Source organism: Exiguobacterium sp. KRL4 (assembly GCF_001870785.1).
Lineage (GTDB): Bacteria > Bacillota > Bacilli > Exiguobacteriales > Exiguobacteriaceae > Exiguobacterium_A.
Window position 1 is genome coordinate 57,672 of record NZ_MOLV01000002.1, and the last position, 57,671, is coordinate 115,342.

Sequence of the window (57,671 nt, forward strand, 5' to 3'; positions counted from 1 at the left end):
ATGAGTTACGGACACCCCTCGTCATGTTGCAAGGCTACTCAGAAGCAATCGTCGATGGAATGACGGAAAGTGACGAGGCGACAAAAGAGTTCGCCTCAATCATCTATGACGAATCGCAACGGCTGTCGCGTCTCGTCAACGACCTGCTTGACCTTGCCCGGATGGAAGCCGGGTATCAGGAACAACGGGTGGAATTAATCGAAGCCGTTCCATTTGCCGAACGAATGATTAAAAAATTCAAGCAGATGGGTCTGGAAAAACGGATTTCCTTTGAAGTCGTCGGGCCGAATGTCCAATTTGAAGCCGATCCGGATCAAATGGATCAGGTGATGACGAATTTACTTGGAAATGCGTTACGTTATACGGAAGATGGTCAAATCAAGATTGAAATCGTGGAAGATAGGGAAACTATATCTTTATCTGTAATTGATTCGGGAGATGGGATTCCGGAAGAAGATGTCCCATTTGTGTTTGACCGTTTTTATAAAGCGGATAAAGCCCGGACGCGTGGGAAAACAGGGACCGGGATCGGTCTTGCGATCGTCGCTAACGTCGTTCGGTCACACGATGGCGAAGTCCAAGTCGAAAGTGAACTTGGAAAAGGATCTGTATTCCGAATTCAATTACCAAAAAAACAAAGGAAGCGAACTTTATGATTCGCTTCCTTTCGCTATAGGAGTGAGTCGTTTGAAAATTTATACTAAATCAGGTGATGATGGAGATACATCCCTCGTCGGCGGACGGGTCAAAAAAAATGACGTCCGGATTACATTGATGGGAGAGCTCGACGAATTAAATAGTTTTGTCGGTCTAGCCCGGACGAAAGCAACTTCGATTGAAGTGAAGGAGCAACTGACGGTCATCCAGCACGTCTTATTTGATTGTGGCAGTGACCTGATGTACGTCGAACAAAAACCATCTCGTCTCAGCGCGACGGCAACGGATGATCTTGAAAGTTGGATTGACAGCTTGACCGTATTGTCACCACCGCTCGATAAATTCATTTTACCCGGAGGAACGGAAGCAGCTGCTTGTCTCCACGTCGCACGGACGGTTTGTCGACGGGTCGAACGAGCGATGATTGACGTCGAACAGGCGCATCATCTGTTGCCGTTCATCAATCGGTTAAGTGATTTCTTCTTTACGGCAGCGCGGTATGAAAATGCCGTTAATCAAAAAGCAGACATCGAATACTTGCGGAGCGCACATGTATTCAAACGAAAGGGTGGAGAAGCATGAGTCAGTCATTTCAAATCTGGAAAAAACAAGGGACGACGTTTCATCTCGTTCCAACCGAAAAATTCAAGACGACGACGGTCCTCGTCACGTTTTCCGCACCACTTGAAGAACAGACATTAACGAGCCGGGCATTGCTGCCTTATATCATGGAGAAATCGACAGCGGCCTATCCGTCGATGAAAGCCTTACGCGAACCACTCGAAACATTGTATGATGCCGGGTTATACGCAGATGCCTCGAAGTTTGGAGAAGAACATGTCATCTCCTTCCAACTTGATATCGTGCGCGGCGACCTCGTCCGTCACGAGACACTTCTTGAAGAAGCCCTTGATCTACTTGAACAGATGATCTTTTATCCCGACTTGACGGAAGGCGGTTTCCGCGAACAGTTCGTCAAACAAGAAAAACGGTTGCATGCGTTACGGATCAGTTCGTTGTATGACGATAAGATGCGCTTTGCGCAACAACGTCTACTTGAATTGATGGCGCCAGGAGAAGCCGTGTCCCTGCCGTCACTGGGGACGTTAGAAGCGCTTGAACAAATCACATCGTCTTCGTTACGCGATACATACCGCTCGATGGTCGAAGAAGACCGAATCGACGTTTTTGTCGTCGGACATGTCACGCAAGATGAGATGGAAGATGCCTTGTCGTTCTTACCATCACATGCTGAAAAGGTCAGCCATTACATTCCGGCTCAAAAACAAGTCGCGGGTGTCAAGCGATCGTCTGAGACCCAACCGATCAAACAGGGGAAATTACACTTAGGCTACCGGGTCGCGGTTGATCCGACGTCAGTCGATTCGATTCGGATGCAAATCGTCAACGGTTTGTTTGGTGGATTCCCCCACTCGAAGCTGTTTATGAATGTCCGTGAAAAAGAGAGTCTGGCGTATTATGCGGCGTCGCGGTATGCGGCTCTGAACGGTGCCTTATATGTGTATGCTGGTGTCGAGACGAAACAGGCGGAGCGAGCAGAAACGATTATCGGCGAGCAATTGACGGATTTGAAAGCCGGAGTGTTCACGGATGAAGAGTTGACGCAAACAAAAGCGATGCTGATCAATGCACGTCGTCAGATTCTCGATCAGCCCGGCCAATTGATCGGTTGGTTAAATGGATCAAAAATGCGTGGACTGACACTGGAAGATGAGATTCATATCATTGAGACGGCGACTCGGGAAGATGTCGTCCGGTTGGCAGCGACAATCGAACTGGAAGCCGTTTATCTATTGCGAGGTGAAGAATAATGGAACAAGTAACGTATCATGATACAGACGAAACCGTTTTTTTTGAACAACTCGATAACGGACTAGCCGTTTATCTTCTTCAGAAAAAAGGTTATGAAAAAACATATGCGACGTTCACGACCCGTTACGGATCGATTGATAATCGCTTCAAAAAAGATGAACAGTGGGTCAATGTCCCGGATGGCATCGCGCATTTTCTTGAGCACAAGATGTTTGAGTCGGAGCAAGGGGACGTCTTCCAACAGTTTGGACGGCTTGGTGCTTCGGCCAATGCCTTTACGTCGTTTTCCCGGACAGCCTATCTGTTCTCGGCGACTTCATTGATTGAACAAAATCTCGAAACGTTGATTGATTTCGTCCAAGATCCGTACTTTACGGCGGAAAGTGTTGAAAAAGAAAAAGGCATCATCACCCAGGAAATTCAGATGTATCAAGATAATCCGGGGTGGCGTCTGTTCTTCGGTCTGATTGAATCGATGTACGCCAAACATCCGGTCCGGATCGATATCGCGGGAACACCGGAATCAATCAATCAAATCACGGCGGAAGACCTCTATACGTGTTACCAGACGTTTTATCACCCGTCGAACATGGTGTTGTTCGTCGTCGGAAATATCGATCCGGCAGAAACTTTAGCCCTGATCAAAGCGAATCAGGCGAAAAAGAATTATGCGGATCGTCCGGCAATTGAACGGGATTACGGCGTTGAACCAAAAGCCGCTGCCCGTAAACGAGTGGAGTTAGAACTCGACGTCAAGACACCTAAAGTGTTGATTGGTTATAAAGATACGTCACTTGGTGGCGAAGAGCAGCTGCGTCGTGAACTGACGAGTGAACTTTTGTTACACCTGTTGTTCGATCAGACGTCTTCGACGTACCTTGCGTTGTATGAAGATGGTTTGATTGACGATACGTTCAGCTTTGATTACTCGAGCGAAGAAGAATTCGCCTTTGCGACATTCGGAATGGAAACGGAAGATCCGGATCGTTTCATTACGGTGTATGAAAAATTATTAGCAGCCCGTCCGGTGTTCGAAGAGACGGAAGTCGTTCGCAAACGAAACATGATGCAAGGGAAATTCCTCCGGGCACTCAATTCACCGGAATTCATTGCGAATCAGTTTTCGCGTCATGCGTTAGCCGGGACGAACTTGTTTACGTTACCGACGTTGATTGCATCCATTACAAAAGAAGAAATCGAAGCCCGTTTTGACGAATTGTTTGCGCTTGAAAATCGTTCGATTTCAATCGTCAAACCGTATGCTTGACCGATGCGGATTTTAATTACGGGAGCGAGTGGGGCAATTGGTTGGGCAACCGTCTTACGTTTGGCGGCAGACGGGCATGAGCTGGTCTTGCACACCCACCAACGGCGACACGAACTCGAACAGATGGTGAAACAGTTGCCTGTGACGACACAAATCGTCGCAGGCGATCTGTCTGACCGGGGAAAATTGACGGCGTTTTGTGAAGCATTGCCTGCAGTCGACGGATTCGTTCATATCGCCGGGACTAGTTTCAGTGGTCTGCTTGTCGATCAAGCGACACGATCAATCGAAGCGATGATGACGTTACACGTCGAGTCACTGATTCGTATTTCTCAGGCATTGACGAAAAAAAAAGCTTTTTCAGCACCGTTGTCCATCGTCATCGTCAGCAGTGTGTTAGGTGAGTTTGGTGCTGCCGGAGAAGTCGTCTATTCGACATGTAAGGCGGCACAACTTGGTTTCGTCAAGTCGTATAGTAAAGAGCTTGGCGCGATGAACGGACGTGTGAACGGCGTCACACCAGGTTGGATTGAGACACCGATGAACGCTGTTTTTTCAGAAGAAGACCGTCAACAGGCGATTGCAGAAATCCCGGCCGGTCGTTTCGGACAGGTCGAGGAAGTCGCATCAGCGATTACATATTTAATCCGTCAAGAGTCCGCCTATATGAATGGTGCCGTCCTCAAAATTGATGGTGGTTGGATGTAATCCGCTGAAATTTGGCAGGGGAATGCTTTTCATTTTTCAAAAAATCATTTAACATGAGGGATGGATAACCGATTTTAAAGGGAGGCTTTGCGCGTGAGTGAATTCGAACAGTGGTATCTAGAGTACGAACTGAACGTCAATCGTCCTGGTATTTTAGGGGACATCGCGTCACTCATGGGGATGCTACATATCTCGATTGTCACGATCAATGGTGTCGATCACCAGCGGCGCGGCATGTTGTTGCAAACGAAGCAACCGGATCAGATCCCGCGACTCGCAGCCATCTTGAAGACGATGTCGACCATCGATGTGATCAAATTGCGTAAACCAAAACTACGCGACCGGATTGCGATTCGTCATGGACGTTATATCGATCACAGTAGCGGCGAAATCAAAACGTTCCGATTTGTCCGGGAAGATTTGGGGATTCTCGTCGATTTCATGGCGGAGTTATGCAAACAGGATGGTCATCTGTTGATTGGTGTCCGAGGCATGCCACGGGTAGGGAAAACCGAATCGATTGTCGCCGCAAGTGTCAGTGCCAACAAAAAGTGGCTGTTCCTCTCGTCGACATTGATCAAACAGACCGTTCGGACGTCACTGTTTGACGATGAACGGACAGGTGATTATGTGTATATCATCGATGCCCTCGTCTCACAACGACACTTTGATGAACGACATTGGCAAATATTACGTGAAGTCATGCGGTTGCCGGCTACGAAAATCGTCGAACACCCGGACGCTTTTGTTAAATCAAGCGAATATACGTGGGATGATTTTGATTACATCATTGAACTACGCAACACGACCGAAGAGATCATTGTCACCGAACCACCGCGGGCCCATGGAGGGAACGATTGGTTCAATTTCGAATAAGTATTGAAAATGGAAGGTGTGTTACCGATGACCGAGCTCGGAACCTACTTAAAGGAGCAGCGGGAGACATTAGGTATCTCTCTCGAACAAATCCAAAGTACAACTAAAATTCAAAAACGTTACATCATTGCGATTGAAGAAGGCGATTATAAACAATTGCCAGGTGCCTTTTATGCACGGGCATTCATCAAAACGTATGCAGAAGCACTTGGGTTGGATGTCGACGAAGTGTTTGCCACGTATAAACGTGATTTGCCGGAACCAGAAACACAACCGGTCGTCGAATTGTCTCGCCGAGCGACCTATTCGAAATCGACGGCGCCGAAGAAAAGTGTCGCCAAACGCTGGATTCCGAATATCATCATCATTGCCTTGATTTTTGCGATTGGAGTCGCCCTGTACTACGGATTCCAGGCATTCCGCGATGGCGATGATACGACGACGTCTACACCTCCACAAAGTGAAGTCACGATTGATGAAGGGGACGCACCAAGCGAGGAAACCGACACCCCGGTAGCAGAGGAGCCGAAGGAAGAACCGGCGAAAGAAGAAACCGTGCCTGTCAAAAAAGAAGAGAAAAAACCATTGCCTGTCAAAACGACGGTTGGTCAAGATATCACCTATGAAGTGCCGGCGGATGATACAATGAGTGTAACGATCCGTATCAAAAAAGATGCCTCACCGTCTCCGTTTGTCGGTGTTCGTGATACGTCGCTAGAAGGGGAGGCACTTGCCCCAGACCACATCAATGCGTCCGATCCTAACCCGATTGTCGTCAAAAACGTCAAAACGGATGTGATTCGGATTCGGGTTGGTTCAATCAAAGGGATTGATCGAATTCTCGTTAATGATCAGGAGCTTAAGCTTAACCGCTCCCTCCTCGTTCAGAACATTTATCTAAAGAAAGTAGCCACGCCGTAAGGCGTGTCTTCTTCATGTCAGCAGGATGCTGGCATACATAACTCGAAAAGGAGGGATACGAGAATGAACTTACCCAATCAATTGACGGTCTTACGCGTCTTATTAATTCCCGTGTTCGTAGCTGTCTTAGCAATCAACCCAGACTGGGGACAGTGGGATGTATTAGGGGCGGAACTCCCTGTTGCTCATTTCGTCGCCGCGATGATTTTCTCAGTCGCCGCCATTACCGATTGGCTTGACGGGTATCTGGCACGAAAAAACAAATTGGTCACAAACTTCGGCAAATTCATGGATCCTCTCGCCGACAAGATGCTTGTCGCAGCGGCACTGGTCTACCTCGTCGAGCTTGACTTCGTCGCCGCCTGGGTCGTCGTCATCATCTTATGCCGTGAATTTGCCGTGACAGGTCTACGTCTCGTCGCATCCGATGAAGGAATCGTGCTTGCTGCCGGAAACTCAGGTAAAGCAAAAACGTGGGTTCAGCTCACGTCGATCATTGCCTTTTTATTACACGACATCGGATTTGCTTTACTCAACATCCCGTTTGCGGAAATCACGATGTGGCTTGCGTTAGTCTTGACGATTTATTCAGGTCTTGAGTATTTTTCGAAAAACATCAAGTTAATTACGAAATCGATGTAAGTTATCTCAAACAAGGCTGTTCGCTAAACCGAACAGTCTTTTCTTATAGTTAGGAAAGCGGGGAATCAGGATGAAAGCAGAAATCATTGCCGTTGGAAGTGAGTTATTGTTAGGGGAAATTGCCAACACGAACGCTCAGTATCTATCGGAGTGGCTTGCGACATGCGGGATCGATGTTCATTACCATACGGTCGTCGGTGATAATCGGGAACGGATGACCGACGTCATCAGACGAGCGCAGGGGCGGGTCGACCTTTTGGTGATCACCGGTGGACTCGGACCAACAGAAGACGATTTGACGAAAGAAGTCGTGGCGGAATTACTAGAGCGCTCGTTGCAGGTCGACCAACCGGCGTATGATCGAATCGAAGCGTTCTTGAAAACGCGGGGACGAACGATGACGAACAACGAGAAAAAACAAGCGCTTATCATCGAAGGGGCCGATGTGTTGACGAACAATGCGGGACTTGCACCCGGTATGTCCGTTCATACGTCGGCCCATCAGTACATCTTGTTACCCGGTGTACCACGGGAAATGAAACGGATCATCGCAGATCATTTCGATCATTTGTTAGGTAAAGAAACGATCAAATCAAGAACACTCCGTTTTTTTGGAATCGGAGAATCCGCCTTAAATGATCAGTTGGCGGATTTGATTCGGACGGCGCGTAACCCGTCCGTTGCGCCCTATGCGGAACTGGCGGAAGTTCGTTTACGTGTGACGGCGAAGGCACTTGACGAACAAACAGCCCTCGAGATGCTTGATCGAATCGAACGCCAAATACGTGATGAAGTCGGTACTTATTTTTATGGATATGGTGAGACGAGTTTACCGGAAGTCGTACTGGATGACTGCCGGAAAGCCGGGTTAACCTTATCCGTAGCGGAGTCCTTGACTGGTGGTGCTTTTGCGAGCGGCTTGACCGACATCAAGGGGGCGAGTGACGTCTTCCGCGGGAGTGCCGTCGTCTACTCAGACGTCGCAAAAGTCAACGTCTTAGGAGTCGCACAAACGTTACTCGATCAACAAACCGCAGTCAGTCGGGAGGTCGCCATTGCGATGGCGGAAGGAGCGCGAGCACTCTATCAGACGGATCTTGCGATGGCCTTGACAGGGGAAGCTGGACCAACGAGTAACAGCGGACAAGCAGTTGGCACGGTCTATTGTGCCTTGGCGCAAGCGAGCGGGACGGAAGTGCTTGAACTGACGTATCCGGCCTTCGACCGTGGTATGATCAGGTTGCGATCGGTTAAGGATGCGTACTTCATGTTGATCAAAAACATCAACCACTCAGACAAACGTGGTCAAAAATGAATTCTTTCAAGTATACGAATAAATGTTCGTAAAATGCTTGTTATTCGGTCTCAAAAGAAGTACAATAATCTCAGTAAGATAAATAAAAGGAGGCCTGCTACGTGAGTGATCGTAAAGCAGCACTTGAGATGGCGTTACGTCAGATTGAGAAACAATTTGGTAAAGGTTCAATCATGAGACTTGGTGAGAATGCAGATCAGAGAGTATCCGTTATCTCGTCTGGATCAATCACATTAGATATCGCACTTGGTGCAGGTGGATACCCACGTGGACGGGTAATTGAAGTCTATGGTCCAGAGTCTTCTGGTAAAACGACTGTAGCGCTTCACGCGATTGCAGAAGTACAAAAACAAGGTGGTCAGGCCGCCTTCATCGATGCCGAGCACGCACTCGATCCAGCATATGCAAGTAAACTTGGTGTAGACATTGACGAGTTATTATTATCACAACCAGATACAGGAGAACAGGCACTTGAAATCGCTGAAGCGCTTGTCCGTTCAGGTGCTGTTGATATCTTAGTCGTCGACTCCGTTGCTGCACTTGTACCAAAAGCTGAGATTGAAGGCGAAATGGGTGACTCACACATGGGGCTACAAGCTCGTTTAATGAGTCAAGCTTTACGTAAACTTTCTGGTGCGACAAATAAATCCAAAACGATCGTCATCTTCATCAACCAGATTCGTGAAAAAATTGGTGTCATGTTTGGTAACCCGGAAACGACTCCAGGTGGACGTGCCTTGAAATTCTACTCGTCTGTTCGTCTAGAAGTTCGTCGTGCGGAAGCTCTTAAAAACGGAACAGACATCGTCGGAAACCGGACGAAACTGAAAGTCGTTAAAAATAAGATTGCACCACCATTTAAACAAGCCGAAGTCGATATCATGTATGGTCAAGGTATCTCGAAATTCGGTGAGTTGATCGATCTTGGGACGGATCTTGATATCGTTCAAAAAAGTGGAGCCTGGTATTCATACAATTCGGAACGTCTCGGTCAAGGACGTGAGAATGCGAAACAATATATGATCGAACATCCGGAAGTCGCGGATGAAGTCGAACGGTTGATTCGTGAGCATCACGGTTTGGTTGATCGGAAAGATCCAGTCGATTTCGAAGAAGGTCAAGCGGAAGATATGTTCGCGGAATAAGTTGAAAAAGAGTGGAATCGATTCAGATTCTGCTCTTTTTTAATGGAAAAGAGGAAAAGATAGGAATTCTTTCCCGCCCGTTCGTTGACAATGAACGAGTGCTATCCTTACAATATAGATGTACGTTTTTTAGACAGCTTCGATGAATAACCGAAATGAACTAAGAAACACCTTGCAAAGGGGAGGTGAACCCATGGATACAACAACTTGGATTGTCATACTTCTCCTCACATTACTGATCGCATTCATCGTAGGCTACTTCTTGCGGAAATCGATTGCAGAAGCGAAGATTCAAGGTGCGGAAACAGAAGCGACGAAAATCGTGGAACGTGCACAAGTATCAGCGGAAGCAACGAAAAAAGAAGCATTACTCGAAGCGAAAGATGAAGCTTTCAAACTTCGGACAGAAGTGGAAAAAGAACTTCGTGAACGTCGTCAAGAGCTAACGAAACAAGAAGGACGATTGCTCCAGAAAGAAGAGACACTCGATCGCCGTGTTGATTCCATCGACCGTAAGGAAGAGCAGATCAATACACGTGATGCAGAGATCACGAAACGGAAGCATCAAGCTGAAGAGTTAGAACGAAAAGTAGAGGACCTGTATGAACAGGGACGCCAAGAGCTCGTACGTGTTGCGAATCTTTCGCAGGACGATGCTAGAGCTATCATCATGGATGAGACAAAACAAGCTGCCATGCACGACGCAGCAATTCTTCAAAAAGAAATCGAACAAAAAGCAAAAGAAGAAGCAGACAAAAAAGCACGAAACATTCTTTCACTTGCGATTCAACGGTTCGCCGCTGAACATATCGCAGAGACGACGGTTTCCGTCGTCAACTTACCAAATGACGAGATGAAGGGCCGGATCATCGGTCGTGAAGGGCGAAACATTCGGACGCTCGAAACATTGACGGGTATCGATTTAATCATCGATGATACACCAGAAGCCGTCATTTTATCCGGATTCGATCCGATTCGCCGTGAAGTGGCGAAGATGGCACTTGAAAAGCTTGTTCAAGATGGTCGGATTCACCCGGCTCGGATTGAAGAGATGGTCGACAAGTCACGCCGGGAAGTCGATGAACGAATCCGTGAAATCGGTGAAGAAGCGACGTATGACGTCGGCATTCACGGGATTCATCCGGATCTCGTTAAAATCCTCGGTCGCTTGAAGTACCGGACGAGTTATGGGCAGAACGTTCTTTTCCACTCACTTGAGGTGGCTCACCTTGCCGGCATGATGGCAGCTGAGCTTGGAGAAGATGTGACGCTTGCGAAACGGGCAGGTCTCCTGCACGATATCGGAAAAGCCGTTGACCATGAGGTCGAAGGAAGTCACGTGGAGATCGGGGTTGAACTTGGTACGAAGTACAAAGAACATCCGACCGTCATCAACGCGATTGCTTCTCACCACGGGGACACGGAAGCGACATCTGTCATTTCTGTTCTGGTCGCAGCAGCCGATGCTTTATCTGCAGCACGTCCAGGAGCACGTCAAGAAACACTCGAAAGTTATATCCGACGTCTTGAACGTCTGGAAGAAATCTCAGAATCATTTGACGGTGTCGAGAAGTCCTTCGCGATCCAAGCAGGTCGTGAAGTACGAATCATCGTTCGTCCTGATGTCGTCGACGATGTTCTTGCGCATAAAATGGCAAGTGATATCCGGAAAAAAATCGAAGAAGAACTCGATTATCCGGGTCATATCAAAGTCACGGTCATTCGGGAAACACGAGCAGTCGAATACGCAAAATAAGCAAAGTGGCGGGCGACCGCCACTTTTTTTAATTACTTGGAGGAATGTTTTATGAAAATCTTATTTGTTGGTGACGTCGTAGGGGCACCGGGGCGTCATATCCTGCAACAGTTTACGTCACGGATTAAAGCAAAATACAATCCGACTGTCATGCTGGTGAATGGAGAAAACGCGGCACATGGTCGGGGAATCACGAAATCGATTTATCATCAGTTACTCGAGCTTGGTTTCCATGGCGTGACGATGGGAAATCATACGTTTGACAACCGGGACATCTTTGATTGGATTGACGATGCGGACCGGATCGTCCGTCCGGCGAACTATCCGGAAGGTACACCGGGACGCGGAATGATGGTCTTAAAAGTCGGCAACAAAAAGATTGCTGTCATCAACGTCCAGGGAACGGTCTTCTTGCCAGCACTCGGTGATCCATTCCGGACCGTCGATCAGTTGATTGCGGAAGTTGAAGGGGAAGTCGATGCGATTTTCGTTGACGTCCATGCAGAAGCAACAAGTGAAAAAATCGCGATGGGCTACCATTTAGCAGGGCGTGTCCAAGCAGTCGTCGGAACGCATACCCACGTCCAGACAGCGGATGAACGGATTCTTGAAGGCGGAACGGCTTACATCACGGATGTCGGCATGACGGGCCCACTTGATGGTGTCCTCGGTATGCGAAAAGAAGATGTCTTACGTAAATTTAAAACTCAGCTCCCAACCCGGTTTGAAGTTGCGGAAGGACGGGAACAGTTAAATGGAGTCTTGATTCATATTGATGATGTATCGAAAAAAGCAACTAAAATTGAACGGATTCATTTGACGGATCAATCGATTTTCTTTGATTAAGTGTTGATTTTTGATTGGGAGGTACATGCATGGACGTCCTGAAAGTATCAGCTAAATCGAATCCGAACGCGGTCGCAGGAGCGCTCGCAGGTGTACTTCGAGAGAAAGGTTCTGTCGAAATTCAGGCAATCGGTGCAGGTGCACTCAATCAATCCGTCAAAGCGGTTGCGATCGCAAGAGGATTCGTCGCACCGGCAGGGATGGATCTGATCTGTATTCCGGCATTTACCGACATCATGATTGATGGTGAGGAACGGACGGCAATCAAACTAATCATTGAACCACGATGATGCATCATTGGACATAGGTCCTACGTTAAGCTAGACCATTTACTCGCTGGAGTAGATGGTCTTATTTGTGTACTATCCAGGATATTTTCAATCGATTCATTTGAGGAGGATTGTACAACTATCCGGAAATCGGTATCATGAGGGAGGACAGTGAAGCAGACAGCTTCAATCATTTCAGGGGATAGAAGGAGCGAACGTCGATGTACAATCAATTGTCATGGAAAGTAGGCGGTCAGCAGGGGGAAGGAATCGAATCGACAGGTGAGATCTTTGCCATTGCCCTGAACCGCTTAGGTTATTACTTATATGGATACCGCCATTTTTCTTCACGGATCAAAGGTGGTCACACGAACAATAAAATCCGGGTCGCAACACATGAAGTCCGGACCGTTGCCGACGATCTCGACATTCTGGTCGCTTTTGACCAAGAAACAATCGACGTCAACTTCCATGAGTTACGTCAAGGAGCGATCATCATTGCCGATGCGAAGTTTAATCCGACGAACCCGGATCAGACACGGGCCGTCCTCTATCCGATTCCTTTTACGGAAATTGCGGCAGGACTCGGCACATCCTTGATGAAGAATATGGTCGCCATCGGGGCATCGAGTGCGATTCTCGGCATCAAGTCGGAACGTTTCCAAGCCGTCGTCGAACAGATTTTTGGACGGAAAGGACCCGAGATGGTCGAGAAAAACTTATCGGCAATCCGGGAAGGAGCCGCGGCATTTGAAGCGATGGCTGGAACGGCTGAACGCTTTATTTTAGATCCGGCCGATGGACAGCAACGGATGTTCATGATCGGGAACGATGCGATTGCGCTTGGTGCGGTTGCAGGCGGGGCCCGCCTGATGGCCGCCTACCCGATCACGCCATCGTCGGAAATCATGGAGTACTTAATTAAAAAATTGCCGCAGTTCGGTGGAACCGTCGTTCAGACGGAAGATGAGCTCGCGGCGGTCACGATGGCAATTGGTGCCAACTACGCCGGCGTCCGTGCTTTGACGGCGTCAGCTGGACCGGGATTGTCCTTGATGGCAGAAGCGATCGGTTTGTCCGGGATGACGGAGACCCCACTCGTCATCATCGATACACAACGCGGTGGCCCTTCAACCGGACTGCCGACGAAACAGGAACAGTCCGACTTGATGGCGATGATTTACAGCACCCATGGCGAGATTCCGAAAGTCGTCCTGGCGCCGTCGACCGTTGAGGAAGCCTTTTATGATGCGGCAGAAGCCTTTAACATCGCGGAAGAGTATCAATGCCCGGTCATTCTCTTGACGGACTTGATGTTGTCGCTCGGTAAACAATCCGTCGAACCGCTTGATGTCAATCGGGTCGAAATCCGGCGCGGGAAGTTGATCTCAGGCGAGCTGCCGGAACTTGAAGGCAAAGCCTATTTCAAACGGTATGAAGTGACGGAAGACGGGATCAGTCCGCGTGTCGTACCGGGAACAAAACATGGGATCCATCACGTGACCGGTGTCGAACATAACGAAGAAGGTCGTCCGTCGGAAGCGACGAAAAATCGAGTCGATCAGATGACGAAACGCCTCCGGAAGTTGAATCAGTTCCGGATGAAGGATGCCGTCCTTGTCACCGAACAGCATGCGATACCGGATATCCTGTTCGTCGGCTTCAACTCGACGCGTGGAACGATCGAGGAAGTGATGCCACGTCTTGAAGCACAAGGCATTCATGTCGATCATCTCCATATCCGTCAGATGCATCCGTTCCCAAGTGAACTGGTCCGCCCGCATCTTGAGCGGGCCAAACAAGTCGTCGTCGTCGAATACAATGCGACGGGACAACTCGCGAAACTGATCCAGATGAACTGCGGTTTTGCAGAAAAGATCGAACATATTTTAAAATTCAACGGCGATCCGTTCTATCCGGCAGAAGTGGTCGAACAAGTCGTTGCAGGAGGGGTTTTCCATGGCAACCTTTAAAGATTTCAGAAACGATGTCAAACCGAACTGGTGTCCCGGCTGCGGTGACTTTTCGATTCAGGCGGCCATTCAACGGGCGGTCGCAAACGTCGGACTCGAGCCGGAGGAACTGGCTTTGATTTCCGGAATCGGCTGTTCGGGACGGATTTCCGGTTATATCAATACGTACGGGTTCCACGGCGTTCACGGCCGGTCGTTACCGATTGCCCAGGGTGTCAAGATGGCGAACCGTGAGTTGACGGTCATCGCGTCCGGAGGTGACGGGGACGGATTCGCCATCGGGATGGGGCATACGATTCATGCGTTCAAACGAAATGTCGATATGACGTACATCGTCATGGACAATCAAATCTATGGTTTGACAAAAGGACAGACATCCCCAACGTCGGCACTTGGCTTCAAGACGAAGTCGACACCAAAAGGATCAATCGAAAAGAGTGTCTCACCGGTTGAACTGGCGCTGACGGCAGGCGCGACGTTTGTCGCCCAAAGTTTTTCAAATGATTTAAAAGGATTGACGAGTCTGATTGAACAGGCGACACAACATAAAGGATTTGCCTTCATCAACGTCTTTAGTCCTTGTGTCACGTTTAATAAAGTCAACACGTACGACTGGTTCAAACAAAATTTGACGAAACTGGATGATCTCGAAAACTATGACGCAACTGATCTCGATCTCGCGAAACGGGTTGTCCATGAACATAACGGCCTCGTCATGGGCTTGATTTATCAAGACAGTTCGCGTCCGGATTATCAGTCACAAATCGACGGTTATGCGGATCAGGGGCTGACTTTTGCGAATCTCGATATGAATGAAGAAACATTTGATAAACTTGCGGCTGAATTCATGTAAACTAGAAGTGAATGATTGTTTGGTTAGTTGGGGATGCTCAATACTTGGTCTTGACCGATTAGAGAAAGAGGCAAGGACCACGAAGGAGTCGGGGAATGATGACAAAATTAGTGACAGCTGTAGAAGATACGACGAAGGTAAAGACGATGCGGGCACTCGTCAAAGAAGAACGGGGATTTGGCGCCGTCTTAAAAGAAGTGGCAGTTCCGTCACCAAAACGCGGTGAAGTCTTGATCCGTGTCGAGGCGACTTCAATTTGCGGGACGGATGTCCACATCTATGAGTGGGATGCTTGGGCTGCGTCACGCGTCAATCCGCCCTATGTCTTCGGACATGAGTTTTCAGGTGAAGTCGTGGAGCTGGGGGAAGGAACAAAACGTCTGAAGCTCGGTGACCGGGTCTCGGCGGAAACACACATCGTCTGTCATCAGTGTAAACAATGTTTACGCGGGCAATACCATATTTGTAAAAACACAAAAATCATCGGCGTCGATACACAAGGCTGTTTCGCTGAATTCGTCGTCATGCCGGAAGAAAATCTTTGGGTCAATCCGGAAGATATGCCGGCCGGTATCGCGTCGATTCAAGAGCCGATGGGTAATGCCGTCCATACGGTCCTCGCCAGTGACGTCAGTGCCAAGACGGTGGCAATCGTCGGCTGTGGTCCAATCGGATTGATGGCCGTATCCGTCGCGAAAGCGGCAGGAGCAGCAGAAGTGGTGGCGATTGATGTCAATCCGTACCGTTTAGAGCTTGCGAAGACGATGGGCGCGGATGTCGTCATCGATTCGCGTCATGAAGATGTCCTCGAGTGGGTCCGGATGATGACGGACGGGGACGGCATTGATGTCGTCTGTGAAATGAGCGGTCATCCGGTCGCGATTGGTCAAGCGTTTGAGATGGTGACAGCAGGAGGAGACGTCAACATCCTGAGTCTGCCGGTCAAACCGGTCGAAATCGACTTGACGAATCATGTCGTCTTTAAAGGGGTTCGCGTGCAAGGGATCACGGGCCGGAAAATGTATGAGACATGGAGTCAGGTATCGGCCTTCCTGTCGAGCGGGAAAGTCGATGTCAGACCACTGATTACACACACATTACCACTCGAACGGTTTGAAGAAGGATTCGAATTGATGCGACAAGGGAAATGTGGAAAGGTCGTACTACAACCAAGGGGGACGAATTGATGGGTTTTGAGCATTTACGGACAGAATTAGAAGAGATGAAACAAGCGGGAACGTTCCGCGAACTCGTCGCACTCGAAAGTGCCCAGCACAACCGGGTGACGGTCGACGGGAAAGAATTGATTCAATTGTCGTCGAACAACTATCTTGGACTCGCGGCGCACCCGCGTCTCGCGAAGCGGGCAGCGGACGCTGCTCTTGAATTCGGTGCCGGAACAGGATCGGTCCGGACGATTGCCGGAACACTCGAAATGCACCAAGCATTCGAACGGGAACTGGCGACATTTAAGCATACGGAAGCGGCACTTGTCTTCCAATCAGGATTCGCGACAAACCTCGGTGTGTTGTCAGCCTTGCTTGGACCGGAAGACGTCGTCATTTCTGACGCCTTGAACCATGCATCAATCATCGACGGTATTCGTCTGACAAAAGCGAAACGCCGCATTTATAACCACGTTGATCTCGCGGACTTGGAAGCGGCTCTGCAGGAAACACAAGACGCGCGGACACGTCTCGTCGTTACGGACGGTGTCTTCTCGATGGACGGTAATATCGCGCCACTCCCAGAAATCGTTGAACTGGCTGAAAAATATGATGCCCTCGTCATGGTCGATGATGCCCATGCATCCGGTGTTCTCGGAAAAAGTGGCCGCGGAACCGTCAATCACTTCGGTCTCGACGGACGGGTCGCGTTGCAAGTCGGGACACTCTCAAAAGCGATCGGTGTTCTCGGCGGGTACGTCGCCTGTGAACAACACGTCAAAGACTATCTGATCCATAAAGGCCGTCCGTTCTTGTTCTCGACGTCCCATCCACCGGCAGTCGTCGAAGCGAACCGGGAAGCTCTCCGCGTCATGGAAGAAGAAACAGAACTGTTTGACCGTCTCTGGGAGAATACGGAGTTCTTTAAGCAGGGACTACGTGATCTTGGCTTTAACATCGGAACATCGACGACGCCAATCACACCGGTCATCGTCGGCGACGAAGCGTTATGTCATCAGTTGTCGGACCGCCTGCGTCAGCATGGGGTCTTTGCGCAAGGGATTGCCTTCCCGACGGTCGCAAAAGGAAAAGCCCGTGTCCGGACGATCGTCACGGCAGAGCATACACGTGAGGACTTGGAACAAGCGCTCGAAGCGTTTAAACAAGTCGGGCAAGAGTTGAAATTGATTTAACAAAAATGAATCGGATCTAAAGGTGGATCTCGGCGACGAGGCCACGAATCAGGTTTATACATGTAACTAACGGTACACAAAGAAGGGATTGCGCATCCACCGGATGCGCAATCCCTTCTTTTGATTAGTGTTTTTAAAACCGTTTCGGATTAATATACGGCAATCGGGCCATACGGTCCGTCGATGATCTCAAGGTTTGTCTCAAAGATGTCCGAAAGTGTTTCGGCAACCATGATTTCCTTGACGGTTCCAAATGCAGCGACTTGTCCATGTTTCATGGCGCAGATATGGTCCGAGTATTTAGCAGCGAAATTAATATCATGTAATACGGTAACGATGGTCCGTCCCAGTTTATCCGCGACATGACGAAGGTAGCCCATCATCTGGACGGACCGGGCGATATCGAGATTGTTGAGCGGTTCATCCAGTAGTACATAGTCCGTCTCTTGGCAAAGTACCATCGCGACATAAGAACGTTGACGCTGTCCACCCGAGAGTTCGTCAAGATATCGGTTCTCAAGCTGGGTCAAATCGAGAAAGTCGATGTATTTGGAAATGATTGCTTCATCTTCAGGAGTCAGTCGTCCATGTGAATAGGGAAAACGACCAAATCCGACCAATTGACGAACGGTCAGCCGGGTCACGAAATGATTTTCCTGACGAAGAATCGTGATGATTTTCGCCAAATCCTTTGATTTTGTACTCGATACATCCATTCCTGCGACCTGGATGTGTCCTTCGTCGAGGTTCAACAGGCGGCCGATCATCATCAGCGTCGTGGACTTACCGGCTCCATTTGGTCCGATGAGTGCAGTGAGACCGGCTTTTGGGATCTCGAGCCCGATAGGTCCGATTTGGACATGATCCGTATACGATTTTTTGACGTGTTCTAGTTTAATCATAGGGACCTCTTTCTTAATAACACCGCTAAGAAAATCATACCGCCGAATAGCTCGATAATGACGGAGACCACGCTCGGTGCATTGAAAATATGATACATGAAGAAATAGGCGCTCGTCAGAACGAGGAAGCCGATTGAAAATGCCATCGGTAAGACATACTTATGATCGTACGTGGATGCGACCTGATAACTAAGCGTTGCCACTAAAAAACCGAAAAACGTCAAGGGACCGATCAGCGCTGTCGACATCGACATAAGTAAGGAAATCAGAACCAGTATATAGATGATGCTTCTGCGGTGATTCACCCCAAACGATGTCGCGACGTCTTTGCCCAGCGCGATGACATTAAGCAGATTGGCCGACAGCAACAACAATACGCTGACGACGATGACGACCGGAATTACGATCGGAAAATAAGCAGCGTCCGCATTCGTCACAGAACCGAACAGTCGGGCTTGAAGGATATCGAACTCAGAAGGAGCGAGCATTCGCCTCATGAAGGTCGAAAGCGAATTGAGCCCGGTGCCGAGGATGATTCCGATCAGGAGCATGAGCTGCAAATTCGCGTATTTTCCGGATAAGAGCCAGCCGTACAACAGCAAGCTCATGACCAGCATGATGGCGACTTGCGTCAAGAAGGCTTCCGTCCCTGTGAAACCAATCAATGCACCGGCACCGAAGAAAAAGATCATCGACGTTTGAATCGTCGAATAGAGTGCATCGAACCCGAGGAGCGACGGGGTGATGATTCGGTTATTGGTGACCGAATGGAATGCGACGGTGGCAAGACTTTGACAGAGCGCCGCGATTGCCATCGTCACGATGGCGGTAATCCGCCGTTCGACGACCGGCCAGAAGGAGGGCGACTGGAACGGAACCGGATTGTTGTAGACGAGGAGACCAAACGAACAAAGAAGTCCACCGAAGAGAAAGAGGCAAAGCAATATCCAGTAGCGCCGCTCCGATCGTTTGGATTGGAATGCCGAAGCGTTCCGATCGTTTGTATGAGACGTCGTACGTTCACGTTCATAGGTCGTTGGTGTTTGTTCCATGATCAAACTCATCGAACTCCTCCTCTTGTTCGTTGTCGTAATAAAATGATAATGAAGACAGCCGCTCCGACCGTGCCGAGAATAAGTGAAACGGGTAATTCAAACGGTTTAATGAGCGTCCGTGAAATCAGATCACTGACGAGGATCGTTCCCATCCCGATGATGCATACCCATGGCAAGTTACTCCGGAGATCGTCCCCCCGAATCATCGAGACGAGATTCGGCACGATCAGACCGAGAAACGGTAAATTCCCGATCACCGTGGCGACGATTCCGACAGATAAGGCAATCAAACCTGTAGCGATCATCATGAGACGGTTGTAGTTGATTCCGAGGCTGGTGGCGATATCTTCTCCGAGACCGACTACAGTCAACCGGTTGGCAAGAAAAAAGATACAGACCGTGACACCGATGATGATCCACAGGTATTCGTAACGACCGACTTGAATCGATGCAAACGATCCAACGAACCATCCTTCAAGCGCCTGACTCGCCCGAAAAAACAACCCGAGGAATGTGGAGATGGCGGAGATGACAGCACCGAGCATGAGACCGATGATCGGAACAATCAGTGAAGAACGTAGTTTAACCGATCGCAAGAACCAGAAGAACACCATCGTTCCGATGAATGCGAAGACGATGGCACCCGTCATACGCATCATGAGCGTCGGTGCCGGCACAAGTAGATAAACGGTCAAAAGACCAAGTCCTGCCCATTCAATGGTTCCTGTTGTCGTCGGTTCCACGAGACGGTTTTGTGTAATCAGTTGCATGACGAGCCCAGCCATCGCCATGGCTGCACCGGTCAGCATGAGTGCCAGTGTCCTTGGAAAACGTGTAATCCAAAACATATCAAAGTCGTTCGCTTTTCCGCTCAATTCATATACTCCGGTAAACAAGGAAGCAACGGCAAGAAGGAGGATGATCAGCACCGCTATGACAAACGATGGGGTCCAAACGACAGAAAAGGAAGGTCGAGCGTTCTGCTCAACGCTTCCATTTACTTGTCGTATCTTAAACTGCTCCATTTACTTCACGAGCGCTTCCGACACGTCTTGGAAAAACTCTGAATAGGTCTGAATCGATTCATTTAAATACATGTCTTTTGGTGTGTAAACAATACGGTCCTCTTTAACGGCCGTTGTTTTTTGAAGAGCAGGTGCACGATCGATGACGTCTTCCGCCGGAACAGCACCTTCCGCATCACCAAGCGGCGCATCCCGATCCAAGACGAGCAGCCAGTCCGGATTACTTTGAGCGATGGCTTCCACGGAAACTTCATCACCTTGATCATTCCCCGATTTTTGTTTGACCTCAAGTGCCGGTTTCCATCCGAATATGTCATACATCGGTCCGAAGACACGGCCGCTCATCGGAGCGGAGAAACCGATATCTCCACCTGAGACGATGACAGACATGATGCTGTCATTTCCGTTATATGATTTTTTTACGTCCGTGATGGATTGCTCGAATTCTGTTACGAGTTGTTCTGCCTCTTTTTCCTTTGCAAAGATTTGCCCAAGCGTTTGTGTCGTATCTTCGAGACCCTTGACCAACAGTTCACCTGGAGTACCGGAATCCTCAGGCAACTCGACATCCAGATCGATGACAGCCGCTTGCGGCACTAACTTCTTGATGTCGTCATAGTAATCAGCAAAACGTTGACCGACAATGACGACATCCGGATCAACACCAGCGATGGCTTCTAAGTTTGGTTCGAAATGCATTCCGACGTCGACGATGTCTTTGTCTTTTGCATACGGGGATTCAGCCGGTAACAAACCGACAGGAGCAGCCGCGAGCTCGACATCCCAGGCGGCCAGTGTCTCGAACGTCCGGTTATCGAGTGCCACCACTTTCTCCGGATTGACCGGTACCTTGATCGTACCGTGCGCGTCAGTAATTTCTACCATTTTAGACGTGTTGGCTTCTCCGTCCTTTGTTGTGTTTTCTTCGTTTGCAGTTCCGCATGCCGCAAGTAAAACGGCGAGCGAACTCATGATAACGGATGTCTTCAATTTTCCCACTATCGTTCATCTCCTTTTTCGTGTAGCAATGCATCTCAGTTGATCAATCATGTTACGACGCAAGATTATGTATGGGTCTCTAACAGGATTCGTAAACATTATTGATAATGATTATCATTGTCATCTTCAAGGGAAATAATAACAGACAAAATCTGAATGTGCAATGACAATTTTAGTAATATAGGATTGTCCTTTTTTTATTTCTATAAACTATATAGAAATTTTAACTAAATTTAGCGAGAATTCTCCCACTTCTAAGCGTCTCAGGGTGAAACCCAGCGTAGGTGGGAGATGAATCGCCTGTCTTTTCAAGACTCCAATCGTTCGATAAAATGAGTATAACGAATCAAATTGAAAGGAGTGATTGCTTTGCTAAAGGCGTACAAGTTTCGACTCTATCCGACGAAACCCCAACAAGAATATTTCATGAAGACGTTCGGTTGTGTCCGTTTTGTCTACAATAAGATGCTCGAAGAGCGTATCCGATTGTACGAAGATTCGAAGCTCAACCCTCACACGAAGCAGAAGCTCCCAACCCCAGCGAAGTACAAGCCCGAATTCCCTTTCCTCAAAGAAGTCGACAGTCTTTCTCTTGCGAACGCTCAGATGGACTTAAACAAGGCGTATCACAACTTTTTTCGAGATCAGTCTGTCGGATTTCCGAAGTTCAAGTCGAAGCACAACGACCGTGCCTCTTACACAACCAACAATCTGAAGGGGAGCATCCGCATCGAAGATCGTAAGGTGAAACTTCCTAAAATCGGTTTTGTGAAGTTGACACAACATCGTCCGTTTGATGGTGTGATCAAGTCCGTGACGGTCTCGATGACGAAGACCCGGAAATTCTTCATCTCCATCCTTGTCGATCAAGCCGAAGCGCAATGGGTTCCAGCCCAAAATAAAGTAGGAATCGACCTTGGTCTGGAGCACTTCGCCATCCTGACGAATGATGAGCGGGTTTCTGAGAAGGTTGACAATCCTCGTTTCCTTCGAAAGTCCGAAGAGAAGATAAAGAAGGCGCAACGCGCCTTGTCCCGCAAGAAAATCGGGAGTAAGAACCGAGAGAAGGCGAGGGTGATCCTCGCCAAGAAGCATGAAAAGATTGCACATCAACGTAAAGATTTTCTTCATAAGCTGTCGAAACGGATCGTTGACGATAACCAAGTCATCGTCGTCGAGACACTTAAATCGAAGAACATGATGAAGAACCATAAGATCGCCAAATCGATTGGAGATGTCAGTTGGCATGAGTTCGTCCGACAGCTGGAATACAAATGCAAATTCTATGGGCGAACACTTATCAAAGCGGATCAATGGTTCGCCTCGACCCAAATCTGTTCTTCTTGCGGCGTAAAAGGCGAGAAAAAAACAATGGATGTACGCGAGTGGGTATGTGTTTGTGGTGTGCATCATGATCGAGATATCAACGCAAGTATCAACTTGTTGCTGTTAGCAGACTGAAAACCCTTCAGGGTGGGAACCATCCGATGAGCTTGGTAAATAATCGTAGCTCGTAAAAGTACGGTCTTCCCAAGAAGCTCCCACTTCAATTTGCGAAGCAAATAAGTGGTGAGTAGTTCACACTGCGATTTATTTTATAAAAAATTAGTTTGATGATCACTGACATAGTCTGCAATTTGAATAAGCCGTTCCGTAAACCAGTGGATTTTGAAAAAAAAGAGCTAAGTTAACAGGAAAACTGTTACATTTTTTTGGACAATTTGATTCGCCCACGTAATAAATTGTAAGATAGGGAAAAGAGGACAAGATAGAAGGGACGTGTGACGGTTTGATCAGCATACGCAAAAAACTAATTCTTCTGTCGTTCGTCTTGATGGCAACCATACTCGGAGGATGTATTCGGATTCAATATGACGCTACCGTTCACACGGATCAAAGTGTGACGTTAAAAACGACGTATGCGGCAAAAGAACATCCTGTCGCACGATTACTCAATTTAAATCCGGACTGGAAAACGTATGTCAAACAGGCGGAGGAAAATGGTTATGCGGCAGAGACCTTCAAGACGCAGGATGATTATGAAGGAATTCGGATGGAAAAGAAGTTTGCCAAGTTCGAGGATTTAGCGACGATCAAAGATGAATGGAAGACGGGGATCGGGGGGATTTTGATTCCGCCTGATACGACATACGAGGTTAAGACAGAAGAGGGTTTTTGGTTTAATACGTACCGGTTAGATACGAACATCGACCTCAGTATTGATCGTCTGAATATCAAAGGTTATCAACCGACAGGACAAGTTAAGAAACTAGCGGACCGCTATATCCGTCAGGCCGATATCGAAATCAATTTACATGGACCGAAAGTGATTGGGTTACAAAATGGAGAGAAGATGGACTGGTCGAACTATAACAATGTCTCCTGGAAATTGTACGGGACAAAAGCCAATCAGTTGCAACTGATTGCCTATGTGCCAAATCCGACCGGTTGGATCATTACCGGTGTCGTCCTGTTGATTGGATTCGGGTTATTGATGTTCTGGGTGATTCACCATGTCCGGAAATTACGGCGGAAACAATTACAGACAATCGGGATTTCATTATTCGTCTGTCTGATTGTCGGAGGAGGAGCCTGGTGGATTTTTGCGGATGAGACGTCTAGTGCACCACCACCGACAAAACAAATTGTCACGAAGCAGGCCGGTGAAATTACGCCTACGTTCATGGTCCACGGATTGTTTGGGACGGAGCGGACGTTTTTACCAATGATTGAAAACTTCACAAAAAACAAGTTGGCGGAAGATGGTGGCCGCTGTGATGTCTCGCGAGCAGGGAAGGTGACATGCAGCGTCAAACCGTCGACGACAGGATATCCGCTCGTTCGGATTGTCTTTGAAGACGATGAAGCAAGTCTGCTCAATCAACAGAAGTGGCTGAGTGCGGCCATCGATCAATATGACCGTCAGCAAAAAGCCACCTTTACCGATGTTCAGCTCGTTGGTCACAGTATGGGAGGCGTTGATGTCGTCGCCTATACGTTAAAAGAAGACCTTCCGTACCAGATCCGAAAACTCGTCACGCTCGATGCACCGATCAGTGGATCGGATTATGCGACGCTTGGTTTGACACTCGCACCGTTCGGGACAAATACAAACAGTCCGGCGATTCAAGATTTGGCTGAAAACTCAGCGACGATGAAAAATTTGAAGGATCGATTGGAGACGTGGCCCCGCGATGTTCTCGTCTATTCGTTTGGGGCAAAAGGAGGCGACTTCAACTTGATCCCGCTGAAAAGTTCGTTTGCGCTTGAAGCCTACACCGATAACATCCAGACAAAATCCTATAAGTATGATCACTTTACGATTCACCGCCGGGAACCGGTCTTTCGCGAAGTCCGTAATTTCTTGTTCAAAGAAAACTTAGTCACTGAGGAGGAACCATCATGAAACGGATTGCGATTATCGGTGGGGGAATCGCCGGGGTCACGGCCGCCGCTTTGCTGGCACGTGAAGGACACAGTGTGACGCTTTGTGAAGGAAGTCGTGAATGGGGGGGCTCGGCTGGTAAGTTCACCCGTCAATCCTTTACGTACCCAGTCGGTGCGACACTTGGGATGGGGTTTGAACCGGGTGGTCTTCACGAACGGGTGCTCCGACACTTGCAGCTAGAGATCCCGGTCGAATTACTCGATGTCGTCATGACGATTAAGCTCGACGGGCGAGACATCATGTATTACCGGGACCGGAACCGGTTCATCCAGCACCTAAAAGACCAATTCACAGAGCAAGCGACTGCGATTGAGACCTTTTTTGACGAAATCCATCATATCGAGCGCCATGTCCGTCCGTTGATGCAGGCGTTACCGGCGTTACCGTTACGAACGATGACGGATGCACAAATGATTTTAAAAGAAGTCCGTTCGAGTCTTCCACTAGTGCCTTATCTGACACAGACGATTGGTCATCTTTTACGCAAACATCGACTGGACGGCACGACGTTTGCGCAATTAATCGATGGGATTCTCCTAGATAGTATGCAGACCGGCATGGAAGCCTCGGCGTTGCTTGGAGCGGTCGCCTTATCGATTTATCATGACGGCGCCTACTACGTGCCGGGTGGATTGTATAAAGTCGCCGAACAACTGAAAGCATCAGCGGAACAAGACGGGGCAACGGTTTTACTCGGACGAAAGATCGTCTCCATCCGACAAACGGTGGACGGCTTTTTACTCGAAGATCGTCGGGGACGTTTGATTCTTGCCGACGAAGTGATCGGGGCCTTACCGATCGAAGCGATGCACGAGCTCGTTGGACCGTCCTTGCAACCGACATTACGTCGGACATATAAACGGCAAGCGGCTCTCTCACAGTGGGCGACGTTTACGTATTATGCCGCAATTCCGGAGACAATCGTCGAGGACGGTACCGCTTTTCGACAAGTCCATGATCCAATCTTACCGTCCGGACATGCCTTCATCTCGTTATCGCAAGCAGGCGATCTGGAGCGGGCACCGGATGGATGCCGGACGTTGACGATGTCGTGTCATGTACCGATTGACCGGTTCGCCCGGGACGATCAAGGGCAATACAACGACCAAGTCGAGACGATGCAGGAAAAATTCGAGGTCATACTGGAACAGGAGTTTCCCGGATTTCAAGAACACGCCATTGCACGTTACCCGGGTGGACCAGGAGCATGGGTCCGGTATACGTCACGTCCAAACGGTGGTGTCGGTGGATATCCGCAATTGCCGTCGACGAGTCTGTTCCGTGCCGCCTCATTTCGAACGGGCATTCCGGGACTGTACATCATTGGGGATACCGTTTTTCCGGGAGCTGGGACAATCGGAGCGACGACATCGGCGATTCATGTCGCGCGTGCGCTTGGCGTGAAGATTTAACTGAAAAACTTTGTGAAATGATGAAAGAAGCGGCCGATTGGTCGCTTTTTTTGAAGAACAGGATTATCATTAGGGCGAGACGGGAAGTACATAAGCATGAGCAAAAAAAGAGAGAGAAGGAGTGGACAAGATTGAATCAGTTTGAGGACAAGTGCCAAATCTTTATTCAAGAACGGCGGCCGGAAGTCGGGCCGATTATTTTCACGACTGCCCGCACGTTCATCAATGCCCGTGGATTGAGTGTCTATGAACGTGTTTATCAAGGAAAAGAAGAAGTCCGGTTAGCTTTCGTCGAACAGACGGCAGGGCATCAAGTCGTTTCGTTAATGGAAAATACATTCGGAAACGGACTCGTTTACTTTGTTTCGACAGCGACAGCAACATGGGACGGCGAACAGTTTGGGGAATTTACGTTCTAACTACATAACAAGTCCCAGTCCGGACGTGACTGGGACTCTTTTCTGCCGAAACTTGTATCCGTTTCTCGACGTATACGAGATATGAGGAAATCAGCTCGCGAGAAGGAGGAACCATCTTGCAACAACCTGCATCTCCACCCAAGTCATCGACCCGGCGTCTAGCGACCGTGTCCTTGATTTTTATGGCAGTCGGCTTCATCGCCTCGTTGCCTTTTAAAGAAAACAACTGGATTTTTTGGTTGCAAAGCGGATTTGAGGCAGGACTTGTCGGAGGGATTGCCGACTGGTTTGCGATCACTGCACTGTTTCGTCATCCACTGGGTCTAAAGATTCCCCATACGAATTTATTGCCGAAGAACCGGGAACGGGTCATCGAATCGATCGTCCAGATGTTAGAAAAAGATTTACTGAATAAAGAAAGTATCGTCGAGAAGCTTCGTCATATGACGCTTGCCGATCGGTTCATCAAGTTGCTCCGGTCAATCGTTTTGTTGCCTGCCTTTCGGGCGACGGTGACAGAACTATTGCTTGGTATTTTGCATAAACTTCCACGAGAAGCGATTCTTAAGGTCGTCGACGACCGGATTTCCGAGACGATCAAAGCCTACCCGTCAAAACGATTAGCAGAGCGCTTGGTCGAGTTGAACGAAGAACGACGACTTGACGAACTGGCAATTGATCAGCTGCTCGGCTACGGGCAACGCCTGCTCGAAGATCCGGTCATCCGGGATCAAATCGGCCGCTTGGCGTATCACGCGATGATCGATCAGGAAAAAAATACGTTTTTACGGGTCACGGCGAAAACCGTTCAAAAAGTCTATTCCGAAGAACGACTGAGTCTTGTCATTCAGTCTGTCCTACTCAGTGTGATTCAGGATATGAAGCAAGTGCATCACCCGAATCGTCTGGCCATTCTCGATCATCTACGACGAAATTTAATTCAGTTGACACAAGATGAGGACCGTTTAGCGAAAATTGACCAATGGAAAGAAACGGAAGTCGATCGTTTCGATTTCCATCCTGTCTTACACCGGGCCTATACGGCAGGCATCACTGAATTGAAGACGTATCTCGTCTCGGACGCGTTTTGGGAAGGTCGAGCTTTACCGCTGATGAACCAAGCGTTAGACGACTGGGATCATCACCCGACATTCAAAGAAGAAAGTGATCGTTGGATGAAAGATCAGCTTGTCCGGTTTGTCGATCAAAACCACCAAAAAATCGGAGGATTGGTCCGGGAAAATCTAAACCGTTTTGACACGGAAACGTTAATTCATATGATTGAAGATAAAGTAGGAAATGATTTGCAATGGATTAGGGTCAATGGTGCGATTTGCGGATTCTTCATCGGTTTGATTTTAGGAGGCATCAAGTTATTCATCGGCTAAAGGAGAAGATGTCTAATGTGGCAGGAAAAAATCGTCATGCAGGACGCGTATGATTTTGACGGGATTCGAAGACGCCTTCGTGGTGATCGGCTTCAAGTCGAACATGAGGACCGTCTGATTGTTCCGGTCCTTGTACCGGAAGGGAAGTTCATCGGTCAGATGGAAGCACTTGATTCACATACGCTGCTGTTAAGTGGCGAAGGACCAAAGAAACCGATGTTGCATCAGTTGCGACATCGGTTTCGTCTCGATGTCAGAAATCCGTCACAAGCGTTCATCGGTACGTCACTCGACGGAATCGTGTCCCGGTTTGGGGCCGAGCGGCTGGTGCTGGATGTGGATCCATTTACGGCATTGATCCGGTCAATCATTCATCAACAAGTGAATCTTAGCTTTGCACAAGTCTTGACGGAACGAGTGTGCCGGACGTTCGGAACGGAACAAGACGGGGTCATCTTCCCGCCGACGGCAGACCGGTTACGGAATGTTGAACCGGAGCAGCTCCGTATCCTGCAACTTTCCGGAAGAAAAGCCGAGTACCTATTAGGAGCAGCTCAGTCCGACATCGATTTCCGACAGTTGGCGGAAGCGTCTGATGAGACGATTGCCGAGACGCTGATGGCCTTGAAGGGGGTCGGACCATGGACCGTTCAAAACGTCTTGATGTTTGGTTACGGGCGGCAAGACTTATTTCCGGCGTCCGATATCGGGATCTTGCGGGCATTTGAAAGCTTACACGGCAATCGGCCGAGTGTCGAAGAAGCCGTGTCGCTCAGTCAAGAATTCGCCCCGTACCGTAGTCATGCCGCTTATCTGTTATGGCGGTCGATTGAATAAGGAACTATTCTTGTCACCCCTTGAAGAGAACGGTATAATGAATGCGATAAGAACGAGTCATCGTTCGTAGACACGATAAGCGTAGCGGGTTCACCGCTTCCGATAGAGGGGACGAATGTTTATGTATACAGATGAACAGATCATCGAAAAGGCAAATGAAATCGCAAAAATGATTTCTGAGACTTCAGAGGTCGAACGGTTTAAAGCTGCTGAAGCCAACATCAATGGAAACGAAAAAGTCCAAAAGATGATGAAACAGATTAAATTTTTACAAAAAGAAGCGGTCAACTGCCAACACTACGGGAAAACGGAAGCATTGGCACGTGTCGAAGCAAAACTGGATAAATTATTCGCAGAACTCGACGAGATGCCGGTCGTTCAACAATTCCAAGAATCGCAAGAAGAAGTCAACGGCTTACTTCAATATGTCACGGTGACGATCTCAAACGGGATCACGGATCAAATCATCGAAGCAACAGATGGTGATGTCTTGGCGGGGAAAACAGGAAGTGGCATGGAAGCTGAAAATAAAAGCGGCGGTTGCGGCTATTAATCAATGAACTGAATTGGAAAAGCCGACGGATTCCCGTCGGCTTTTTACGCGAATGAGGTGAATATCATGGAAGCAGTCCACAATACACCAATGATGAAACAATATTTTTCAATTAAGGCGGATTATCCTGATGCCTTTTTGTTTTATCGTCTAGGTGATTTTTATGAGTTATTTTTTGATGACGCGAAACAGGTCGCGCACGAACTGGAATTGACATTGACGGCGAAAAATGGAAAGAACGCCGAACATCCGATTCCGATGTGTGGTGTGCCGCACCATGCGGCAAACGGCTACATTGAACAATTGATTGAACGGGGATATAAAGTCGCTTTATGCGATCAAGTCGAAGATCCGAAATTGACGAAGGGACTCGTCAAACGTGAAGTCGTCCAAGTCATTACACCGGGAACGTTGATGTCGTCGTTGACGGAAAAAGAAAACCGTTACCTCGTCGCGGTCGTCGAACAGGACGGACGATTCGGCATTGCCCGCGGAGACGTCTCGACCGGAGAAAGTGCGCTGACGAGTGTTGCGACGCTTGATGCCGTCGCGAAGGAGTTAAGTATCATCCTGCCGCGCGAAATCATCGTGACGACAAGGGAACACGAAGCGGCGCTCAGCCACTTACAGATTCCATTGACGCAAAGTTCACGCCGGGAAAACCATCCGCACGGTGACCGGGCGATTGATGCAGCACAAGCAGATGCCTTTGCTGTCTTGTACGCGTATATGCATGATACGCAAAAACGGTCGCTGACGCATTTGCAACCGGCACTGGTCTATGAAGCGGCTGATTTCATGCAGCTGGAGTCGAATACCGTCAAGAATCTTGAACTGATTCGTTCTGCTCGGACTGGCGATAAAAAAGGGTCATTGCTCGGTCTGCTTGATGTCACGGGAACGGCGATGGGCGGACGGATGCTGAAACGCTGGCTCGAAAAACCATTGCTGTCGGAACGGACGATTACAGAACGGCTCGACGCCGTCGAAGAATTGTTGGCGCATTATTTTGAACGGCAACAGCTGAAGGATACGCTGCGGGAAGTCTACGATTTGGAACGATTGGTCGCGAAAGTCGGGTACGGTACGGCTTCTGCCCGTGATCTCGTCCAATTGAAATCGACGCTCCGCTTGATTCCGCGCATTCAAGCCGCGCTTGAAGAACTGTTGAGCGACCGCTTGGGACAACTGGCACTCGGGCTCGATCCACATGACGAACTGACCGACTTGCTGGACCGTGCTTTTGTCGAGGCCCCGCCGATCTCGACGAAAGAAGGCGGAATGATCCAACCGGGCTTCGACCCGGCACTGGATGAACTGTTAGTGGCGTCGAAAGACGGAAAGACATGGCTGGCAACACTTGAAGCAAGTGAACGTCAGGCAACCGGTATCAAGACGCTGAAGATCGGTTATAACCGGGTATTTGGTTATTATATCGAAGTCTCGCGGGCCAACGCCAAACTGTTGCCGGAAGGACGGTATGAACGTAAACAGACGCTTGCGAACGCCGAGCGGTATGTCACACCGGAACTGAAAGAGAAGGAGGCGTTGATTCTCGGGGCAGAGGAAAAAAGCATTACCCTCGAATACGAACTGTTCTGCCAAGTCCGGGATCAAGTCAAAACACAGATTGAAAGCCTGCAACGGGTCAGTCGGCGGATTGCGGAACTGGATGTCCTCGTCGCCTTGGCGGAAATCGCAGAACGTCATGACTATGTCCGACCGTTAACGATTACAGGACGGAACGTGACCATCGAGAACGGACGTCACCCGGTCATCGAGACAGTCCTGCCGCGCGGGGAATATGTCGCGAACGGCATCGCCTTACACGAGGAGCGGGAAATGCTGTTGATCACGGGACCGAACATGTCCGGTAAATCAACGTACATGCGTCAATTCGCCTTGATTGCCTTGTTGCATCAGATTGGATCGTTTGTCCCGGCAAGCCGGGCTGAGTTACCGGTCTTTGATCAAATTTTCACGCGGATCGGAGCAGCCGACGATTTGGTCAGCGGACAATCGACCTTCATGGTCGAGATGGTCGAGACACAAGAAGCCTTGACCCGGGCAACCGACCAATCGTTGATTCTCCTCGATGAAATCGGTCGCGGGACATCGACATATGACGGCATGGCGCTCGCGCAAGCCATCGTCGAACACATCGCCGACCACGTCGGAGCCAAAACATTGTTCTCGACCCATTATCATGAACTGACGGTTCTTGAGGAATCGATGCCGCGGCTCGCCAACGTCCATGTAAGGGCCGTCGAGCAGGATGGACGCGTCGTCTTCCTGCATGAAGTCCGCGACGGAAAAGCCGATCAATCTTACGGGATTCATGTCGCACGGTTAGCAGATCTGCCGGATTCCTTGATTGACCGGGCGGAAGTATTGTTATCGGAGTTCGAACAAACTGAGGAGCGGGCGATTGTGTCTCCGCCGCCTGCAGTCGTTCAGGCGGAACCCATCGATCAGCTGAGTCTCTTTGCCGAGCCAGATCCGGTGCGGGAAACGATTCAGACGCTTGATCTGATCAATATGACACCGCTTGAAGCATTAAATACGTTGTACCGTCTGCAGGCAGAAGCAAGAAAGTAAGGAGGCGTAACACATGGGAATCATTCGGGAACTATCAGATTCGTTAGCGAACCGGATCGCAGCAGGTGAGGTCGTCGAACGCCCCGCTTCCGTCGTTAAAGAACTGGTCGAAAATGCACTCGATGCGGGTGCGACACAAATCGATGTTGAACTGGAAGAAGCCGGCATGAAACGAATGACGATCCGTGACAACGGTCACGGCTTTTATCCGGAAGATGCAGAACTTGCCTTCGTCCGCCATGCGACAAGTAAAATCAAGGATGAACACGATTTGTTCCGGATCAAGACACTTGGATTCCGCGGCGAGGCCTTGGCCTCGATTGCATCCGTCAGTAAAGTGACGTTGAAGACGAAGCGGGAAGACCAGGAAGGGATTCAGCTGACACTTGATTACGGGACATTGACGGATCGTTCGGCGATTGCGATGAACCGCGGAACGGAACTGACAGTCGAGCAATTGTTCTTTAATACACCTGCCCGACTGAAGTACCTCAAGACGACGCATACGGAACTGGCGGCAATTACGGATATCCTGAACCGGGTCGCCTTTGCCCATCCGGACGTCAAACTGTACGCCGTTCATGAAGGGAAAGTCTTGATTCAGACCAATGGTTCGGGTGATGTCCGGCAGGCGCTGGCGAGCGTCTACGGGCACCAGACGATTCAGGGGACACTCGTCGCGACCGGTGCGACAGCGGATTACCAGCTGACATGTCATCTCGTCAAACCGGAAGTGACACGGGCTTCAAAAAATTACATCACGCTGATTCTAAACGGACGTTCGGTCAAAAACTTCGCACTGACGCAAGCTGTCTTAAATGGATATCATACACTGTTGCCAATTGGTCGTTTTCCGATTGCTGTAATTGAAGTGACGATGGATCCGTTGTTGATAGATGTCAATGTCCATCCGGCGAAACGGGAAGTCCGCTTGTCAAAAGAAGCAGAACTGGGTCAACTGATTCAGGAAACGATTCGGTTGACGCTCAGCCGCCAGACCTTGATTCCGAAAGTGACTCCGCCGAAACCGAAAAAAGATCCGAGTGCACAGGAAAAGTTAGAGTTTTCTTACGTGGCAGAGCCGATCGAAGAGTTGTCTTCACGGTCGGTCTGGAACTACCCGATCCCGAAACGAACGGAAGCGGAACACGAACCGCTGGAACGGCGCGGTAAAATTGAGACGTTGAATCAATCGATTCAAGCAGACGAACGAGAGGATGCGAACAATCCGGAGTCCGACCGACCGAAGTTTCCCCATCTCGATGTCATCGGCCAGCTCCATTCGTCTTATATCGTCTGTTCGGGAGCGGACGGAATGTATTTGATTGATCAGCATGCCGCCCAAGAACGGATTAAATATGAGACGTATAAAGTCATGTTCGGTCGCCCGCTCGAACAACGGCAGCAACTGTTGTTGCCGTATACGTTTGAGATCGCGAGTGACGACATGCGGCGGATGGATGAAGTGGTACCATTGTTGCATGATGTCGGGATTGAACTGGAGCCGTTTGGTCCACAAAGTTTCATCGTCCGGGAAGTCCCGACGTGGTTCCCGTCCCACCGTCAAGAGGAGACGATTCAGGAATTGATGGATGAAGCCTTGATGAAACGGAAGGTGGATCTCGAAAGTTACCGGGAGGACGCTGCCATCATGATGGCATGTAAAAAATCGATCAAAGCGAATCATCCTCTCAATCACGAGATGATGCGTCAATTGATTGCCGATCTTGCGAAAACCGAGATGCCGTTCACCTGTCCACACGGTCGACCGGTCATCATCGAATGGACGACGTATGAATTGGAAAAACTGTTTAAACGGATTATGTGATGAAAGGAGATTCATCTGTCTTACGACAGGTGGTTCTTCTTTTTTTGTGCTAGAACAGAAAAAGAGGGCAAGATGTGTGAGAACGGTTACTTCAACAAATCTAGCTCATTTCATTGATTGTTCACAAAGTGAGGCGGATAATGAATCCCGAATACGTTAACAAGGGGAAATCATTATGCGTTCAAAACTATTGTTAAGTGTGACGATTTTACTGCAAATTGTCCTCATCTCCTGTTTCGCGATGATCGGGGACGTTGTGAGTACAGGACTGCAGTTGCCGTTACCGGGAAACATCATTGGCTTGATTTTATTGTATCTGGCATTAAAGAGCCGTCTGCTCAAAGTCAGCTGCGTGGAGCAGGGAGGACGGTTACTGTTGCTCGTTATGCCGTTATTTTTTGTTCCAGCCTTGTCCGGCATTATGGACTACACGGTTTTCATGCGTCAATCCGGTCTTCAAGTACTTGTGATTTTAATCATCAGCAGTCTGTTGACGTTAACGGGATCCGCGTTCATCGTCGACCGTCTGGCCCAACGCAAAGAGAGGGGCGATGTCCATGAGTGAAGCACTGTTTTGGCTGGTGTTGACGACGTTGCTGTTTGGCGGCGCGCTTTGGTTATACCGGACGTTTCCGTTTGTCTGGACTTTACCGATTTTGACCGTGACGGCAGCCGTGATTGTCATTTTATCAATCAGCGGCACGACACATGCCGCATATATGGCAGGCGGACAATATTTATCACGGATGCTCGGACCGGCGATTACGGCTTTTGCGATTCCGTTGTATCAGGTCCGCCATCATGTCCGGAAGTTTTTACCTGAGATTACGCTTGGCGTTGGGATTGGAACGTTGATTGCCTTGACATCCGATCTGCTGCTTGGTCTGTTGCTGCATCTTGGCCGAGCGACCAACTTGGCATTATTGCCGAAATCGGTCACGTTACCCGTTGCTTTGGCCATTTCGGAACGGTCCGGCGGGACGCTGGCGTTGACAGCGACGTTCGTGCTTGTGACCGGGCTTGTCGGTTCGATCGTCGGTCCACGACTGATGACCGGTCTGAAGATTCGGCATTTCGTCAGTCGCGGCGTCGGTTTAGCTTCGATTGCCCATGTCATGGGCGCAACGAAATCGATGAGTCTCGATCAACGCGAGGGGGCGGTTGGTCTGCTGACGATGATTTTGACAGCTGTTCTTGCCAGTGTGCTTGCACCATGGATCATTCAAATTGTATATTAAAGGAAACTCCTCCCAAGGAAAGATAAAGGTGGGAATCCTGACAATGATTATTTGGATTAATGGAACGTTTGGTGTCGGTAAAACGACGGCTGCACACGGTTTACAGCAACGCATCAAGGGATCACATCTGTTTGATCCTGAGTTGACAGGTCAACTGTTGCGGCAACAGCTTCCGCAAGAAAAGCAGACAGGTGACTTTCAAGATGAGCCGCTTTGGCGTCAGTTGAATCTGGTGTTACTCGAACAATTGGATCAGCCGTCTGCCGTCATCATCGTACCAATGACGCTGACAAATCCGGATTATTTTGACGAAATCATCGGCGCCTTAAGAAGCAAGGGGCATCAGGTGCAACACGTGGCGCTGATGGCAAGTCCAAAGACAATCCGGCGTCGTCTGAGAAGCCGTTTCGAACGTGCGCAATCATGGGGAGGACGACAGGCGGATGAACGTTTACGTGCTTTGACACATCCTGTCTTTTCCAACCATGTCGATACGGATGATTTGTCAAAACAGCAAATCGTCGATGTAATTGGTCTATTATGTGACATTCCGCTGTCGCCACCTGTCTAAGTGTTGGGAATAGAAGGATTGAAACCAAACGATTGAGGGAAATAAAGGTGTGATGCGAAACGTTTGTCTCGCCTCAGATCTTTATTTTTTTTAGATTTAAGTAGGAGGGCTTCATGAACATGAAACAATGGATGACTGAAAAACTAGGGAGACAGCTGATGGCCGTTTTTTACAGCGTGTTTGTCTGGAGTGTAATCACGTCCGTCGCGAGTTTTCTTTATATCGACAATGCAACCGGTCAGACGAAGGAACAAGTTCTTGATCAACTGCAACAAACCCAATGGTTCTGGTTTTTGAACTTATTGATTTTTCTTTTATGTTTATTATTCATCGTCCGCCCACTGATTGGCCAGTTGACGATGCAGTTACACGAACTGAACATTAAAAGTCAACGTCTAGCAGAAGGGAAATCGATTTCGCTTGAACATGACATTCCAGCCGAAAATGAAGTCGGTCAATTGACGGCATCCTTTTATCAGATGGCACGTTCGATTTCGTCTCAACATACGGAACTGTCCCGGAAAAATCAAATGATGGAGCAAAACCAAGAAGCATTGAAAAGCAAACAAAGTGAGCTGGAGCGTGCCCTCGAAATCATGCGTTCCAACGAGGTGCATCTGCAGGACCGAAATGAACTCATTGAAACGTTGGCGTCTAAAGAAAGTTTGTTTGATTATTCTTCGGTCATCAGTACGATCGTTCGACTGACGAAAACGGAGTTCGGTGCCTTGTTGTTGATTAAAAACAATGAGATTTCCTCCGTCGTCCCCAAGGAAATGACGCTCGAACAACAAGAAAGCTTGAAAACAGAGTCATTGTTAATTAAACGGGTCATGATTTCAAAAGAGATGGCCAACTCTTCGAAAAAGGTAGCAAACGATGAGTTGATCGGTTTTCCGTACTATATTTATGAAGCCGTCATTCCGATCATGGACCCGGCGAAGGAAGAGTTGATTGCTTGTTTGTATTTAGCGCGGTTCGATCAAGCGTTTAAAGAAAAAGAATTGATTGAACTGGAATCCTTCTCCAAACAAATCGCCATTTCGCTGATGCGGATGTCGCTGTATGAACAGATGGAGTTCGAACGGAAGGAAACCGCCCAGTTATTAAACTCGGTCCGGGAAGCCATCCTCTATATCAAACATGACGAAAAAACGATTCTTGGGAATCAGGCTTTGTTTGACATCTTTGAGTCGCTTCAAATTGAAAAAGAAAATGATTCGATGACGTTTCTTGAAGTCCGACCGGAAACAATGTTTGAGCAAGTCGATCAAAAAGAAGCGTTTGAGGCCTATTTCGAAGAAGTATTGTCGGGTCAGATTCCGGATGGGATGTTCTCCTTATCGATTGATCAAGGTCAATATTTCATTCAAGTCTATGCGGAAGAAATCATGCTCAGTGAGCAGGCGAAAGGGACGATCCTCGTTTTCCGTGATGTCACGGCAGAGACGGAGATTGACCGGATGAAGTCAGAACTCGTTTCGACGGTGTCACATGAATTACGGACGCCGCTTTCGTCGATTTATGGCTTCACGGAACTGATGCTGAAACGAAAACTGGATCCTGAACGAAATAAACGGTATTTGCAGACGATTCATGATGAATCCAAACGTCTGACGGATCTAGTCAGTGATTTTTTGAATGTCCAACGGATGGAGTCAGGCAAACAGTCGTATGATAAAGAGGTGTTTGATCTCGTCGATACGGTCAAAGAACAGACCCGTTTTTATCAGGCCGCAACAGAACAACATCGTCTCCAGCTGGATATCGACGAAACCCATGAGTTTTTAATCAATGCCGATAAAAACAGTATGAAACAATTGATTGGCAACTTAGTTAATAATGCGATCAAATATTCACCGGATGGCGGAGATGTTGTCATTTCCTTGACACATCATCACAATCAGATTGAATTGAGTATTCGTGATTTTGGGTTAGGGATTCCAAGTAGTGCGATGCCACACTTGTTCAGTAAATTTTACCGCGTCGACAATTCTGACAGTCGTAAAATCGGCGGAACCGGTTTAGGGCTATCGATTTGTAAGGAAATCGTTCGGGCGCACGATGGGAACATCGATGTCGAGTCAATCTTAGGTGAAGGAACGGTCTTGAAGGTTCTATTACCAAGCGTGTCCGACACGTTGATTGAAATGGATTAAACGGTTAAATGAGATGGAACAGGCAGACAGGGAGGAATCGTCCCGTCGCCTGTTCTTTTTTTGTTCCGACCGATCGAAGTGATGCTTCTCATAGGGAACAGCTGATCCAGAAAAGGCGTTTTAATCCGATTCAGTCCGATTTCTCGAAACATTTCGTGACGAATCAATGGTTTTCCTTGCAAATCGTTTCAGATATGCAGGGATTGTCGGTCTCAAAAGACTCTAGATATAGTGGAGTTAAAGAAAAAAACCACAAGATTTAGGGAGAGATGAAGATGCAATTGCAGACGTTATACGAACAGGTCGTTCAACATCCGTCATCCGATGAAGTTCAGGAAAATGCCAATGTCGACGGGAAAGCACCCCTTGCGAAACTAAATCGGATTGCAAGTACGGCAGCGAAACAGATGATGCAGGACCTGTTACTGTCAGCGGAGGTGAAACAAGCAGTAGACGACAATCTCATTTATATTCACGACGCGGATTATTATGTAACCGGGACGACGACCTGTGTCCAATTACCACTCGGTCGTCTGTTGACAGAAGGATTTGACATGGCCCACGGGACGATCCGTCCGGCGCAAGACATTCGGTCCGCTTTAGCACTGGCCGCGATTATCATGCAGGCGAACCAAAACATGCAGCATGGGGGACAATCCTATCCGATGTTTGACTATGATCTGGCACCATTCGTCGAAAAAACATTTCAGCGTCAGCTCAAAAAAATTCGTGCCTTAGTTCCGAAATGGTCGAATCGCCAAAAACGGGCGTATGCGATGTCGGAAACGTATGAGATGACCTATCAAGCCTGCGAAGCGTTTATTCATAATACGAATTCGATGCATTCGCGAGGTGGTGGACAAGTCCCGTTCATCTCCATCAACTACGGGACCGATACGTCCGTCTTTGGACGATTGTTGATCCGGGCATTACTGGAAGCGACGAAAGCAGGACTTGGAAAAGGCGAAACACCGATTTTTCCGATCCAGATCTTTAAGGTCAAAGCGGGTGTCACGTTCCATCCGACTGATCTGAACTATGATTTGTTTCAACTTGCGACAGAAGTGACGGGGAAACGGTTGTTTCCGAACTTTGCTTTTTTAGATGCGCCCTTTAATCGATCGTGCAGTGGCGTACCGGAAGAGGAAGTAGCGTATATGGGGTGTCGGACCCGGGTCTTTGAAAACCGTCAAGGTCCAGCATCCGTCGTCGGGCGTGGGAATCTATCCTTTACGAGTTTGAATCTCGTTCGGTTGGCATTGATGACGCAAAGTCTGGACCGGATGTTCACCCTTGTATCGACCTACACGTCTTTGATCTGTGAACAATTACTCGAGCGGTATCAATATCAGGCAGACCGGACAGCAGAGGAATTTTCCTTTCTATATAAACACGTCTGGCGGGAGGGGCAGACGTTAGCACCGTCTGATCGTGTCGAACCGGTATTGCGGCAAGGGACGTTATCGGTTGGGTTCATTGGCTTGGCGGAAGCTTTAATCGTCCTGACCGGTCAGCACCATGGAGAATCAGAAATGGCGCATCAAATTGGTCAAGCCTTGATTCAAACGATGCGCACGGTCGTTGATCAATACGGCGAAAAAACCGATTTGAATTTTTCATTACTCGCGACACCGGCGGAAGGCTTATCAGGAAAGTTTACAGCCCAGGATGTGAAGACATTTGGATCCATTGACCGGGTAACCGATAAACCGTATTATACGAATTCGTTCCATCTCCCGGTCGACGCACCGGTCACAATCCGCGAGAAGATCAGGTTGGAAGCACCTTTTCACGCGTTGTGTAACGGTGGCCATATCACCTATGTCGAGACGGACGGTGCGTTAGCGGGAAATCGAGAGGCAATCGAAGAAATCGTCCGACTGATGGCGGAGTCGGGAATGGGTTATGGTTCAATCAATCATCCCATCGACCGGTGTCTGACCTGCCGGACGGAACAAACAATCGAGCTGAAGTGCCCCGTTTGTGGTGGTGAAGAGATTGAACGAATTCGCCGGATCACCGGCTACTTGGTCGGAACGATGGACCGGTGGAATGAAGCGAAACGGGCTGAAGAACAGGACCGGGTGCGCCATGCGACTGCTACAGATTCTCGCTGATTCGGTCGTCGATGGTCCGGGCTTGCGGACTGTAATCTTTTTTGCCGGTTGTCCCCATCACTGTCCCGGCTGCCACAATCCCGACTCTTGGCTCGTCGAAGGAGGAGCTGATTATTCGGTCGCCGAAGTCGTCGAACAGCTCCGTACGCTCGGGTCACGCCGGATTACGATTTCCGGCGGGGAGCCGTTCCTGCAACGTACGGCTTTAGTCGAGTTGATTGCAGCCTTAGCGGGTTATGAAATCTATCTCTTCACAGGTTATACGATGGAACAGTTGCTTCGAGAGGAACAGTCGAAGTGGATTTTGTCACGGATTGATTGCCTGATTGACGGACGGTATGTTCAGGCGCTCCCGGATCACTCCTTACTGATCCGGGGAAGCACCAATCAACGCATCTTGAAAGCCGATGCGTTGAAAACATATCTTTCGTAAAAAAATAGACCGTTTCTTCTGTCGAACAACAGAAGAAGACGGTCTATGTGGCGTTACGCGTATTTTTTTTCACGGGCTGGTTCGACATGGACGATCTCTTCAGTGACATCGCGTTTTTTGATGAAGAAGGATAATCCTAACGCGAGCAGGGCGAGTAACGTCGCAATGAAGAAGGTGTCATTGATCCCTTCGACCATTGACTGGGTGATGATCGTTTGCGGGTTCGTACCCGGTGTTGCATTTGCCGTTAATTCTTTCGCATAATCGGCTGTCCGTGACGTCATGACAGAGACGAGTAATCCAGAACCAATCGCACCGGAGACTTGTGACAACGTATTATTGAGGGCGGTTCCGTGTGGTGTCAAGTGTTGCGGAATATGGTTCAGTCCGTTCGTCATGACGGGCATCATGACCATCGAGATTCCTAAGAAGCGCAACGTATACATGATGACGAGGAATGAATAGGCCGTATCAGCCGTCAGACGACTGAAGAAGAACGTCGTCAAGACGGTCAACGACAATCCGATCATCGCGAGGATTCGGGCACCGAACCGGTCAAACAAACGACCGGTAATCGGCGACATGAACGCCATGACGAGCGCGCCGGGCAACATCAAGAGTCCGGAATGAAACGGAGAGATCCCCCGAATCGTCTGGACGTAGATCGGCATCAGAATCATCGCCGAGAACATCGACATGTTCAGGACCATTGAGATGCCTTGCGATAAGGCGAACATTGGATATTTAAAAATCCGGAATTCAAGCATCGGCTCATCCAACCGGAATTGGCGTATAATAAACGAAGTGAGACTGATGACACCGATTGCGAGTGCACCGATGACCGTAAGTGATCCCCAGCCAGCTGATCCGGCAGAACTGAAACCGTACAGCAATCCACCAAAACCGAAGCTTGATAAGACAAGTGACAATTGGTCGAGACGGAGTGTGCTCGTGACCGTTTCTTTTTTTAATAAGAAGAAGCCGATGACAAGGACAAGTAGGGAAATCGGTGTGACGATATGGAACAGCATCCGCCATTCGTAATGCTCAAGAACCCATCCGGATAAAGTCGGACCGATTGCGGGTGCAAAAGTAATGACGAGCCCGAAAATCCCCATCGCTTGCCCGCGTTTTTCAATCGGGAAGCCGTTCAGCAGCACGTTCATCAAGAGCGGCATCATGATGGCTGAACCGGAGGCCTGTAACATCCGGGAAGCGAGTAAAATCGGAAACAGGTCGGCCTGTCCGGCAAGAATCGTCCCGATTGAGAAAAGTCCCATCGCCGTCAAGAATAACTGACGGGTCGAAAATTTTTGGACGAGGTACGCCGACGTCGGAATCATGATTCCGTTGACTAACATATAACCGGTCGTCAGCCATTGTGCGGTACTCGCTTCGATATTAAATGATTGCATGATAGAGGGTAAGGCAATATTCAATAGCGTCGAGTTGAGGACGGCGACGAACGCACCGGCCATTAACACGGCTAAGATTAAATAAAGGCGAGATGATTGCTTGGTTGTTTGCATTTCGTTATGCTCCTTTTGTACAGTAAGTCTACTTTGTTATACACTGATTCTACGACTTAGTCATTCTACCGTCTGAAGCAACTGATTACAAATTATTTGTTTTATACACTAAAGTATATGATTGATTTTTGAAAAATAGACCACATTTAAAGAAAAGGATACGATTATGAACCCAAAAAAGAAACAACTCCTAGATGCCGCCTACCGATTATTCGTTGAAAAAGGATACCAATCGACCTCGATTCAAGACATATTGGATCAGAGTGTCGTTTCGAAAGGGACCTTTTACAATTATTTCTCCTCGAAAAATGAACTGTTCATCGATGTCTTCAACACGGTTTTTGAAAAGATGCGAAACGCGCGGAAGGAAATTTTAGTCGGACGGGATGTGTCGGATTACGAAACCTTCATTCAACAAGGGAATTGTTACCTTGAACTGATGCAAAAATACAAACTGTATACGCTGTTTGAAGAAGCGATAGCATCCAATGAAAAAGAGTTAAAAGCATTCATGGAAAATAACCGTCTGCTCGAGATCGAATGGACGTATCACCGTCTGCGTGACTTGTTTGGTGAAGCGAAGACCCCGTATCTCCTCGATCTTGCCGTCATCTATACCGGGATGTTGCAGTACGCGATGTACTTCTTCCGGCAGTCGGAACCGAATACACAGCCGGAACGGGTCGTCCGCTACGTCTTCAATCGTCTGACGCATCTCGTCGAAGATGTCAGCCGGACGGAAGAACAATTAATTCCACCACGCTTTTTATCGGTCTGGCTCGATCGGCCGCAAGATGAAGTCGTCATCCGAAAAGAACTGTTCGAAAAAACCAATGCCCACATGAAGCGGCTGATTACGCTGTCGCCGATTTCAGAAGAATCGAAGGAAGCACACGATGAAGTGCTCGATTTCATCTATGAAGAGTTGCTCGAACGAAAGAAACCAAAAATTCATTTGTTGCGGCGCGCACTCGAGACACTGGCGGAAGATCCGATCTTCCACGGGCAGGAAATCATGACACGGTATCAAGGCATGGTCGACGAAATCGTTCAAATCCGGATTCAGACTCAGTAAGGGTTGCTAGTGTGAATCCGATGGTCGGCTTGTATGCTTCAGTCATCATTGCCTGACCGAGAGCCGTTCCAAGCATCAATTCGGACGGTTCTTTTTTTCGTGAAAGCAGACTCGGCAGAAGACTTTTCGGTATACTGGAAAAAAAGGGGGAAATGATCATGAAATGGTTTCGATTTGAGCAAGAAGGTCGGGCACGCATCGGGGTGGAGGAAGCAGGGCATCGGTATGACGTGACGCCGCAAGTCTATACGGACTCATTACTGGAAGTCATTGTTCGCGGATTCGAGATGGATGTGGATTTAGATGTAGCTCCACGCTTAACGGATCATCTCCGCCTACTTGCACCTTACATACCACCACGTAACGTGATTTGTGTCGGAAAAAACTATGCCGATCATATCAAGGAGATGGATACGGCAGGGGCAGGGAAATTCGTCTTATTCACAAAAGCACCAAGTTCAATCGTCGGTCCGTTTGATCCAATCGAACGGCATGCTGATTTGACGCAACAACTTGATTATGAAGGGGAACTCGCGATCATCATCGGAACGACCGGTCGTGATTTGACAGCGGAGAATGCCCTTGAGCATGTATTTGGCTACAGTATCATCAATGATGTGACGGCCCGGGATCTGCAAAAAGAGCATGTGCAATTTTTCCGTGGTAAATCACTGGATGGTTTTTGTCCGTTTGGTCCGGTCATCGTGACGGAAGACAGCTTTGACCCGGCAGATGTATTAGTCGAGACACGGGTTAACGGTGAGCTTCGTCAGTCGGGTTCGACGAAATTGATGCTGCGTGATGTCGTCACGATTCTGACCGAAGTGTCGCGTGGGATGACGCTTGAAGCAGGAGATGTCATCGCGACGGGTACACCAGCCGGCGTCGGACACGGAATGAAACCTCCAACCTATCTTCAAGACGGGGATATCGTCGACGTATCGATTGAAGGAATCGGTCATCTGCAAAATCAAGTCAAATCCTGAAATTGAATACCGGATGACTGTCTTTTTTAAAACCGCTCAGGGGATGAGCGGTTTTTTTGTGTAAACGGTCATCGTGTGACCGTTTTTGGTGTATAATAGACACATATATAGACTTTGTTGTCGAAAAAAGTCACATTTTGAATGTTTTTTAACGAAAAAGATAAAAAAATGAACGGTTTTGATTGATTTTTAAATGTAAACGCTTTATATTAAAGATGCGGAGGGAAACCAATGTTAACGAAAAAACGCCATCAACTGATTCTTGAGTTACTTGCTCGAGAAGAAGTTGTCAAAATGCAGACGATCGTCGATCAGACGGGAGCCAGTGAATCCACGATTCGCCGAGATTTATCGCAGTTAGAAGCAGCGGGACATCTTCAACGGGTTCACGGTGGGGCAACCGCCAATCACATGCAAATTGATGAACCGAGTTATTTCGAGAAAAGTGATCGTTTCGTCGAAGAAAAGGATCGGATTGCCCAAGCAGCAGCCGATTTGATCGAAGACGGGATGTACGTGTACCTCGATGCGGGAACGACGACACTTGCCATCGTTCCTTATCTCGAACAAAAGGCGATTACAGTCGTAACGAACAGTCTTCCTCTTGCGAATACGTTACTCTATCACCGTATCCCGACGTTCGTCGTCGGAGGGCAACTCAAGCATTCGACCCAGGCACTTGTTGGTTACAACGCACGTGAAGGAATGTTGATTTACCATTTTGATGTCGCATTTCTTGGGATGAATGGTGTACACCCGACCCAAGGATTCACGACGCCGGATCCGGAAGAGGCACTCGTAAAGAAGACAGCGATTGAGTTGGCAAAAAAGTCTTACGTATTAGTAGATGAGACGAAGCTGGATGAAATCAGTTTTAGTCGGGTCGCTTCACTCCGAGCGGCGACGATCATCACGACGACATCGAGCGAACAAGAAGCGAAATACAGTCAATATACAGAGGTGGTGAACGCGAAATGATTTATACACTGACACTGAACCCATCGATCGATTATTATGTCACGTTACCGGTATTTGAAGCCGGTCAAGTCAACCGTGTCGAACAAGCTGAAAAAGTGGCGGGTGGAAAAGGGATCAACGTTTCCCTCGTCCTGAAAAACTATGACGTCGAGACGGAAGCACTCGGATTTTTAGGAGGAAGCACCGGGCAGTTCATTCGCAATGAACTGGAGAAACAAGGTGTCTTGACAGCCTTTACGCCGATTGCCGATGAGACACGGATCAACGTGAAAATCCGTGCTGATCAGGAATCAGAACTCAATGCAGCGGGACCAAAAATCCAAGAAGATGAATTAAACGCGTTACTGGCAGCATTCGAGACGATGCAAGCAGGCGATATCGTCGTCTTCGCGGGCAGCATCCCAAGCAGCCTGCCTCAAGATTTGTACCGGAAGATTGCACAAGTCTTGACGGAGCGTGGTGTCAAATTCGCCGTCGATACGACAAAAGAAGCGATGCTCGAAGTCTTGCCGCTTGGTCCATTCATGATCAAACCGAACCACCACGAGCTGGGCGAGATCTTTGACGTCGAGATAACGTCAAAAGAAATGGCCGTCCCGTACGCCCAACAACTGGTGGAGCGGGGCGCAGAGAATGTCATCATCTCCTTTGCAGGGGACGGTGCGTTACTCGTCAATAAACAGGGGGCGTACACGGCGAACACACCAGCTGGAAAACTGATCAATTCCGTTGGTGCCGGTGATTCCCTTGTCGCAGGATTCGTTGCCAGCCACGCGCTCGGCCGACCGCCGGAAGAAGCTTTCCGTTACGCTGTCACGACAGGCAGTGCATCCGCTTATGCATTCGGATTATGCACAAAAGCGGATATCGATCGTTTACTGACAGACGTCCAAGTCGTTGAACTCATTCAATCATAAAAAGGAGTGACTCACTCATGAAAATTACAGATCTTTTGACACGTGACACGATCAAACTCGATTTACGTTCGTCTACGAAAGCAACCGTCATCGACGAGCTTGTCGATGTCCTCGATCGGGCCGGAAAATTAAATGACCGTTCGGCTTACCGCGAAGCGATCTTGGCACGGGAAGCACAAAGTACGACCGGACTAGGAGAAGGAATCGCCATTCCACATGCGAAGACGGCAGCCGTCAAATCACCGGCCATCGCCTTCGGACGTTCGACAGGAATCGATTACGAAGCACTCGACGGACAACCAAGCCGTTTGTTCTTCATGATTGCTGCTGGTGAAAACGCGGATAACGCACACCTTGAAACGTTATCAAAACTCTCGGTTTATCTGATGGACATGAAGTTCCGTGATACGATTCTCTCCGCTCGTTCGGAAGATGAAGTGATTGCCGCCATCGAAGCAAAAGAACGGGAAGAAGAAGGTCCGGTCGATGTTTCTTCACCGGAAGTTGCAAAAGACGCACCGTACATTCTTGCTGTAACAGCATGTCCGACCGGTATTGCCCACACGTATATGGCAGCCGATGCCCTCCGTCAAAAAGCGGAAGAGATGGGTGTCCGGATCAAAGTCGAAACGAACGGTTCAACCGGTGTTAAAAACGGCTTGACGAGTCAAGACATTCAGGACGCAACAGCCATCATCGTCGCAGCGGATAAAGCCGTCGAGATGGACCGCTTCAACGGGAAACACGTCGTTGAAGTTCCCGTCGCTCAAGGTATTCGTAAACCAAAAGAATTGATCGACCGTGCCGTTAAACAAGATGCGCCGGTTTATAAAGGCAGCGGGTCAAGCGACAGTTCAAAACCGGCACGTGGTGGTTTCTACAAACATTTGATGAGCGGGGTTTCTGCGATGTTGCCACTCGTCGTCGCCGGTGGTCTGTTGATCGCGATCAGCTTCTTCTGGGGCATCAACTCCGCTAATCCGGATGATCCGTCATACAATGAATTTGCCGCACAACTGATGTCGATCGGTAAAGCTGCATTTGGTCTCTTGATTCCAATTCTTGCCGGATTCATCGCGATGTCGATCGCCGATAAACCAGGTCTTGCACCAGGTTTGATTGCCGGTTTCCTCGCAAGCCAAGGGAACGCTGGTTTCCTCGGTGGATTGATCGCCGGGTTCCTTGCCGGTTACGTCGTCCTTGTGCTTGTTAAAGTCTTACAAGGTCTTCCAAAAGCACTCGAAGGTATCAAACCGGTCTTACTTTACCCATTACTTGGTTCGTTCATCACGGGAATGATCATGTTGCTTGTCATCAACGAACCAATCGCAGCGTTCATGACATGGTTGACGGATTCTCTCAACGGTCTCAGTGGCGGTAACGCTATCCTACTCGGTATGCTCGTCGCAGCGATGATGGCGATCGATATGGGTGGTCCAATCAACAAAACAGCTTACGTTTTCGGTACAGCCGCATTAACAGCAGGAAACACGGAAGTCATGGCAGCCGTCATGGCAGGTGGTATGGTGCCACCACTTCTCGTAGCCTTCTCATCCACATTGTTTGCCCGTAAGAAATTTACACCACAAGAACGTGAAGCGGGTATCGCTGCGTACGCCATGGGTGCTTCATTCGTCACTGAAGGTGCGATTCCATTCGCAGCAGCAGATCCACTTCGTGTCATCCCGGCAAGCGTCATCGGTTCAGCCATCGCTGGTGCCTTGACAATCGTCTTCGGTGTGTTGCTTCCGGCACCACACGGCGGTGTGTTCGTCTTCCCGCTACTTGACGGACCATCCGGCACATTGATGGCAGTTCTCAGCTATGCTGGTGCAATCCTTATCGGAGCACTCGTCGGCGCCGCCATCCTCTCAATCTTGAAAAAACCGCTTGTCGATCAAGAAGTTGCGAAAAAAGAAATGACATCCGATGCGGGCACGAAAGCATCATAATCGATTGTTTGGATCTCCAAATCACTCCAAGGCGACTTGGAGTGATTTTTTAATTGCGTTTTTCGGGTATTAGAGCAAGAATAGGGGACGTATCTAAACATGAAGGAGGTTCGTATATGGGCGGTCAATCTTTACAAATCGGACCACGTACCATCAAAACGGGACTTGCCGTCATTTTGGCTTTGATTATCAGTGACTTGTTTAATTTAAGCCCAATTCTACCTGCGATTTCGGCAGCGACCACATTATTACCGTCCGTGTATCAAACATGGAAACAATTTCTCGAGGAAGCAGAAGCCAATTTGATTGGTGCGTTCTTGACGCTTGTCTCGCTCTGGATCTTAGGCGATAATCCGGCGAACCCACTCGCCATCGGCATTGTCATCATGGCAGCGATCTCGATTTTACTGGCGTTTGGCTTCGGGCGGACGATTCCCCACGTCGTCTTGATGATTATCGTCATCTTGGAGAGTGTCGAAGGGGCAACGGATCCGTTATGGCAAATCGTCTTGATCCGCTACTTACTCGTCATGCTCGGGATCGGTTGTGCCCTCGGTGTCAATGCGCTGATTTTCCCACCGCGTTACGGCAACGTCTATTATCAAAAGGCTTCAAAACTCTTTGAGAAACTGCTTGTCGTGACCCGGGCGATCGCCTTTGAAGGAAAAGTCACACCGTATCGTTCAGCCATCGACAAGATGAGCCGCTCGATGCTTGAGACGAAGACACTGTTTAATCTGCACCGTGAGGAAATTCGCGGATCACGGCAACGGCATGTTTCGTTGTTACGGAACTTGATCGTCCTGCAACATATGCAATCGTGTCTGGAACGCGGTGTCGCGACGGCAGAACGGTTCCGTGAGCGGGAGAAAGCGCTTAATTCGATTGCCGATGATTTGCGGAGTGAGTTATTCTATCATCTGATGCATATCGCACAACGTCAGGAAAAAGTTTTGTTGACGTACGATTTGTTACTGACGGAAGAACCACTCGCGATGGAGGACCTTGTCAAAGAAAATATCGCATTCGTGAAACACTCTTTCCTCGACCGGGATGAACTCGAAGAAGAAATCATCATGGAAATTCTGCCGATCGTCGTCGCGATGAACGAATGGATCCAGGAACTGGAATTGTTTGAAAAACGGCTTAACGGAGCACTCCGGCGCCACGTCACATCACTTTCAATCGAACAAAAATCCGTTCGGGATAAAACATTCAATCGCTTTAAACGGAAAAAAGCGATTGACGAAAGTAAAAAGTAAGCGTATAGTCCTTCTTAACAGCACTTTAGTTGCTAACAGCATAACAGCATAACAGAATGAAAGAAGTTGGACGAAGACGAAACCGAAGTAGAAACAATCTCCCTGTTTCAGAGAGCACGTGGCGCTGCGAACGTGTACACAGATTGAATCGAATTACAGTTTCCGAGTCTCTTGCCACGCAAGCGGAGAAAACCGTTATCCCGTAATCAAGTGATCTATGTCTATGTAGATTATCAGGGTGGTACCGCGGCCTTTCGTCGTCCCTGTCGAACATCTTTGTTCGGCAGGGACTTTTTGTTGTTCATCTACTTTCAAGGGGGAAATTCATATGTCTACACCAATCATTCCAAGTCACTTACGACCACACGTCGCACCGCAGCACTACGAAGATTACACGCCAACGGATCATGCGGTTTGGCGTTACGTCATGCGACTGAATTTAAATACATTACAAGATACGGCACATCCGGCATACCTTGAAGGACTAGCCGCATCGGGCATTAGTCCGGAACGGATTCCGGATGTCCGTGATATGACGGCGAACTTAAGTCGGGGCGGTTGGGGAACGGTTGCTGTTGACGGCTTAATTCCCGGTGTCGCGTTCTTTGACTTCCAAGGTCACGGTTTGTTGCCGATCGCAACCGATATCCGCAAAGTTGATAACATCCTCTACACGCCGGCACCTGACATCTTGCACGAGGCGGCAGGTCATGCACCGATCCTGATGAATCCGACATACGCGGAATTTGTCCGCCGGTTCGGTGAGATCGGGGCGCATGCCTTTAACCATAAAGCAGAGCACGATGTCTTCAAGGCATTAAAAAAATTGACGATCGTCAAAGAAAGCCCGTTCTCGACAGCAGCAGACGTCGAACAGGCAGAAGTCGCGCTCGCTGAAACCCGGATACATGTGACAGGTATCTCGGAAGCGAATGAAATTTCGCGTCTCTTCTGGTGGACAGTCGAGTTTGGTCTCATCGGTGACATCAACAATCCGCAAATCTACGGTGCCGGTCTTCTGTCATCGGTCGGCGAAAGCCGGCATTGTCTGACGGACGCCGTCACGAAACATCCGTTTTCACTCGCAAAAGCACTGGCGACGAAACATGACGTGACAAGCATGCAAAAGGAACTGTTTGTTTGTGAATCGTTTGAACAGTTACGCGAGGCATTGGAAGAATTCGCCCAGACGATGTCATACGTCCGTGGTGGACTGCATGGTCTGACGAAAGCCGTCGAATCCGGAAACCTCTCGACACTGGTCTTTGACAGCGGTCTATCGCTCGTCGGTGTACCGGATACACACGAAATCCATGAATCATTGCATCTCGTCAAACTGACTGGTCCGACGGCGCTTGCTGCTAACGGCGAAGTCATGACAGGACAAGGGCTTGCCGATCATTCGGAAGGTTTTACCCTCCTTCACGGACCAGAGCTGAACGAAGTTCTGATGCAGGTCAAGGTCGGAGAACAGCTGGACTGGAAAGAAGGGGCGGTTCACGTAACAGGACAGATTTCAGCTATCCAAAACGTCGACGGACACCGGGCACTCGTTATTTTAGAAGGAGCCCGATTAACGAATGACGGTCAAACGACAGCGATGGACCGGATGGAATTAGTAGTCGGAGACATCACATCGGCCTTCCCGGGAACAGAAGTCGAAGCCCTCAAACCAATCCCGGAAACGGTCGAATTTGATCGTGTCGAGCGACCATTGACGGCGGCCGATCCAATTTTCGAAGCAGTTCGGGAGATACGGGAAGGGCGGGCGGACCGTCAAGCCGTACGACAATTGATCGATCAGACGCTCAGCCAACTGCCGGATGCCTGGTTACTGCGTCTCGAGTTACTTGAGCTGGCGGATGAAGTGGATCAAGTGCGTCTAATTGCCGACCTGAAGCGTCTCAAGCAGACGTCAAAAGAACGGGAAGAACTGATCAGCCGGGGAATCCGTCTCGTGGATCATGTTCGTTAAGGAGGGAATCAATCGAGAAATCTCCCGAAATCTGTTAGAATGAAAACCGTGTGAAAGTGAAACGGAACAGGGGAGTGATTGAGTTGAAACAACCGAATTATTATCAAGACGTCAAACAATTCCATCAGACGTTTCGGCATCCAGGGGCGGAGCGTCCGACACCGATTCCACTTGAACGTGGAATCAAACGGGCCACGTGGACGGTAGAAGAAGCGGCTGTTGAGTTTTTGCATCAGTCGTCACGAAACGAAGCCGAATTTTTAGCGGCAATTGAAGTATTAAAAGCGGGAATCGATCGAGCCGTTGAAAAGTCTTTAAATGAAACCTATCCCACGAACGAGGTCGAACAGCTTGTTGGTCAAGGCGATGCATTGACGGACGCCCTTTACTTCATCATGGGGAGTTTCGTCGAGGCAGGACTTGAGCCGGGTCCGCTGTTTGAGATCGTCCAACAAGCCAATATGGCGAAACTTGGTCCGGACGGTCAACCGATCTTCCGGGAATCGGATCAAAAAGTCATGAAACCGGCTGGCTGGTTACCACCGGAACCACAGCTCGAAGCGGAAGTCTTGCAGCAAATGCAGGAAAAAGCTTAAAAAAGGAAGCGAATCGCATCGCTAAAGATGCCGTTCGCTTCCTTTTTTAGTCTGTTTCAACCTGATAACGGGCTAAAGACAGTTTACCACGACGTTCAAAGACGATTCCTTCAGCTTCAAGTGCCAATTGTTGTTCGTCACCTTCTAACGAAATTTCACCTTTTGCGTTTAAGACCCGATGCCACGGCAACTGTTCCGTCCGACTGAGGCTGTGAAGAATACGGGCGACTTGGCGTGCAGCACGTGGATTTCCGGCAAGACGGGCGACCTGACCGTATGTCATGACCCGCCCCGACGGAATCGAACGGATGACTTGAACGACCTCCAAGGTAAACGGAATCACGGTGTTTCATTGGTCGAGACGATATATTGTTGAATCTTATCGTCCTCATCAAATCCGATTGTCACGTCCGTAATCCCTTGCTGGAGGCGGATTTGGAGTTCGAGTCGATCCTTGATGTCATCGGCTTCGGCAATCGTCAACGCTGGATCGACTTCGATCTCGACTTCAACGTGGAAATGATCGCCTTCCTTGATGACTTCGAGCTTATTGATGTCGCGAACGTCGGCATCTTGCAGGATGAGACTACCAAGTCGTGCGGCCATCGTCTCATCGGCTTCTCCGAGTGCGCCAGCGGCATTTTGTAAAAAGACGTTGCCGACGACATAAAACATCATCAAACCAATCAGGATGGATGCGACGCCTTCTGCCTGGTGGAACGGTGTCAGGTGGGAAATGATGACGGCGATCATCGCGACGAGACCACCTGCTGTGGCGACCAGGTCTTCGAGGAAGACGAGTCGGGTCGCCGGTTTCGCTTGTTTCAAGGCGCGAAAACTATCGAGGATCAACTTTGGACCTTTCGTCGTCAGGCGGGCATCATGTGCGATTTCTTGCATCGCCTTATAAAAGACACCACTTTCGAGCACGACACCGACGAACAGGACGGACAGGGTAATCCAAAACCCGGTCGATTCCGTCGGTTCGATGATGTGGGCAATTCCTTCATGAATCGTTTCATACGCCATGATGCCAACGAATAAGATGGCACCGAGTAAAACGAGATTAACAAGACGACCAAAGCCGTTCGGAAACCGTTTTGTTGGTGCTTTCTTACTGAGAGCGGAACCGATGAAGACAAAAAACTGATTGGCGGCATCACCAATCGTATGCATCATTTCAGCAAACATCGCGACGTTTCCCGTTAAGACGTAAGCGACAGCTTTGATGATGGCGATGACCGTATTGACGATCGCGGCGGTCAGGGCAGAGCGATTGCCCCGTTTTAATAAAGTAATGAATTCTCCCATGATGTGTCTCCTTTAGCTAACAAACTTGATTACTAATAGTAGTATGTTACACCAGATGACCTCCTTAAAACCAATTTGAACAAAAAAAGACCATCTCACCCGCAGGTGCGATGGTCTAAAAAATAAATGGATTATGTGAGATCAACGGTTTTATTGATTTCGTTTGAGTCGTCGTTACCGACCGCTTTTTTCAACAGTTGTTTCACGGATTTCGTCGTATTTCCTGTCTCCCAGTATTCAGCGCCTTCCGTATTCACCTTGATCAGGACGACTTTTGGATCTTCGTACGTCGTTCCGAGATAGGCTTCGTAACGTGGGCTCCACAGTTCTTTTTTACGGGCCACGTCTTCGACGAATTCGGCTTTCCCGCGGATCGAGACGTACGATTTGTCGACATAAGCGACGTTGACGTTCGGATTTTTAAGAATTTCATTATATTTACCTGTATCTTTTGATGTAAGGAACCAGAGATCGCCATCGAACTCGATATCCTGAGTTTGCATCGGACGTGAGACAAGACCTTCATCGGAGACCGTTGTCAGCATCGCCGTTTCGATTTTATCGATTAATTTTTTGACTGTTTCGACGGCTTCTTGGTTTGATGTATGATTCGTTGACATGAAAAACACCTCATCCTTTAAGTTTTAATTGCGGCTACTTTAAGAATGTTCCCTGATTTTTAAATTGAAAACGTCGCCATCCGGTAGACAGGCAGTTTAATTGCATTCGGTTATTGGACAGGCGTACAGTTTAGACATGAAGTCAACACCAGAGGAGAGATTACAGATGAGATTAAGTATTTTAGACCAGTCGCCGGTCTCAAAAGGACAGACGCCGTCAGAAGCCCTACACGAAACGGTCGAACTCGCGAAGATTGCCGATGAACTCGGTTATACACGATTATGGGTATCGGAACATCACTTTGCGAAGACACTTGCCGGATCCAGTCCGGAAGTCTTGATCGCCTACATGGCAGCCGTTACGAAACAGATCCGTCTCGGTTCAGGGGGCGTCATGTTACCTCATTACAGTCCATATAAAGTCGCCGAGAACTTCCGTGTCCTCGAAGGTCTTGCACCGAACCGGATTGATTTAGGACTCGGTCGGGCACCGGGCGGCATGCCGCTCGCCACCCGCGCACTCCAGGAAGGGTCGTCACCACGATTCGGTGGAGCCGACTACGGCGCACAACTCGATGATCTCGTCGATTATTTAAAAGACGGGGCACCGGCTGATCACCGGTTTGCAGGACTTGTCGCAACACCGGAAGTCGATACGACACCGGAAGCCTGGTTGCTCGGATCAAGCGGCGGCAGTGCCTTGAATGCAGCACAACGCGGATTCGGATTCGCCTTTGCCCACTTCATCAACGGACAGGGTGGTCAAGAAGTGATGGATTATTACCGTCATAACTTCATGGCGACGTCGTTCAACGCGACACCGCAAACACTCGTCTCAATTTTCGTGACATGTGCCGAAACGACGGAAGAAGCGGAACGATTGGCTTCAAGTCTTGATTTGTCGTTGCTCCTGCTTGAGAAAGGTGTCTCGTCAACAGGCACACCGACTCCGGAGGAAGCAGCCGCTTACCAGTACTCGTTCCAAGACCAGTTCCGGATTGCCGAAAACCGGAAACGGATGATCGTCGGAAATCCCGAGGACGTCGCACGTCAGTTACAAAATCTCGCAGATTCGTACGGAACAGATGAAGTGATGATTGCTTCAATGATTGCCGACAAGGACGCGAAACAACAATCACTCCGTCTGATCATGGATGCAGTCGAAGCAACAGTTTAAACGGACAAGGACGTTCATCTCAGCTCGCTGAGGTGGACGTTTTTTCTGTTTAATCAAAAAACAGGCCCGGCAAGATGGTTTCTCGCCGGACCTATTTGAATTAGAGTGCTTTAAAACCAAGTAATTTTTGTGTCCAATAGCGTTCAGACAAGCGGCTGATCCCGAGTGACGGTGTGTTGGCATGAATGAACTGATCGTTGTTCAACATGATGCCAATGTGGGTCGGACCGGCTGCATACGTATTTTCGAAGAAAATAATGTCGCCGCGGACCGGTTGACGTAATTTCGATAACTTTTGACCGAGGTAACCGTCATTGTTCCAATAGCCGTTGACATTGGTCCGGGCCACTTTGTAGCCGGCCGTATTCAGCGCATAGTTGATGAAACCGGAGCAATCGAAACCACCGTTGACGGGACTGCTTGAACCCCAAACGTACGGTGTGCCGAGATATTGTTGTCCAATCGCAATCGCTTTTTCCATAATACCTGACGCTGGAATCGTCGTCGTTGGCGGCGTGACCGGTGGTGTCACCGGAGCCGTGACAGAGCCTGTCGTAATGTAGCTTTTCGCAACATAGTAATAAGCCGTCCCGATTTTAATTTGATACCAACCAGCAGATGTCCCCGTTGTTTCACCGGAGACTTGGACAGAAGATCCGTGAGCGAGCTGGGTAAAGATCGTGGCTGTCGTTGCAGGAGCCGTCCGGACATTTAAGCCGGTCGGTGCATTGACTTTATAGGATTTCGATTGGTCGACCGGTGTGACAGAGATACCTGGTACAGGCGGTGTTTCTTTTGCAGTCGCCGAGACGTAATTTGATGCGACGTAGACATTTTTCCCATCAAGCTGGACTTGATACCACGAATCGACTGCACCCGTAACTTTCAAGACGGTTTTGTGCGGTAATGTCTTGTAGATTTTAGCTGTCGTCGAAGCGGACAGGCGGGCGTTTAAGCCTTCTTTCGCATTGACTTCGTATTGTTTTGACGAGTCAACCGCTTTGACGGCTGTCGAAACCGGGGGTGTGACCGGTTTCGTGACGGGTGGTTTTGAACCGGTCGTCACTGTCGACGTTTTAGCTGTGACGAGTGTCGTATGGACGAATGCCGGCTTGTTGTTGTAGTTGATTTCGTACCATTCACCGGTTTTCTTTTTAACGGAAAGACTGACGTTCTTCGCCAGTTTACCAAGCGATTTCGAAGTAGTCGTTGCTTTCTCACGCACATTGACGGACGAGGTGTTCGTTATGTAGGTCGTAGTTGTCGGAGCTTTTGCAGGAACCGTTTTGACGTAAGCGGCGGTGATGAAGGCTTTTTTCGACTGATGGCGAATTTCGTACCATGATCCGGTTTTTTTGACTGCTGTGACGGTCGTTCCTTTTTTGAGGGTCGTAATCACAGGAGCGGAAGTAGTGGCAGCAGTCCGGATATTGACGTTGTCTGTCAAGATGAGTGTCGTTGATGCGGCTTCGACGCCTGTCGCTGAGCTGATCAGCGCAAGGGTCGTCAAAGTGAGAAATGTCTTTTTCACGTAGTGTAGCTCCCTTCCAAAATAACGAATCCAGTTCGATCAGGAATCGAATCATTGTTACCATTTTGTCATAAGAAGGATGGAATTCACCTGATTTAAAAATATATTTTTTGAGAAAGATTTTCAGTTCGTTTTCAAAAAAAAGAGAAGTTTTGCAAACGAGAATAATTTTCAATTATCCTGTACACTAAAGGTAATTTGAAAGGAGGACTTGCATGTTAAAACGGTTTTATCACTATTACATACCGCATAAACGATTGTTTTGGCTCGATTTTTCATCTGCCTTGTTCGTTGGACTGCTCGAGCTGGCATTCCCACTCGCTGTCAAATGGTTCATCGACACGCTGTTGCCGGACGGCGAGCTCAACTGGATCATTCTTGTCAGTATCGGGTTACTGGGCTTGTATGTCATCAGTACGTTGATGCAGTTCGTCGTCAACTACTTTGGACATAAACTCGGAATCAATATCGAGACCGATATGCGGCGTCAGTTATTTGGACATGTCCAAAAGCAATCATTCCGTTTTTTTGACAACACGAAAACGGGGCACATTATGAGCCGGATCACGAATGACTTGTTTGATATCGGTGAACTGGCCCACCATGGTCCGGAAGATGCCTTCATCGCGGTCATGACGTTACTCGGTGCCTTCTCCATCATGATGACGATCAACGTTCCACTCGCACTCGTCACGATCATTGCCGTACCTTTTTTGATCTGGCTGATCAGTTATGCCAACGTTCGGATGAACCGGTCGTGGGACCGGATGTACGGCAACATCGCGGAAGTCAATTCCCGGGTCGAGGACAGCGTGTCCGGCATTCGCGTCGTGCAGTCGTTTACGAACGAAGCCCATGAAGTTGCACGGTTTGAGAAAGACAACGTGACGTTCCGCCAGTCGAAGATCAATGCGTATAAAGTCATGAGTACAAGTCTGTCCGGGATTTATTTGACGACCCGGTTGATGACGCTGGCCGTCCTCGTCGTCGGTGCCTATCTCAGTTACAACGAAAAACTCACGTACGGTGAACTGGTCGGCTTCATTTTGTATATGAACATTCTCTTAAAACCAATCGACAAGATTACGGCGTTACTTGAGTTGTATCCAAAAGGAATGGCCGGGTTCAAACGTTTCCTCGAGATGATTGACCATGACGAGGAATTAAAGGACGCACCGGATGCGATTGCAGTCTCGACCTTGCGTGGTGCGATTCGCTTTGATGATGTCAGTTTTGGTTATGAAGCGGATCGTCTGATTCTAAATAACATCCATTTATCGGTCGAACCGGGACAGACGATTGCCTTCGTCGGAACGTCCGGTGCCGGTAAAACAACGATTTGTTCCTTGATTCCGCGATT

General features: G+C 48.8%; 51 protein-coding genes and 1 other annotated feature (2 of these 52 cut by a window edge). Of the genes, 42 read left to right on the top strand and 9 right to left on the bottom strand.

What is annotated here, in order from left to right:
• From BLD48_RS01600 to BLD48_RS01680, 17 genes are all read left to right on the top strand, one after another.
• On the top strand, positions 1 to 656 hold the 3' portion of the coding sequence (locus BLD48_RS01600; protein WP_071498746.1) for an ATP-binding protein. Its footprint begins 1,072 nt before the window's first position; 656 of the gene's 1,728 nt are visible here — the last part of the coding sequence; the start codon falls outside the window, past its left edge; the stop codon is at positions 654 to 656.
• Positions 657 to 687: 31 nt separating this feature from the next.
• Positions 688 to 1,239, top strand: coding sequence for a cob(I)yrinic acid a,c-diamide adenosyltransferase (locus BLD48_RS01605; protein WP_014969996.1), 552 nt, complete (start codon positions 688 to 690; stop codon positions 1,237 to 1,239).
• Positions 1,236 to 2,489, top strand: coding sequence for an EF-P 5-aminopentanol modification-associated protein YfmF (gene yfmF, locus BLD48_RS01610; protein ID WP_071498679.1), 1,254 nt, complete (start codon positions 1,236 to 1,238; stop codon positions 2,487 to 2,489). The genes BLD48_RS01605 and yfmF overlap by 4 nt, the downstream gene beginning before the upstream one ends.
• Positions 2,489 to 3,757 carry an EF-P 5-aminopentanol modification-associated protein YfmH gene (gene yfmH, locus BLD48_RS01615; RefSeq protein ID WP_071498680.1) on the top strand — a complete coding sequence of 423 codons (1,269 nt, stop codon included), beginning with the start codon at positions 2,489 to 2,491 and terminating at the stop codon, positions 3,755 to 3,757. Before yfmF ends, yfmH begins: the two co-directional genes overlap by 1 nt.
• A 3-nt stretch (positions 3,758 to 3,760) precedes the next feature.
• A complete protein-coding gene (ymfI, locus tag BLD48_RS01620) occupies positions 3,761 to 4,465 on the top strand; it encodes an elongation factor P 5-aminopentanone reductase (protein WP_071498681.1) in 705 nt (234 codons plus the stop codon).
• Positions 4,466 to 4,558: 93 nt separating this feature from the next.
• On the top strand, positions 4,559 to 5,341 hold the full coding sequence (locus BLD48_RS01625; protein ID WP_014970000.1) for a DUF3388 domain-containing protein: 783 nt from the start codon (positions 4,559 to 4,561) through the stop codon (positions 5,339 to 5,341).
• Positions 5,342 to 5,368: 27 nt separating this feature from the next.
• Complete coding sequence (locus BLD48_RS01630) at positions 5,369 to 6,262, top strand: helix-turn-helix domain-containing protein (RefSeq protein ID WP_071498747.1); 894 nt, start codon at positions 5,369 to 5,371, stop codon at positions 6,260 to 6,262.
• A gap of 63 nt (positions 6,263 to 6,325) precedes the next feature.
• Positions 6,326 to 6,904: a CDP-diacylglycerol--glycerol-3-phosphate 3-phosphatidyltransferase gene (gene pgsA, locus BLD48_RS01635; protein ID WP_014970002.1), complete on the top strand. Its 579-nt coding sequence runs from the start codon at positions 6,326 to 6,328 to the stop codon at positions 6,902 to 6,904.
• Between the two features lie 70 nt (positions 6,905 to 6,974).
• Positions 6,975 to 8,219 (top strand): competence/damage-inducible protein A, encoded by a 1,245-nt coding sequence (locus BLD48_RS01640; protein ID WP_071498682.1) that lies wholly within the window; start codon positions 6,975 to 6,977, stop codon positions 8,217 to 8,219.
• A 101-nt stretch (positions 8,220 to 8,320) separates the two neighbouring features.
• A complete protein-coding gene (gene recA / locus BLD48_RS01645) occupies positions 8,321 to 9,364 on the top strand; it encodes a recombinase RecA (protein ID WP_071498683.1) in 1,044 nt (347 codons plus the stop codon).
• A 193-nt stretch (positions 9,365 to 9,557) separates the two neighbouring features.
• Positions 9,558 to 11,120 carry a ribonuclease Y gene (gene rny / locus BLD48_RS01650; RefSeq protein ID WP_014970005.1) on the top strand — a complete coding sequence of 521 codons (1,563 nt, stop codon included), beginning with the start codon at positions 9,558 to 9,560 and terminating at the stop codon, positions 11,118 to 11,120.
• A 51-nt stretch (positions 11,121 to 11,171) separates the two neighbouring features.
• Positions 11,172 to 11,966 carry a TIGR00282 family metallophosphoesterase gene (locus tag BLD48_RS01655; protein WP_071498684.1) on the top strand — a complete coding sequence of 265 codons (795 nt, stop codon included), beginning with the start codon at positions 11,172 to 11,174 and terminating at the stop codon, positions 11,964 to 11,966.
• A gap of 29 nt (positions 11,967 to 11,995) precedes the next feature.
• Positions 11,996 to 12,256, top strand: a complete 261-nt coding sequence (locus BLD48_RS01660) for a stage V sporulation protein S (RefSeq protein ID WP_012369932.1) — start codon at positions 11,996 to 11,998, stop codon at positions 12,254 to 12,256.
• A gap of 200 nt (positions 12,257 to 12,456) precedes the next feature.
• On the top strand, positions 12,457 to 14,208 hold the full coding sequence (locus BLD48_RS01665) for a 2-oxoacid:acceptor oxidoreductase subunit alpha (RefSeq protein WP_071498685.1): 1,752 nt from the start codon (positions 12,457 to 12,459) through the stop codon (positions 14,206 to 14,208).
• Positions 14,195 to 15,061 carry a 2-oxoacid:ferredoxin oxidoreductase subunit beta gene (locus BLD48_RS01670; protein WP_071498686.1) on the top strand — a complete coding sequence of 289 codons (867 nt, stop codon included), beginning with the start codon at positions 14,195 to 14,197 and terminating at the stop codon, positions 15,059 to 15,061. Before BLD48_RS01665 ends, BLD48_RS01670 begins: the two co-directional genes overlap by 14 nt.
• Positions 15,062 to 15,156: 95 nt before the next feature.
• Positions 15,157 to 16,248 carry an L-threonine 3-dehydrogenase gene (gene tdh / locus BLD48_RS01675; protein ID WP_071498687.1) on the top strand — a complete coding sequence of 364 codons (1,092 nt, stop codon included), beginning with the start codon at positions 15,157 to 15,159 and terminating at the stop codon, positions 16,246 to 16,248.
• Positions 16,248 to 17,420: a glycine C-acetyltransferase gene (locus BLD48_RS01680; RefSeq protein ID WP_071498688.1), complete on the top strand. Its 1,173-nt coding sequence runs from the start codon at positions 16,248 to 16,250 to the stop codon at positions 17,418 to 17,420. Before tdh ends, BLD48_RS01680 begins: the two co-directional genes overlap by 1 nt.
• A gap of 149 nt (positions 17,421 to 17,569) precedes the next feature.
• On the opposite strand, the gene BLD48_RS01685 is transcribed toward BLD48_RS01680, so the two are convergent.
• Genes BLD48_RS01685 through BLD48_RS01700 form a run of 4 tightly spaced genes read right to left on the bottom strand, consistent with a single transcriptional unit; the run spans position 17,570 to position 21,374 of the window.
• The gene (locus BLD48_RS01685) at positions 17,570 to 18,322 is read right to left on the bottom strand and encodes an iron ABC transporter ATP-binding protein (RefSeq protein ID WP_071498689.1); all 753 of its coding nucleotides are present in this window, start codon (positions 18,320 to 18,322) and stop codon (positions 17,570 to 17,572) included.
• The gene (locus BLD48_RS01690; protein WP_143082905.1) at positions 18,319 to 19,374 is read right to left on the bottom strand and encodes an iron chelate uptake ABC transporter family permease subunit; all 1,056 of its coding nucleotides are present in this window, start codon (positions 19,372 to 19,374) and stop codon (positions 18,319 to 18,321) included. The genes BLD48_RS01685 and BLD48_RS01690 overlap by 4 nt, the downstream gene beginning before the upstream one ends.
• Positions 19,375 to 19,382: 8 nt before the next feature.
• Entirely contained in the window at positions 19,383 to 20,402 is a 1,020-nt protein-coding gene (locus tag BLD48_RS01695; protein ID WP_071498691.1) for an ABC transporter permease, read from the bottom strand.
• Positions 20,403 to 21,374 carry a siderophore ABC transporter substrate-binding protein gene (locus BLD48_RS01700; RefSeq protein WP_143082906.1) on the bottom strand — a complete coding sequence of 324 codons (972 nt, stop codon included), beginning with the start codon at positions 21,372 to 21,374 and terminating at the stop codon, positions 20,403 to 20,405.
• Between the two features lie 396 nt (positions 21,375 to 21,770).
• On the opposite strand from BLD48_RS01700, the gene tnpB reads away from it, so the two are divergent.
• The 15 genes from tnpB to nrdG all read left to right on the top strand — a co-directional run bounded on the left by tnpB (position 21,771) and on the right by nrdG (position 40,402).
• The gene (tnpB, locus tag BLD48_RS01705) at positions 21,771 to 22,862 is read left to right on the top strand and encodes an IS200/IS605 family element RNA-guided endonuclease TnpB (RefSeq protein ID WP_071498693.1); all 1,092 of its coding nucleotides are present in this window, start codon (positions 21,771 to 21,773) and stop codon (positions 22,860 to 22,862) included.
• A gap of 328 nt (positions 22,863 to 23,190) precedes the next feature.
• On the top strand, positions 23,191 to 24,807 hold the full coding sequence (locus BLD48_RS01710) for a DUF3153 domain-containing protein (RefSeq protein ID WP_071498694.1): 1,617 nt from the start codon (positions 23,191 to 23,193) through the stop codon (positions 24,805 to 24,807).
• Entirely contained in the window at positions 24,804 to 26,261 is a 1,458-nt protein-coding gene (locus BLD48_RS01715; RefSeq protein ID WP_083412217.1) for a phytoene desaturase family protein, read from the top strand. Before BLD48_RS01710 ends, BLD48_RS01715 begins: the two co-directional genes overlap by 4 nt.
• Before the next feature lie 131 nt (positions 26,262 to 26,392).
• On the top strand, positions 26,393 to 26,680 hold the full coding sequence (locus BLD48_RS01720) for a hypothetical protein (protein ID WP_236629907.1): 288 nt from the start codon (positions 26,393 to 26,395) through the stop codon (positions 26,678 to 26,680).
• Positions 26,681 to 26,796: 116 nt separating this feature from the next.
• Positions 26,797 to 28,068: a DUF445 domain-containing protein gene (locus tag BLD48_RS01725; RefSeq protein WP_071498697.1), complete on the top strand. Its 1,272-nt coding sequence runs from the start codon at positions 26,797 to 26,799 to the stop codon at positions 28,066 to 28,068.
• A 15-nt stretch (positions 28,069 to 28,083) separates the two neighbouring features.
• Positions 28,084 to 28,905 (top strand): DNA-3-methyladenine glycosylase family protein, encoded by an 822-nt coding sequence (locus tag BLD48_RS01730; RefSeq protein ID WP_071498698.1) that lies wholly within the window; start codon positions 28,084 to 28,086, stop codon positions 28,903 to 28,905.
• Between the two features lie 115 nt (positions 28,906 to 29,020).
• Positions 29,021 to 29,458, top strand: coding sequence for a YlbF/YmcA family competence regulator (locus BLD48_RS01735; RefSeq protein WP_026828786.1), 438 nt, complete (start codon positions 29,021 to 29,023; stop codon positions 29,456 to 29,458).
• A 66-nt stretch (positions 29,459 to 29,524) separates the two neighbouring features.
• The gene (mutS, locus tag BLD48_RS01740; protein ID WP_071498699.1) at positions 29,525 to 32,056 is read left to right on the top strand and encodes a DNA mismatch repair protein MutS; all 2,532 of its coding nucleotides are present in this window, start codon (positions 29,525 to 29,527) and stop codon (positions 32,054 to 32,056) included.
• A gap of 13 nt (positions 32,057 to 32,069) precedes the next feature.
• Positions 32,070 to 33,884, top strand: a complete 1,815-nt coding sequence (mutL, locus tag BLD48_RS01745; RefSeq protein ID WP_071498700.1) for a DNA mismatch repair endonuclease MutL — start codon at positions 32,070 to 32,072, stop codon at positions 33,882 to 33,884.
• Positions 33,885 to 34,059: 175 nt separating this feature from the next.
• Positions 34,060 to 34,449, top strand: a complete 390-nt coding sequence (locus BLD48_RS01750; RefSeq protein ID WP_071498701.1) for a CidA/LrgA family protein — start codon at positions 34,060 to 34,062, stop codon at positions 34,447 to 34,449.
• Complete coding sequence (locus BLD48_RS01755) at positions 34,442 to 35,122, top strand: LrgB family protein (protein ID WP_071498702.1); 681 nt, start codon at positions 34,442 to 34,444, stop codon at positions 35,120 to 35,122. The genes BLD48_RS01750 and BLD48_RS01755 overlap by 8 nt, the downstream gene beginning before the upstream one ends.
• 43 nt (positions 35,123 to 35,165) lie before the next feature.
• Positions 35,166 to 35,693 carry an AAA family ATPase gene (locus BLD48_RS01760; protein ID WP_071498748.1) on the top strand — a complete coding sequence of 176 codons (528 nt, stop codon included), beginning with the start codon at positions 35,166 to 35,168 and terminating at the stop codon, positions 35,691 to 35,693.
• Positions 35,694 to 35,806: 113 nt separating this feature from the next.
• Complete coding sequence (locus tag BLD48_RS01765) at positions 35,807 to 37,852, top strand: ATP-binding protein (RefSeq protein WP_236629908.1); 2,046 nt, start codon at positions 35,807 to 35,809, stop codon at positions 37,850 to 37,852.
• A 275-nt stretch (positions 37,853 to 38,127) separates the two neighbouring features.
• Positions 38,128 to 39,969, top strand: a complete 1,842-nt coding sequence (locus BLD48_RS01770) for an anaerobic ribonucleoside triphosphate reductase (RefSeq protein WP_071498703.1) — start codon at positions 38,128 to 38,130, stop codon at positions 39,967 to 39,969.
• Positions 39,944 to 40,402: an anaerobic ribonucleoside-triphosphate reductase activating protein gene (gene nrdG / locus BLD48_RS01775; protein ID WP_071498704.1), complete on the top strand. Its 459-nt coding sequence runs from the start codon at positions 39,944 to 39,946 to the stop codon at positions 40,400 to 40,402. The genes BLD48_RS01770 and nrdG overlap by 26 nt, the downstream gene beginning before the upstream one ends.
• Positions 40,403 to 40,455: 53 nt before the next feature.
• On the opposite strand, the gene BLD48_RS01780 is transcribed toward nrdG, so the two are convergent.
• A complete protein-coding gene (locus tag BLD48_RS01780) occupies positions 40,456 to 41,931 on the bottom strand; it encodes a DHA2 family efflux MFS transporter permease subunit (RefSeq protein WP_071498705.1) in 1,476 nt (491 codons plus the stop codon).
• A gap of 166 nt (positions 41,932 to 42,097) precedes the next feature.
• Between BLD48_RS01780 and BLD48_RS01785 the strand changes: the two genes are divergently transcribed.
• The 8 genes from BLD48_RS01785 to BLD48_RS01820 all read left to right on the top strand — a co-directional run bounded on the left by BLD48_RS01785 (position 42,098) and on the right by BLD48_RS01820 (position 51,672).
• A complete protein-coding gene (locus BLD48_RS01785; RefSeq protein ID WP_071498706.1) occupies positions 42,098 to 43,006 on the top strand; it encodes a TetR/AcrR family transcriptional regulator in 909 nt (302 codons plus the stop codon).
• Positions 43,007 to 43,164: 158 nt separating this feature from the next.
• Entirely contained in the window at positions 43,165 to 43,992 is an 828-nt protein-coding gene (locus BLD48_RS01790) for a fumarylacetoacetate hydrolase family protein (protein WP_071498707.1), read from the top strand.
• A 231-nt stretch (positions 43,993 to 44,223) separates the two neighbouring features.
• Positions 44,224 to 44,970 (top strand): DeoR/GlpR family DNA-binding transcription regulator, encoded by a 747-nt coding sequence (locus BLD48_RS01795; protein WP_071498708.1) that lies wholly within the window; start codon positions 44,224 to 44,226, stop codon positions 44,968 to 44,970.
• The gene (gene pfkB, locus BLD48_RS01800) at positions 44,967 to 45,887 is read left to right on the top strand and encodes a 1-phosphofructokinase (RefSeq protein WP_071498709.1); all 921 of its coding nucleotides are present in this window, start codon (positions 44,967 to 44,969) and stop codon (positions 45,885 to 45,887) included. Before BLD48_RS01795 ends, pfkB begins: the two co-directional genes overlap by 4 nt.
• A 17-nt stretch (positions 45,888 to 45,904) precedes the next feature.
• Positions 45,905 to 47,839 carry a PTS fructose transporter subunit IIABC gene (locus tag BLD48_RS01805; RefSeq protein ID WP_071498710.1) on the top strand — a complete coding sequence of 645 codons (1,935 nt, stop codon included), beginning with the start codon at positions 45,905 to 45,907 and terminating at the stop codon, positions 47,837 to 47,839.
• 116 nt (positions 47,840 to 47,955) lie between these two features.
• Positions 47,956 to 49,101 (top strand): FUSC family protein, encoded by a 1,146-nt coding sequence (locus BLD48_RS01810; protein WP_071498711.1) that lies wholly within the window; start codon positions 47,956 to 47,958, stop codon positions 49,099 to 49,101.
• 64 nt (positions 49,102 to 49,165) lie between these two features.
• Positions 49,166 to 49,369, top strand: a binding site (T-box leader).
• A gap of 60 nt (positions 49,370 to 49,429) precedes the next feature.
• The gene (locus BLD48_RS01815) at positions 49,430 to 51,076 is read left to right on the top strand and encodes an aromatic amino acid hydroxylase (protein ID WP_071498712.1); all 1,647 of its coding nucleotides are present in this window, start codon (positions 49,430 to 49,432) and stop codon (positions 51,074 to 51,076) included.
• Between the two features lie 74 nt (positions 51,077 to 51,150).
• Complete coding sequence (locus BLD48_RS01820; RefSeq protein WP_236629909.1) at positions 51,151 to 51,672, top strand: pyrophosphohydrolase domain-containing protein; 522 nt, start codon at positions 51,151 to 51,153, stop codon at positions 51,670 to 51,672.
• A 46-nt stretch (positions 51,673 to 51,718) separates the two neighbouring features.
• Here BLD48_RS01820 and BLD48_RS01825 read toward each other — a convergent pair whose 3' ends face one another.
• From BLD48_RS01825 to BLD48_RS01835, 3 genes are all read right to left on the bottom strand, one after another.
• Complete coding sequence (locus BLD48_RS01825) at positions 51,719 to 52,015, bottom strand: MGMT family protein (RefSeq protein ID WP_071498714.1); 297 nt, start codon at positions 52,013 to 52,015, stop codon at positions 51,719 to 51,721.
• Complete coding sequence (locus BLD48_RS01830; RefSeq protein ID WP_071498715.1) at positions 52,012 to 52,983, bottom strand: cation diffusion facilitator family transporter; 972 nt, start codon at positions 52,981 to 52,983, stop codon at positions 52,012 to 52,014. Before BLD48_RS01830 ends, BLD48_RS01825 begins: the two co-directional genes overlap by 4 nt.
• Before the next feature lie 131 nt (positions 52,984 to 53,114).
• On the bottom strand, positions 53,115 to 53,603 hold the full coding sequence (locus tag BLD48_RS01835; RefSeq protein WP_071498716.1) for a pyridoxamine 5'-phosphate oxidase family protein: 489 nt from the start codon (positions 53,601 to 53,603) through the stop codon (positions 53,115 to 53,117).
• A 166-nt stretch (positions 53,604 to 53,769) separates the two neighbouring features.
• Between BLD48_RS01835 and BLD48_RS01840 the strand changes: the two genes are divergently transcribed.
• On the top strand, positions 53,770 to 54,780 hold the full coding sequence (locus tag BLD48_RS01840; protein WP_071498717.1) for an LLM class flavin-dependent oxidoreductase: 1,011 nt from the start codon (positions 53,770 to 53,772) through the stop codon (positions 54,778 to 54,780).
• A gap of 100 nt (positions 54,781 to 54,880) precedes the next feature.
• Here the strand turns inward: BLD48_RS01840 and BLD48_RS01845 are convergent, their stop codons facing one another.
• Positions 54,881 to 56,311, bottom strand: a complete 1,431-nt coding sequence (locus tag BLD48_RS01845) for a C40 family peptidase (RefSeq protein ID WP_071498718.1) — start codon at positions 56,309 to 56,311, stop codon at positions 54,881 to 54,883.
• Positions 56,312 to 56,526: 215 nt separating this feature from the next.
• Between BLD48_RS01845 and BLD48_RS01850 the strand changes: the two genes are divergently transcribed.
• Positions 56,527 to 57,671, top strand: partial view of an ABC transporter ATP-binding protein gene (locus BLD48_RS01850; RefSeq protein ID WP_071498719.1) — the 5' portion only. Its footprint extends 568 nt past the window's final position; 1,145 of the gene's 1,713 nt are visible here — the first part of the coding sequence; the start codon lies at positions 56,527 to 56,529; its stop codon lies off the right edge, out of view.

Coding starts and splice junctions, on each gene's coding strand:
- yfmF (WP_071498679.1), top strand. CDS start 1,236: ATGAGTCAGTCATTTCAAATCTGGAAAAAACAAGGGACGACGTTTCAT.
- yfmH (WP_071498680.1), top strand. CDS start 2,489: ATGGAACAAGTAACGTATCATGATACAGACGAAACCGTTTTTTTTGAA.
- ymfI (WP_071498681.1), top strand. CDS start 3,761: ATGCGGATTTTAATTACGGGAGCGAGTGGGGCAATTGGTTGGGCAACC.
- BLD48_RS01630 (WP_071498747.1), top strand. CDS start 5,369: ATGACCGAGCTCGGAACCTACTTAAAGGAGCAGCGGGAGACATTAGGT.
- pgsA (WP_014970002.1), top strand. CDS start 6,326: ATGAACTTACCCAATCAATTGACGGTCTTACGCGTCTTATTAATTCCC.
- BLD48_RS01640 (WP_071498682.1), top strand. CDS start 6,975: ATGAAAGCAGAAATCATTGCCGTTGGAAGTGAGTTATTGTTAGGGGAA.
- rny (WP_014970005.1), top strand. CDS start 9,558: ATGGATACAACAACTTGGATTGTCATACTTCTCCTCACATTACTGATC.
- BLD48_RS01655 (WP_071498684.1), top strand. CDS start 11,172: ATGAAAATCTTATTTGTTGGTGACGTCGTAGGGGCACCGGGGCGTCAT.
- BLD48_RS01660 (WP_012369932.1), top strand. CDS start 11,996: ATGGACGTCCTGAAAGTATCAGCTAAATCGAATCCGAACGCGGTCGCA.
- BLD48_RS01665 (WP_071498685.1), top strand. CDS start 12,457: ATGTACAATCAATTGTCATGGAAAGTAGGCGGTCAGCAGGGGGAAGGA.
- BLD48_RS01670 (WP_071498686.1), top strand. CDS start 14,195: ATGGCAACCTTTAAAGATTTCAGAAACGATGTCAAACCGAACTGGTGT.
- tdh (WP_071498687.1), top strand. CDS start 15,157: ATGATGACAAAATTAGTGACAGCTGTAGAAGATACGACGAAGGTAAAG.
- BLD48_RS01680 (WP_071498688.1), top strand. CDS start 16,248: ATGGGTTTTGAGCATTTACGGACAGAATTAGAAGAGATGAAACAAGCG.
- BLD48_RS01685 (WP_071498689.1), bottom strand. CDS start 18,322: ATGATTAAACTAGAACACGTCAAAAAATCGTATACGGATCATGTCCAA.
- BLD48_RS01690 (WP_143082905.1), bottom strand. CDS start 19,374: ATGGAACAAACACCAACGACCTATGAACGTGAACGTACGACGTCTCAT.
- BLD48_RS01695 (WP_071498691.1), bottom strand. CDS start 20,402: ATGGAGCAGTTTAAGATACGACAAGTAAATGGAAGCGTTGAGCAGAAC.
- BLD48_RS01700 (WP_143082906.1), bottom strand. CDS start 21,374: ATGAGTTCGCTCGCCGTTTTACTTGCGGCATGCGGAACTGCAAACGAA.
- BLD48_RS01715 (WP_083412217.1), top strand. CDS start 24,804: ATGAAACGGATTGCGATTATCGGTGGGGGAATCGCCGGGGTCACGGCC.
- BLD48_RS01730 (WP_071498698.1), top strand. CDS start 28,084: ATGTGGCAGGAAAAAATCGTCATGCAGGACGCGTATGATTTTGACGGG.
- BLD48_RS01735 (WP_026828786.1), top strand. CDS start 29,021: ATGTTTATGTATACAGATGAACAGATCATCGAAAAGGCAAATGAAATC.
- mutS (WP_071498699.1), top strand. CDS start 29,525: ATGGAAGCAGTCCACAATACACCAATGATGAAACAATATTTTTCAATT.
- mutL (WP_071498700.1), top strand. CDS start 32,070: ATGGGAATCATTCGGGAACTATCAGATTCGTTAGCGAACCGGATCGCA.
- BLD48_RS01750 (WP_071498701.1), top strand. CDS start 34,060: ATGCGTTCAAAACTATTGTTAAGTGTGACGATTTTACTGCAAATTGTC.
- BLD48_RS01755 (WP_071498702.1), top strand. CDS start 34,442: ATGAGTGAAGCACTGTTTTGGCTGGTGTTGACGACGTTGCTGTTTGGC.
- BLD48_RS01760 (WP_071498748.1), top strand. CDS start 35,166: ATGATTATTTGGATTAATGGAACGTTTGGTGTCGGTAAAACGACGGCT.
- BLD48_RS01765 (WP_236629908.1), top strand. CDS start 35,807: ATGAACATGAAACAATGGATGACTGAAAAACTAGGGAGACAGCTGATG.
- BLD48_RS01770 (WP_071498703.1), top strand. CDS start 38,128: ATGCAATTGCAGACGTTATACGAACAGGTCGTTCAACATCCGTCATCC.
- nrdG (WP_071498704.1), top strand. CDS start 39,944: ATGCGACTGCTACAGATTCTCGCTGATTCGGTCGTCGATGGTCCGGGC.
- BLD48_RS01780 (WP_071498705.1), bottom strand. CDS start 41,931: ATGCAAACAACCAAGCAATCATCTCGCCTTTATTTAATCTTAGCCGTG.
- BLD48_RS01785 (WP_071498706.1), top strand. CDS start 42,098: ATGAACCCAAAAAAGAAACAACTCCTAGATGCCGCCTACCGATTATTC.
- BLD48_RS01790 (WP_071498707.1), top strand. CDS start 43,165: ATGAAATGGTTTCGATTTGAGCAAGAAGGTCGGGCACGCATCGGGGTG.
- BLD48_RS01795 (WP_071498708.1), top strand. CDS start 44,224: ATGTTAACGAAAAAACGCCATCAACTGATTCTTGAGTTACTTGCTCGA.
- pfkB (WP_071498709.1), top strand. CDS start 44,967: ATGATTTATACACTGACACTGAACCCATCGATCGATTATTATGTCACG.
- BLD48_RS01805 (WP_071498710.1), top strand. CDS start 45,905: ATGAAAATTACAGATCTTTTGACACGTGACACGATCAAACTCGATTTA.
- BLD48_RS01810 (WP_071498711.1), top strand. CDS start 47,956: ATGGGCGGTCAATCTTTACAAATCGGACCACGTACCATCAAAACGGGA.
- BLD48_RS01815 (WP_071498712.1), top strand. CDS start 49,430: ATGTCTACACCAATCATTCCAAGTCACTTACGACCACACGTCGCACCG.
- BLD48_RS01830 (WP_071498715.1), bottom strand. CDS start 52,983: ATGGGAGAATTCATTACTTTATTAAAACGGGGCAATCGCTCTGCCCTG.
- BLD48_RS01835 (WP_071498716.1), bottom strand. CDS start 53,603: ATGTCAACGAATCATACATCAAACCAAGAAGCCGTCGAAACAGTCAAA.
- BLD48_RS01840 (WP_071498717.1), top strand. CDS start 53,770: ATGAGATTAAGTATTTTAGACCAGTCGCCGGTCTCAAAAGGACAGACG.